The sequence below is a fragment of the Pantoea sp. X-Soil-TKNS-1211 genome, from assembly GCF_059730495.1.
Window position 1 is genome coordinate 1,483,451 of record NZ_AP035953.1, and the last position, 57,671, is coordinate 1,541,121.

Consider the following 57,671-nt stretch of genomic DNA (forward strand, 5'->3'; position numbering starts at 1 on the left):
TGTGTGCCTGTAAATAAACAGAAAACGCAACGTCCGGATCGCGTGTATGCAGCGTTGTGATGACCCGCTCAGGAGGAAGGAAAACATGTTCAACCAACGTAAAAAATGGTTGTCAGGTGTGGTTGCTGGTGTGCTGATGACAGCGTCTGCTGGCACGCTGGCCGCAGATAAAACGCTGCACGTTTATAACTGGTCTGATTATATTTCGGCGGACACGGTTCCGAATTTCGAGAAAGAGACCGGCATTAAAGTGGTCTACGACGTGTTTGACTCCAACGAAGTGCTGGAAGGCAAACTGATGGCCGGTAGCACCGGTTATGACGTGGTGGTGCCGTCATCGAGCTTCCTCGCACGCCAGCTGCAATCCGGCGTGTTCCAGGAGCTGGATAAGAGCAAACTGCCGAACTACAAAAACCTCGACCCGGATCTGATGGCGAAAGTGGCTCAGCATGATCCAGGCAACAAGTACGCGATTCCTTACCTGTGGGGCACCACCGGTATCGGCTACAACGTGGATAAAGTGAAAGCCATTCTGGGTAAAGATGCGCCGGTTGACAGCTGGGATCTGGTGCTGAAGCCAGAAAACCTGGAAAAACTGAAAAGCTGTGGTGTTTCCTTCCTCGATGCACCGGAAGAGATCTTCGCCACCGTGCTGAACTACCTCGGCAAAGATCCGAACAGCTCCGACCCCAAAGATTACTCCGGGGCGGCGACCGATCTGCTGCTGAAACTGCGTCCGAGCATCCGTTATTTCCACTCTTCGCAGTACATCAACGACCTGGCGAACGGCAACATTTGTGTGGCGATCGGTTGGTCGGGTGACATCCTGCAAGCGAAAGATCGTGCCGCTCAGGCGAAAAATGGCGTGAACCTGGCCTATAGCGTACCGAAGCAGGGCGCTCTGGCGTTCTTCGACATGATGGCAATTCCGAAGGATGCGAAAAATCTCGACGAAGCCTATCAGTGGCTGAACTACATCATGGATCCGAAAGTGATCGCCGACATCTCTAACAAGATGAACTATGCCAACGGTAACAAAGCATCACTGCCGCTGATTAATGCGGATGTGCGTAACAATCCGGGCATCTTCCCGCCAGCGGAGATTATGTCCAAGCTGTTCGTGTTGAAAGTCCAGGATCCGAAACTGGATCGTGTACGTACCCGTGCATGGACTAAAGTTAAAAGTGGTAAGTAATTCGTTCTGAACGGATTCACTTGTATTAGGACGACAACAGAGGCGCGGTGATGGCCTCTGTTGTGCCATTTTTAGCGGCTGATGTTAACAGTCGCTAAGCGTTGGAGATAAGTTAGTGAGCGACGCGATTCCCCGCCCCCATAACAAAACCGCAAAGGCCTTAACGCCGTTGCTGGAAATCCGCAACCTGACCAAATCCTTTGACGGCCAGCACGCCGTGGATGATGTCAGTCTGACCATTTACAAAGGTGAGATTTTTGCTCTGCTCGGTCCTTCGGGCTGCGGCAAATCGACCCTGCTGCGTATGCTGGCGGGGTTCGAAGTGCCGAGTAGCGGTCAGATTGTGTTGGATGGGCAGGATCTCTCCCATGTGCCGCCGTATCAGCGGCCGATCAACATGATGTTCCAGTCCTATGCGTTGTTCCCGCACATGACGGTGGAGCAAAACATTGCGTTTGGCCTCAAGCAGGACAAACTGCCGAAAGGCGAAATCGCCAGCCGCGTTGAAGAGATGCTGGCGTTGGTGCATATGCAGGAGTACGCCAAACGTAAACCGCATCAGCTCTCTGGCGGCCAACGTCAGCGTGTGGCGCTGGCGCGTAGCCTGGCAAAACGTCCGAAGCTGCTGCTGCTGGATGAACCGATGGGTGCGCTGGATAAAAAACTGCGTGACCGTATGCAGCTGGAAGTGGTGGATATTCTGGAGCGCGTCGGTGTGACCTGCGTGATGGTCACCCACGACCAGGAAGAAGCAATGACCATGGCGGGCCGTATCGCCATTATGAACCGCGGTAAATTTGCCCAGATCGGGGAACCGGAAGAGATCTACGAGCACCCGACCAACCGTTTCAGCGCCGAATTTATTGGCTCGGTGAATGTGTTTGAAGGGCTGTTGCGCGAGCGTCGCGAAGAGGGTCTGGTGCTGGAAAGTCCGGGTCTGGTACATCCGCTGAAAGTACAGACCGATGTTTCCATCGTCGATAACGTCCCGGTGCATGTGGCACTGCGCCCGGAAAAAGTGATGCTGTGCGACGAGGTTCCTGCCGATGGTTGTAACTTCGCGGTGGGTGAAGTGGTGCACATCGCCTATCTCGGTGACTTGTCGATCTACCACGTGCGTTTGCAGAGTGGTCAGATGATTAGCGCCCAGTTGCAGAATGCCCATCGTTACCGCAAAGGCGCGCCCACCTGGGGCGATGAAGTGCGCCTGTGCTGGGATGCAGACAGCTGTGTGGTTTTGACGGTTTAAGGAGGCGGAATGAGCCAGATTTCTCAACCCGGAGCCGCGCAGCCGGATCAGCCGGGCACCCCGCTACAGCGCTGGGCCACGCGTATGAAGATGCAGCATGGCCGCAAGCTGGTGATTGCACTGCCGTACCTGTGGCTGGTGCTGTTTTTTCTGCTGCCGTTCCTGATCGTGCTGAAAATCAGTTTTGCCGATATTGCGCGTGCTATCCCGCCTTATACCGATTTAGTCACCTGGGCTGATGATCAGCTCAATCTGGTGCTCAATCTCGGTAATTATCTGCAACTGACGGACGATCCCTTATACGTCGATGCCTATCTGCAATCGCTGAAAGTGGCGGCCATCTCCACCATTATTTGTCTGGCGATTGGTTATCCGCTGGCATGGGCGGTGGCGCACAGTAAACCGTCGATGCGTACTATCCTGCTGCTGCTGGTGATCCTGCCGTCATGGACGTCGTTCCTGGTGCGCGTATACGCCTGGATGGGGTTACTGAACAACAACGGCATTCTCAACCGTTTCCTGATGTGGCTGGGTGTAATCGATCATCCGTTGGTGATCCTCTACACCAACACCGCGGTATATATCGGTATTGTCTACTGCTACCTGCCGTTTATGGTGCTGCCTATCTATAGCGCGCTGACGCGTATTGATTATTCACTGGTGGAAGCGTCACTGGATCTGGGCGCGCGTCCGTTGAAGACTTTCTTTAGCGTGATTGTGCCACTGACCAAAGGCGGGATTATCGCCGGTTCGATGCTGGTGTTTATCCCGGCGGTAGGGGAGTACGTGATCCCGGAATTGTTGGGTGGCCCGGACAGCATCATGATTGGACGTATCCTGTGGCAGGAGTTCTTCAACAACCGTGACTGGCCGGTGGCGTCAGCGCTGGCGGTGATTATCCTGTTGATTCTGATCCTGCCGATTGTCTGGTTCCACAAGCATCAAAACCGTGAAATGGGAGAGAAAGGATGAATCAGTTACCGGCTATCCGCTCTCCGTGGCGTACCGCAATTTTGGTACTCAGTTTTATGTTCCTGTATGCGCCGATGTTGCTGCTGGTGGCCTACTCGTTTAACAGCTCACAGCTGGTAACGGTGTGGGAGAGTTTCTCGTTCCACTGGTATCACGTGCTGTTCCAGGACGATGCGATGATCGATGCGGTGCTGCTCAGCCTGAGCATCGCCGCGATGTCCGCCAGCATGGCGGTGGTGCTGGGCACCATCGCGGCGGTGATGATCGTGCGCTTTGGCCGTTTCAAGGGGCACAATGGCTTTGCATTTATGCTCACGGCACCGCTGGTGATGCCGGACGTGATCACCGGTCTGTCGCTGTTGCTGCTGTTTGTGGCGATGGGTAACACCCTTGGCTGGCCGAGCGATCGTGGCATGCTGACCATCTGGCTGGCACACGTCACCTTCTGTACCGCCTATGTGGCAGTGGTGATCAACTCGCGCCTGCGTGAGTTGGATCGTTCGATTGAAGAAGCAGCGATGGATCTCGGCGCAACGCCCCTGAAGGTGTTTTTCGTGATTACGGTCCCGATGATTGCTCCGGCCATCATTACCGGCTGGCTGCTGGCGTTTACCCTGTCGCTGGACGACCTGGTCATTTCCAGCTTTGTTACCGGTCCTGGCGCGACCACCCTGCCGATGGCGATCTTTGCCACCGTGCGTCGTGGCGTTAACCCGGAGATCAACGCCCTGGCATCGCTGATTCTGTTTGTCGTCGGTCTGGTGGGTTTTATTGCCTGGCGCTTTATGGCACACGAAGAAAAGCAACGTTTGCGCGATATTCAGAAAGCAAGACGTGGCTGAAATCCGTAACATTTGCCACTATTGGAGAGGCTGGCAGCGCCAGCCTCTTTTTTATGGAGTCGGTCGATGTCGGAAACCCTGAAAAAAATCTCTTTTTTAACGCCTGCGCCGGTGTTAGTGGCTGGTATCGCCATCATTGCTACACGCTGTATCAGCGTGGTGATGCTGGCCAATGCGTTAGGTTTTGAAGAGATTGTCAACTTTGTGCACCGCAGCGCGCAGGCCTGGGATTCCACTGTAATATTTATTGCCAGCCAGCTGATCTTTTTGTTTGAGTTGCGCTGTGCCTTCACCCTGATGCGCGGCAGCAACCGTGGGCGTTGGGGCTATGTGGCGACCCAGATTATCGTGCTGGGATACATGTTGATGGCGTCAATGGGCTGGATTTACCCGGAGATCTTCAGTATCGATGGCGAAACTAATGCGCAGATCATCCATCATACGCTGTCGCAGAAACTCCCGGATGTGATGGTTCTGTTGCTGCTGTTTGTTCCGGCCAGTAGCCGCGCTTTTTTCCGGCGTCGGTGATACAATCGCCCCCCATTTTTTCTCCCGATTCAGAATACAGGCCCCGCCATGCATTGCGCGCTTTATGATGCCGACCGCTGTCGTTCCTGCCAGTGGCTGGAAAAACCCTACCCGCAGCAGCTCAGTGAGAAACAGTCGCTGCTGGAGCAACTGCTGGCGCAGCAGGCGGTGGGGGAGTGGCGTACGCCGGTAACGTCTGCTGAACAGGGGTTCCGTAACAAAGCTAAGATGGTGGTGAGCGGCAGCGTCGAGCGTCCGGTGTTCGGCATGATGTCGCGTGATGGCGAGCCGGTTGATCTGTGCGCCTGTCCACTCTATCCCGCCAGTTTCGCCCCGGTGTTTGCCGTCCTCAAACCCTTTATCGCCCGCGCCGGTTTAACGCCGTATAACGTGGCGCGCAAACGCGGTGAGCTGAAGTTTCTGCTGCTGACGGAAAGCACGCAGGGCGGCATGATGCTGCGTTTTGTGTTGCGTTCTGCCAGCAAACTGGAACAGTTACGTGCTGCGCTACCGTGGCTGCAACAGCAGTTGCCGCAGTTAACGGTGATCTCTGCCAATATTCAGCCGGTGCATATGGCGATCCTCGAAGGTGATGAGGAGATTGCACTCACACCCGATCAGGCGCTGGCGGAAAAGTTTAACCACGTGCCGCTGTACATTCGCCCGCAAAGTTTCTTCCAGACCAACCCGCAGGTGGCGGCCAGTTTGTACGCCACGGCACGCGACTGGGTGGCGCAACTGGGGGTGAGCAGCATGTGGGATCTGTTTTGCGGTGTCGGCGGTTTTGGTCTGCATTGTGCCAGCACAGAGATGCAGCTGACCGGGATTGAGATCAACGCGGAAGCTATCGCTTGTGCACGCCAGTCGGCACAGCAACTAGGGCTGGAGAAGGTCAGTTTTGCTGCTCTCGATTCCACCCAGTTCGCCACCGCGCGCGATCAGGTGCCTGAGTTGGTGCTGGTGAATCCACCACGACGCGGAATTGGGGCTGAGTTATGTGCTTATCTCAGCCAGATGGCACCGGAATATATTCTGTATTCCAGCTGCAATCCGCACAGCATGGCGCAGGATATCGCGCGCCTGAGCGCTTATGACGTTAGCCGTGTGCAGCTGTTCGATATGTTCCCGCATACCGCTCATTTTGAAGTGCTGACGTTACTGACCAGGCGCTGAAAGGGTGGGGACGACGCAGCGATCATCCTGAACGGAGGACAGTGCAGAACCTGTCAGGTTGGGCACTGCGTCGACCCCATAGACGTTATTCCGGGAACCACTTCTGATTGAGTTGCTGATACGTACCGTTGGCTTTGATTGCCGCCAGTGCGCCATTCAGCTGATCGCGTAGTTCGGTATTACCTTTTCGCACCGCAATGCCCAGCCCGGTGCCAAAGTAGTTGGCATCAGTCACATGCGCGCCGACCGGAGCCAGAGCAGCATTGGTTTTCAGCCACTGGTTCACCACAGCGGTATCGCCGAATACACCATCCAGACGGCCATTTTTCAGGTCGAGGATCGCGTTCTGGTAGCTGTCATACGCCACGGCCACCACTTCCGGGTGCTGTTCCAGCAAATACTTCTGGTGGGTGGTGCCGTTCTCCATACCGATACGTTTGCCTTTCAGCTGAGAGAAATCGCTGAACTGGCCTTTACGCGCAATCACCACCGCCGAGTTGGCGTAATAGGGTTGGGTGAAATCCACCTGCTTGCTGCGATCCGCGGTGATGTCCATGCCAGAGATCACGGCGTCATAGCGGCGGAATTTCAGCGACGGGATCAGGCTGTCAAAGGCGTTATTGGTGAAGGTACATTCGGCCTTCATTTGCTGGCATAACGCTTTTGCCAGATCGATATCAAAGCCGACGATTTGATTTTCACGGTCCAGAGATTCAAACGGAGGATAAGTCGCGGAAGAGGCGAAGCGGATTTTTTCCGCCGCAAAGGCATTCATTGCCAGAGTTGCCAGTGCAGCAGCAACGATCCATTTTTTCATTTTGAGACTCCTGTAGATCATTCACGCGCCTTAAGCGCACGCGTTACAAGATGCCATCGAATGAATCATTATGCAAGAATGTTGTATAAATAATGAAAAAAGGCGGGAAAACCCGCCTGGATATTAATTTCTACGCTCGAATGCCAACGCGCGCCGTTCAATCAGACGCATCATCAGCGTCAGCAAACCATTGACGCACAGATACACCAAACCGGCGGCGGCGAACACCGTGACATCATAGGTGCGGCCATACAACAATTGACCGTGGCCCATCACCTCCATCAGCGTGATGGTATAGGCCAGAGAAGTACTTTTGAACACCAGTACCACTTCGTTGGAATAGGACGATAGCGCGCGTTTAAAGGCGTACGGCAGCAGAATGCGCAGCGTATCTTTGCGGTTCATGCCCAACGCGGCACAGGATTGCCACTGACCGGAAGGAATGGCACGTACCGCACCGTAGAACAACTGGGTGGTGTAGGCCGCGCTATTCAGCGACAGCGCCAGCAGCGCGCACAACCACGGCTGTGACAGCAGATGCCACAGCCAGGGAAGGTTCTGGATGCTGGGAAACTGGCCGGGACCGTAGTAAATCAGGAAGATCTGCACCAGCAGCGGTGTACCGGTGAATACCGTGATGTAACCTTTGACGATGGCGTTCACTACCGGCACTTTCAGCGCCAACACCACAGTGAACAGCAACGACAACACCAGCGCGGCGATCAGCGAGGCGATGGTCAGCGTCAGGCTGGTATGCAGTCCTTTCAGCAGCTCGGGTAAATATTGCAGCATCTCAGGCTCCCCGCTCAAAACGCGTGGTGCGCGATTCAATACGGCGCAGCACCGCCTGACTGAACAGCGTGATAATCAGATAGATAGCCGCGGCGACCAGATACCAGGTAAACGGCTCCTGAGTACGGGTAGCGATACTTTTGGTTTGCAGCATCAGATCGTTAACGCTAATCAGCGACACCAGCGCGGTATCCTTCAGCAGCACCAGCCATTGGTTGCCGAGGCCGGGTAACGCATGACGCCACATCTGCGGCATGATCAGGCGGAAGAAAATTGCCGACTTCTTCATCCCCAGCGCCTGGCCTGATTCCCACTGACCCACCGGCACCGCTTTCAGGGCACCGCGCAGGGTTTGTGATGCGTAGGCCGAGTAAAGCATCGCCAGTGCAATCACGCCGCACAGGAACGGGCTGACATCGAAGTTCTCAATTTGTACCTGCACGGGAATGCTGAACAGGCCGAGATTGATGTGGAAGCCATCCGACAACGTCAACAGCAGCTGCGAAGCACCGAAGTAGATAAACAGCACCACGAGGATTTCCGGCAGACCGCGAATCAGCGTCACCAGCCCAGTGCCGACCCAGGCCAGTGGCTGCCAGCGCACCGATTCCCAGCCAGCAAAAATCATCGCCAGCGCAAGGCCGGCGATCAGTGCACAAACGGCAAGGCCGACGGTCATACCGGCGGCGCTTGCGAGTGGAATCATTTCATTCATCAGGAATTACTGTTGAAACCATTTGTTGTAGATGGCTTTGTAGGTGCCGTCGGCTTTGACTTTATCCAGCGCGGCGTTGAATTTTTCCTGCAACTCGGTGTTGCCCATGCGTACCGCGATGCCGAGACCGGTGCCGAAGTAGGCTTTGTCGGTCACTTTGTCACCCAGCGCAGCCAGGTTCGGGTTCTGTTTCAGCCACTCGTTGACCACGGCGGTGTCGCCGAATACCGCATCGATGCGGCCATTTTTCAGGTCGAGGATAGCGTTCTGATAGCTGTCATACGGCACCACGGTGATGTCGCTGTGCTTATCAGACAGATATTTCTGGTGGGTGGTGCCGTTCTGTACGCCGACACGCTTGCCTTTCAGCGCAGCCACATCTGCCAGCTTGCCCTTCTGCGCAATAAAAATCGCCGAGTTGTCGTAGTACGGTTTGGTGAACAGTACCTGCTTTTCACGCTCTGGCGTGATGTCCATACCGGCCATCACCGCGTCGAAACGACGGAATTTCAGGCTCGGGATCAGGCTGTCGAAGGCCTGGTTGGTGAAGGTACAGGTGGCATCAATCTCTTTACACAAGGCATTCGCCAGATCGACATCAAAGCCCTGAATTTTGTTGTCGGAATCGACAAATTCAAACGGAGGATAAGAAGCCTCGGTCGCGAAACGCAGGGTCTGCGCAGCAGAAGCGCTCAGACTCAGACCAGCAAGCAGTGCAGCAAGTACGACTTTTTTCATTAGAGACATCCTGACTTAGTGCGAAAGATAGTGAGCAAACGCCTCGGTTTGCGGCTGTGTAAAGTGGCTGGCGTCGCCCTGTTCCACAATGTGGCCGTTTTCCATATACACCACACGGCTGGCGGTCTTACGTGCGACTTCCACTTCATGGGTCACAATCACCTGGGTAATCTGCGTTTGCGCCAGCTCATTGATAATGCTGACGATCTGTGCGGTGATTTCCGGGTCGAGTGCGGCGGTCGGTTCGTCGAATAATAACACCTGTGGTTCCATCATCAGCGCGCGCGCAATCGCCACGCGTTGTTGCTGACCACCGGAGAGATGCAACGGAAAACGCTCGGCATAAGGGGTCAGACGCAGGCGATCCAGCAATTTTTCGGCACGGGCGCGGGCTTGATCTTTGCTTAAACCCAGCACGCGGCAGGGCGCTTCGATCAAGTTTTGCAGCACCGTCAGATGCGGCCATAAGTTGTATTGCTGGAACACCATACCCACGTTCTGGCGCAATTCGCGGATCGCATTGTCAGACGGGGTTTTACTGAAGTCGAAATGGTTGCCGGCGATCTGCAAGCTACCGGAGCGCGGTTGCTCCAACAGGTTGAGCACGCGCAGGAGCGAACTTTTACCCGCGCCGCTTGGACCGAGCAACACCAGCGTCTCGCCCTGTGGGCAGGCCAGGTTGATATCGAACAGCGCCTGGTGGGCACCGTAAAAACAGTTAATGCCGGTTAGTTGAATACTCATGCGCAATAAATGAATAGCAATTGATGCCGCGAATCTTAACGTCACCAGAATAGTTATGCAATTGAGGTGGGTTAAAATTTATTAAACAGCAGTTAAAGGTTAAAAGCGTAGCACAATATCTCGGCATTCGTTGCCGTGGCTAAAATGCGCGATAAATCGCGCCGCTACAGTCAAGGCGTGATTTATCACCCACGTGTTATGGACGCTCCTCCAGCAATTGGCTAAGGGAAGCCCCGCCCGGATGCGGCCAGTCACCGACGTAGCGCACATCATCCACCGCCCAACAGCTGCCTTCGTGGATCATCAGCACTTCGTCCTGCCACTTTTTATCACCGCGCGTCAGATCCACACGTAGCGGAATATTGCGGGCATCGCGGTTGGGAATGGTGGAGGCGCTGGCAACCTCGGCGGAGGCGGGGCCTTGCGCCAGGCTGGAGAACAGATCGCCACTGCGCCAGTCGGCTGGTTTATTACTCAACCCATTGGCCTGTAACAGCTTCTGATATAGCCGGTCGCTGAGATAAGGACGGTATTTCGCCAGCGTTGCATTGTCCGGCAAACCCTGGGTCGGTTGACTGACGCGTAAATCGTAGAATTGCTGCGCCACGCTATCCGGGCCACCGTCGACACAGGCCGCCATGCGTGGGCCATTATCCTTAATCACCGGCTCAACGGTAGTACAGGCGCTGAGCAGCAAAACAGCGGGAACCACTAGCGCAAAAGCATTGTTTCTCATCTCGATTTCCTTATTGTTCACTGGCAAAGCGGCATAATTAGCATAGAGTATAGCGTTGGTTTAGGGCGTGAAGCGCGATAACGGACGAGGAGAAAGGGATGTTGATGAGTCTGGTACGCGGCGGGATGCTGCTGGCGATGTTAATCCTGAGCGGTTGTCAGTCTGCGATTGAGGCTCGCCCCGGCTATTGGGTCGATACCTCACACCCGGCGCAGGGCGCGCGACCCCGCATAAAAGTGGTGGTGATCCACTACACCGCCGAGGATTTCTCGTCGTCGCTGGCGACGCTCACCGACCGTGAAGTTAGTGCACACTACCTGATTCCGGCGCAACCCGCACAACGCAACGGGCAGGGGGTGATCTGGCAATTGGTGCCAGAAAGTGAGCTGGCCTGGCACGCCGGGCCGAGTTTCTGGCGCGGTGCGACGCGTATCAACGATACCTCGATAGGCATTGAACTGGTGAATAGCGGCTATCAACGCACCCTGGTCGGTTTACGCTGGCAGCCGTATAGTCCGGCACAAATTGCAGCGCTGGAGGCGTTAGTGAAAGACATCACCCGGCGCTACGGCATCTCCGCGGAAAATGTGGTAGGGCACAGCGATATCGCGCCGCAGCGGAAACAGGATCCAGGACCGTTGTTTCCGTGGCAGCAGCTGGCGCAACAGGGACTTGGAGCCTGGCCAGAGACAATCACGGTGCAGCGTTATCTTGGCGATCAGGCCGCTGATGCACCTGTTGATCAGCAGCAACTGCTGGATGCATTACAACGCTATGGTTATGACGTGACGGCCGCCACCACGCCTGCGATGCAGCGTAAGGTGATTGCGGCGTTTCAGATGCATTTCAGGCCACGGAATTACCGTGGCCTGGCCGATGCCGAGACGCTGGCGATTGCCCGCGCGCTGTTGGCGAAATACGGTGCGGCGCAGTAATTCCCGCGCGTTACGCCTGTTGCAGGAATGCCTGCCAGTGTGCAACCAGTTGGGCGAGGTCGTCGCGGCTGACATCCAGATGGGTGACGATGCGCGTCACCGGCCCAACGCTAATCAACACGTCACGCGCCTTCAGCCATGCTTTTAATCCCTCAACCTGCGGCAGTGGAACCTGCACAAACAACATATTGGTCTGCTGGCTGACCACCGTTACACCCAACGCTTGCAACTGCTCACCAAGCCAGGCGGCGTTGTCGTGATCGTCCTGCAAACGTGCCACATTATGTTGCAGCGCATACAAACCTGCTGCCGCCAGAATCCCGGCCTGACGCATACCGCCGCCGGTCATTTTGCGCCAGCGGCGCGCGCGTTCGATATACGCGGCATCGCCACACAGCAGCGATCCCACCGGCGTGCCCAACCCTTTGGAGAGGCAGATGGTTAGGGTGTCGCAGTAACGGGCAATGCCTTCCAGCGAGGTCTTTTGCGCCACCACCGCATTGAAGATACGTGCGCCATCAATATGCAATGCCAACTGATGTTCACGGGTGAATTGCCACGCTTGCTCAAGATAAGCGAGTGGCAGCACTTTACCGTGATGGGTGTTTTCCAGGCTAAGCAGACGGGTACGGGCAAAGTGGATATCGTCCGGCTTAATGGCGGCGGCGACATCGGCCAGCGGCAGCGTACCGTCTTCGGCCGCCAGAATCGGCTGCGGCTGAATGCTGCCCAGTACTGCGGCCCCACCGGCTTCATATTTGTAGTTATGTGCCTGCTGTCCGACGATGTACTCTTCGCCGCGCTGGCAGTGGCTCAGCAGTGCCACCAGGTTCGCTTGTGTACCGGTGGGGAAAAATAACGCTGCTTCTTTACCGCTCAGACGTGCGGCTTCGGCTTCCAGCGCATTGACGGTGGGATCGTCACGGTAAACATCATCGCCGGTTTCGGCAGCCATCATGGCATCGAGCATGGCGGAACTCGGGCGGGTTACGGTATCACTGCGTAAATCGATCACGTCGCTCTCCTGAAAGAAAAAGCGGGCTAAGCGCCCGCATACAATTTTTGATTGGTCTGCTGGAACCGTTTTACCTTAGCCAGTTGGTTTTCGCCAGTTCCACGACCTCATCACCGCGACCATTCAGAATCGCCCGCAGCATATACAGACTGAAGCCCTTCGCCTGCTCCAGTTTAATTTGTGGCGGGATGGCCAGTTCCTCTTTGGCGGTGATGACATCCAACAGTACCGGGCCATCATGCGCAAAGGCCTGTTCCAGCGCGCTATCCAGCGCCGAGGCTTTCTCTACCCGAATCCCTTTGATGCCGCAGGCGGTGGCGATGGCGGCGAAATCCGGGTTTTCCAGTTCGGTGCCATCGGTGAGGTAACCTCCGGCTTTCATCTCCATCGCCACAAATCCCAGCACGCTGTTATTGAAGATCACCAGCTTCACCGGCAGCTTAAGTTGTGCCACGGAAATAAAATCCCCCATCAGCATGCTAAAGCCGCCATCACCACACAGCGCCACCACCTGGCGGTCACGGTTGATCGCCTGTGCACCTAATGCCTGCGGCATGGCGTTAGCCATCGAACCGTGATTAAACGAACCGAGCAGACGCCGCTTGCCGTTCATTTTCAGGTAACGCGCGGCCCACACCGTCGGGGTGCCGACATCGCAGGTGAAGATGGCATCTTCAGCCGCGAAGTGGCTGATTTGCTGCGCCAGATACTGTGGATGAATAGCCTGTTTATCATTGGCGGTTGCCAACTCGTCCAGTCCTTTGCGCGCCTCGGCATAGTGTTCCAGTGCGTGATCGAGGTGCTGACGATCGCTTTTGCTGGTGAGCTGCGGCTGCAACGCCAGCAGAGTAGCTTTGATATCACCCACCAACGCCATATCCACGTGGCTATGCGCGCCCAGGCTGGTGGGATTGATATCGATCTGAATGATGTTGGCTTCTGCCGGGTAGAAGGGACGGTAGGGGAATTGCGTGCCGAGCAGCACCAGGGTGTCGGCATTCATCATGGACTGAAAACCTGACGAGAAGCCAATCAAGCCGGTCATCCCCACGTCATAAGGGTTGTCGTACTCAATATGTTCTTTGCCGCGCATGGCGTGCACCACCGGGGCTTTGAGCGTTTCCGCCAGCCTGACGACTTCCGCATGTGCTCCGGCGCAGCCGCTACCGCACATCAGGGTGATATTTTTCGCGCCATTCAGCGTTAAGGCCAGCCGGGCGATTTCACTGGCTGACGGCACCACCTGCGGCAATTGCGGCGGATACCAGTCCGCGCGTGCGCCTTCCGGTGCCGCTTTCAGCGCCACATCACCGGGTAACACCACCACCGAAACGCCACGGTTGAGGATAGCTTTGCGCATTGCAATCCCCAGTACCTGCGGCAACTGCTCCGGGTTGGACACCAGTTCGCAATAGTGGCTGCATTCGCGGAACAACTCCTGGGGATGAGTTTCCTGGAAATAGCCGCTGCCGATTTCACTGGAGGGGATATGCGCGGCGATCGCCAGCACCGGTACATGATTGCGGTGGCAGTCAAACAGGCCGTTAATCAGGTGAAGGTTGCCCGGCCCGCAGGAACCGGCGCATACCGCCAGTTGCCCGGTGATCTGTGCTTCGGCACCGGCGGCAAAGGCAGCGACTTCCTCGTGTCGGGTCGGCATCCACTGGATGGTGCCCATGCGGTTAAGGCTGTCGTTTAGCCCATTCAGGGAATCGCCGGTCACGCCCCAGATGCGTTTCACACCGGCGTTTTCCAGCGTTTTTGCCAGCAGCGCTGCAACAGTTTGCTTCATCAAACACTCCTTTCCGGGAAAATGAGGTCAGTCAGAAGCGTAGACGATGTGCAGGGTGCGCAGCCGTGAAAAAATGCGCTGCGCACGATTCCGTCAGGCGGAGAACAGGGCGATCAGAATCGGGGCCAGCAGGCTCATGATAAATCCATGCACAATCGCGGCCGGGACAATCTCCATCCCGCCTGCGCGCTGCAAAATGGGTAAGGTGAAATCCATTGAGGTGGCACCGCTCAGCCCCAACGCGGTGCAACGATGACGCGTGACCAGCAGCGGGATGAGCATGATGGCGAATAATTCGCGCAGCAGATCATTGAAAAATGCCGCGCTGCCCATCACCGGGCCGAATGCTTCGGTCATCAGAATGCCAGAGAGCGAATACCAGCCGAAACCGCTCGCCAGCGCCAGCCCGGTTTTCACCGGCAGACCGAGCAATGTGGCGGCCAGTGCGCCGCCACACAACGCGCTGACCAACGACACTGCGGCCACCAGCAAGCCACGGCGATTAAGGATGATTTGCCGCAGCGTCATGCCGCTGCCGCGCAGTTGAATACCCACCAGGAACAGCATCAGAATCAATGCGTACTCGCTGGCGGTACTGGCATGACGCAACGGTGTGGCATGGGTTAACCCCAGCAGAAATCCTGCGGCGACGGTGGCACACAATTTCACTGAATCCAGCGCCATATGCCAACGTGAGGGCAGAGTCTGTGGGCGATGGTTATGCTGCCACGGATAACGTTTTTCCAGCAACCACAGCGCACCCAGCGAGCAGGTGAGGATACACAACATGCTGATCAATGCGGTATGGAAGATAGTCAGCAGATTGCTGCCAAGATTGTCGAGAAATGCCAGGCTGATACCCATAAAAAACAGGATCAGGTAAACAATGTAGCCGAGCGAACGATTGGCGAACTTGAGCAGGCGTGGGTTTTGTCGTGGTAGCAGCCAGCCAAGCATCAGCGGCAGCAGAATAATGATCAATCCGGTATACATCATGTGATTCGTCCCTGAAAAAAGAGGCGTCACGCTAACCAAAAACATCTGAAGTGTAAACCTTTTCCCGGCAGCATAGCTTGACCAACGCCACAAGGGGGACCATGCTCAGGCAAAGAACAGGATGGACGCTGCGATGATTCTGGAACATATCGATATTCATGGTTTTCGCGGGATCAACCGACTCGCCTTGTCGTTGACCGCCACCAATTTGTTGATTGGCGAAAATGCCTGGGGGAAGTCGAGTCTGCTGGATGCATTGACGCTGTTGCTGGCTCCAGCCACGGAATCCTATCTCTTCACCGAACATGACTTCCACTTCCCCCCTGGCGATGTTGAGGCCCGTACGCACCAGTTGCAACTGGTGTTTCGCTTTCGGGCTGAGAGCCACGATGATGAACCGGTGCTGGCGCCGTTCTGGCAGCGAGACGGCGGCGGTCGTTACCTCAGCTTCAGTGCACGCGGTAAGCGCCAGGAGCATCAGGTAAAAACCACGCATCGCTTTATTGATATGCGTGGTGATGTGTTACCGCTGGAGGGTACGGCGCAAGCGCTGGCCCATCTCCGTACCTTCTACCCGGTGTTGCGTGTGCGCGATGCCCGCTTTAGCCGTCGATCGCGTCAGGGTGAGAACGATCCCGCGCAGCGTGCCAGTACCCTGACTGAGCTGGCGCTGGAAGTCGATAAACTCACGCGTGATCTGGTGTCGCGACCACAGATGCTTAGTGATGAACTGTTGCGCCAGGGTTTGCATACCATGCAGCAACTGCTGGAGCATTATTTTCTGGTCCAGCAGCCGGGGGGCAGTGTGGCGCGGGTGGCACCGGAAGTGCGTGACGGCGGCGAAGGGTGGCGTTCACTCGATAAGCTCAATCATCTGATCGCCGGGACCGAATCGCGCAGCCGCCAGGTGATTCTGCTGCGGATGTTCTCCTTGCTGATTCAGGCGCACGGTAACGCCGCGTTGCCGGTGGGCGCGCGTCCGATGTTGTTGGTTGAGGATCCGGAAACACGGCTGCATCCGATTATGCTGGCGGTGGCGTGGAACCTGCTGGAACTGATGCCGGTGCAAAAAATCGCCACCACCAACTCGGGGGAATTGTTGTCGCAAGTGCCGCTGGAGAGTGTTTGTCGTCTGGTGCGCGAACCGACACGCGTCGCGGCCTGGCGCATCGGTCCGGAGGGGCTGAGCGCCGAGGAGAGTCGTCGGATTGGTTTCCACATTCGCGTCAATCGTCCGTCGGCCCTGTTTGCGCGTTGCTGGTTGCTGGTGGAGGGGGAGACGGAGGTGTGGATCATCAATGAACTGGCCCGCCAGCGTGGCTACCACTTTGCGGCGGAAGGGGTGAAGGTAATTGAATTTGCCCAGTCCGGCCTGAAACCGTTGTTGAAATTTGCCCGCCGTATGGGGATCGCCTGGCATGTGCTGACCGATGGCGACGATGCCGGGAAAAAATATGCGGCGACCACCCGCAGTCAGCTGGAGGCTCATGAACATGACGCCGATCACCTGACGATGCTACCGGCGCTGGATATCGAGAACTTCTTTTATAAGCAGGGATTTAGTGACGTTTATCACCAGACAGCGCACCTGCCGTTAAACGTGCCCATGAACGCCCGGCGTATTATTACCAAAGCGGTACATCACAGCTCAAAACCGGAGCTGGCGATTGCGGTAGCCCTGGCGGCTGCCGAGCGTGGACCGGAGTCAATCCCACCATTGCTTGATACGTTGTTTTCGCGGGTAATGTGGTTGGCGCGGGGTAAGGCTGATTGATTTCACTGTAAAATCTCGTCGCAGTAGGACGTAAAATTCTCAAAAGAAAAATGCCAGCGTCACTGGCTGGCATTTTTTTTCGGGAGTGGTCAGAATGGAGGAAGTGGCGCAGTTTTATACCGGCACCGCTGTCTCCACTGGCACAATCAGGCTGGCATGATTGCCTTTTGGCCCTTCATGGACATCAAACTGAACCTGCTGGCCGGCTTTCAGCGTTCTGTATCCCTCCATCTGGATCGTGGAGTAGTGTGCGAAGATATCGTCGCCGCCGCCAATCGGACAGATAAAGCCGAAGCCTTTGGCGTTGTTGAACCATTTAACAGTACCCGTCTCCATGCTTTTACTTCCCTCGCAAGACATTTTGATAAGTAGGTGAGGTCATTGAAGCTGTGAGTCGAGCTTGTTCAAAACTCACTCAGCTTGTGTAAGTAGAATGTAGAGAAACGGTCCTTATCGTCAAGCAAACGACCCGAGCGCGCAGGGGGAAATTCATCAAAATTTGAGGCAGTTAACGCTATTGCAAATTTTGTGATACAGGTCGCGCATGTGCTTTCAGGACCATTTTTTACTGAGGGGAAAGTGGCTTGACAGGCATGTTAAACTTTAGGTGTGAGCGCAGAAATGCGCACAACCGTAACGCAGAATTTCAACGGAACATTATGGCAAACACAAACGACTGGCTTAACTTTGAACATCTGGCCGAAGACAAAGTACGCGAAGGGTTAAAGCCGCCTTCAATGTATAAAGTCATTCTGAATAATGACGATTATACACCTATGGAATTTGTTATTGACGTTCTGCAAAAGTTCTTTTCTTATGATGTTGAACGTGCAACGCAGCTGATGTTGAAAGTTCACTACCAGGGAAAGGCAATCTGTGGTGTATTTACTGCAGAAGTGGCGGAAACCAAAGTTGCCCAAGTGAACATTTACGCACGAGAAAATGAACATCCGTTGCTGTGTACGCTGGAAAAAGCCTGAAACCGTCTCCATATAGGGGAAAGGTCGTCAGAGCGATAATTGGGGGAGGTGCCTAATGCTCAATCAAGAACTGGAACTCAGTTTAAACATGGCTTTCGCCAGAGCGCGTGAGCACCGTCATGAGTTTATGACCGTCGAGCATCTGTTGCTGGCTCTGCTCAGCAACCCGTCGGCCAGAGAGGCACTGGAAGCCTGTACGGTGGATATCGTGGCTCTGCGACAGGAACTCGAAGCCTTCATCGAACAAACCACACCGGTGTTGCCCGCCAGTGAAGAGGAGCGCGATACCCAACCGACGCTCAGCTTCCAGCGTGTGCTGCAACGTGCGGTTTTCCATGTCCAGTCATCCGGGCGCAGTGAAGTATCTGGCGCCAATGTGCTGGTCGCCATTTTCAGTGAGCAGGAGTCGCAAGCGGCTTATCTGCTACGTAAACACGAAGTGAGCCGCCTCGATGTGGTGAACTTTATCTCCCACGGTACGCGTAAAGACGAGCCTGGCCAGGCGCAGAATGCGGAAAATCCGGTAAACGAAGAGCAAGCAGGCGGGGAGGAACGTATGGAAAACTTCACCACCAATCTTAATCAGCTTGCTCGAGTCGGTGGGATAGATCCGCTGATCGGCCGCGAGAAAGAGCTGGAACGTGCTGTTCAGGTATTGTGCCGTCGCCGTAAAAACAATCCACTGTTGGTGGGTGAGTCCGGTGTTGGTAAAACCGCGATTGCGGAAGGCCTTGCCTGGCGAATTGTGCAGGGTGACGTGCCGGAAGTGATGAAAGATTGCACCATCTACTCGCTGGACATTGGTTCGTTGCTGGCGGGCACCAAGTATCGTGGTGACTTTGAAAAACGTTTCAAAGCGCTGCTGAAGCAGCTGGAGCAGGACAACAGCAGCATTCTGTTCATCGATGAAATCCACACCATCATTGGTGCGGGTGCCGCATCGGGTGGGCAGGTGGATGCAGCAAACCTGATCAAGCCGTTGCTTTCCAGCGGTAAAATTCGTGTGATGGGTTCAACCACCTATCAGGAATTCAGTAACATTTTTGAGAAAGATCGAGCGTTGGCGCGTCGTTTCCAGAAAATCGACATCACTGAACCGTCGGTTGAAGAAACGGTGCAGATCCTCAATGGCCTGAAACCGAAATACGAAGCGCACCACGATGTTCGCTACACCGCCAAAGCGGTACGTGCGGCGGTGGAGCTGGCGGTGAAATACATCAACGATCGTCATCTGCCGGACAAGGCGATCGACGTGATTGATGAAGCGGGTGCGCGTGCGCGCCTGGTGCCAGCCAGCAAGCGTAAAAAAACGGTCAATGTCTCCGATATTGAGACGGTGGTTGCGCGTATAGCGCGTATCCCGGAACAAAGTGTCTCGGCGACCGATCGTGATACGCTGAAAAACCTCGGCGACCGTCTGAAAATGCTGGTATTTGGTCAGGATAATGCCATCGAGGCACTGACTGAAGCTATCAAGATGAGCCGTGCCGGTCTCGGTCAGGATCGTAAACCTGTCGGTTCCTTCCTGTTTGCCGGTCCGACCGGGGTAGGTAAAACCGAGGTGACGGTTCAGCTGGCGAAAGCGCTGGGTATCGAGTTGCTGCGTTTCGATATGTCGGAATATATGGAGCGTCATACGGTTAGCCGCCTGATTGGTGCGCCTCCGGGCTATGTCGGCTTTGACCAGGGTGGCTTGCTCACCGATGCGGTGATCAAACATCCGCACGCCGTGGTGCTGCTGGATGAAATTGAGAAAGCGCATCCGGATGTGTTCAACCTGTTGTTGCAGGTGATGGACAACGGCATGTTGACGGATAACAACGGTCGTAAAGCTGATTTCCGTAACGTGGTGCTGGTGATGACCACCAACGCTGGAGTACGTGAGACCGAGCGTAAATCGATCGGCCTGATCCAGCAGGACAACAGTACTGACGCGATGGAAGAGATCAAAAAGATCTTTACGCCGGAGTTCCGTAACCGTCTCGACAACATTATCTGGTTCCGTCACCTGTCAACTGAGGTGATTCATCAGGTAGTGGATAAATTTATTGTTGAGCTTCAGGCACAACTGGATGCGAAAGGCGTGTCGCTGGAAGTCAGCGATGATGCGCGCGACTGGCTGGCTGACAAAGGTTATGACAAAGCGATGGGCGCGCGTCCAATGGCGCGAGCCGTGCAGGAAAACCTGAAAAAACCGCTCGCCAACGAATTGCTGTTTGGTTCACTGGTGGATGGTGGATCAGTGTCCGTTGCGCTGGATAAAGAGAAAAACCAGCTGACGTACCACTTCCTGAGCGCGGAAAAACGCAAAACTGAAGGTACGGTACATTAATTAAGCGACTGTGCCTGGTCCTGATACAGGTGTGATACTTTTTCAGGTCTTAAAACCTCTGAGGCATGCTTCAGAGGTTTTTTATTTTCGGGATAAGTAGTGAGGGCGTAATCTACCCTAAGCATTAATAGCAGTTAAATGCCTGAACCAGGCGGGAATTTTGCGAGGGAACCACATGAGGGGTAGTTGACACTGAACCCACATTTCTCTGTGCAGGTTCAGTGGTTATAGGCTAGGCAGTCTTCTTTTCCTGATGTTTAGCTTTGCGCTCACCGGAGATTTCAACCGCTGATGTTCTGAACTTATCAGACATCAGAACCTTAGCGTTCGTAAGCAGTAGCGCCCTAACCTCATCACGAGACATACGTTTTTGGTTACGATTATCCATAGAGCCTCCTGTAAACAGACGTTATTATAACTCAAGTGTAAAGAGGAAGTCACCCTCTACCCGTCAACCCTGAGATTTGAGCGCAACATAATTGTTCTTTGAACATTGGTTAATGTTTCGAAGTCAGCATGCATGACATTGTCATCCGGGAGGTGGGTAAAACTAAATTTATTATAGTGTTCGATCAAATCTGGGGCCGGTTGGATAATATAAGCGCCTCTACTGTCATCGATACCGGCAAGAAGATCGGTGATAGCAATTACGGTCAGAGAGATAAGTCTGCCTTTTAGAGGATGCCCAGCCACATCTTTCACTAACGACTCAATCAGAAAGATATGCAGGTGCTTATCTTCCTGTGAATAAATTGCCAGGAAGGCACCATCAATATCGTTACTGTCCCTAAGCTTAAACGCGACAGGGAAACTTTCCTCATGCAAATAGTGCTGGAAATAGTTAATCCAATTCAGAACAGATGTGTGATTTTTAGTCAGTGATTCAAAATCATCCTCAGTGAGCCATTCAATAGATAAGTTTAATTGTGCATTATCAATGACTTTCTGAACGAAAGCGATGGTTTCACTGCATGAATGTTTAAACTCAACGGGTGTCATCATTAGTTAATAAACCCAATCATTCCCTTGAAGATATTAGCCATATGATTCTTATTAAAACAATCGTTGTCAATCGCTGCCAAGGAAAGGATGAATGGCGGGCAATAGGGCGGTTTTTGCAGAGTGAATCATGGCTAAGCGGCAGAGATGCCTTCAGGATGGGTCACAGAAATGAAAAAGGCCGGAGATGAATCCGGCCTTTTTTTCGCGTTCAGAAAACGCGTGACGTGAACAACAAATCAGCGACTACGGAAGACAATGCGGCCTTTGCTCAGGTCGTACGGGGTCAACTCGACAGTCACTTTGTCGCCCGTCAGGATGCGGATGTAGTTTTTGCGCATTTTACCGGAGATATGAGCGGTAACCACGTGCCCGTTTTCAAGCTCTACGCGGAACATGGTGTTAGGTAACGTATCCAGTACGGTACCTTGCATTTCAATATTGTCTTCTTTGGCCATCGAATCCTCTGGGTGAACTACCAAACTGTTGAACCGGCAAGATAATGCCGAATTCCATGATTTATGTAAAGAAACGTTGGTGATTTTGCCAACACTTCGCCGTGCGTCGCGCTAATGCGCGTGCATTACGGATAAATTCGGGTGTTTTTGACGTCTGCGGGGGATTAGCGGGCTAAGAATCTGTAGCAATTGGCTTCTGATGCGCAACTGAAACAGCTTCGGGAAAACAGTCACTTTCCCAGCCTGGCAATTCCGGCTCGCCACAGCGAAGCGCGGACGACATACCAAACTCGACTATTATATCACTTTCACTGTGTATTGTGTGCAAAACATCTGCGCCAGTGCTCAAAAAAGGGTTTGTGTTTGCCAGCAACCCGCTAAAACAGGCTGCCATGCCAGGGTTTGTACATACTGCAAATAATCTACGCGCGGAATTTCCACGGCACCTAATGAGGCGGTATGGGGGTTCAGGACCTGGCAGTCAATCAGTCGGCCATGATGTTGCAGAAAGTGCTGACTGAAAACCCACAACGCGGTTTTGGAGGCATTTTCCTGACGACTGAACATCGACTCGCCGCAGAAAATCTGTCCCAACGCCAGCCCATACAACCCACCGACCAGCCGCTGTTCATGCCACACCTCAACGGAATGCGCATGGCCCAGCTCATATAACCGTAGCCAGGCACGCTTTACCTCGAAGGTGATCCAGGTGCCTTCCTGACGATTGCTGGCGCAGCCTTCCAGTACCTGCGCAAAAGCCTGGTTCATGGTGACACGATACGGAGAATGACGGTGAAAACGCGCCATGCTGCGGCTGAGATGGAACGATTCCGGCAACATCACGGCACGCGGATCAGGCGACCACCAGAGAATCGGGTCGCCGGGTGAAAACCACGGAAAAATACCGCGCTGGTACGCATTCATCAGGCGGGCAGGGGAGAGATCACCCCCCATCGCCAGCAAGCCATTTGGCTCGCGTAGCGCCATTTCCGGAGGCGGGAAATGCAGCGAATCGCGTGACAGTTGAACCAATCTCATTGCGTTAATCACCCTTACGGCAGTTCGCTAAGACTATAGCGCAAACCGTTGATGGAAACGCCAGTAGCGTCCTGCTTTTGAGATTAATTCGTCATGCGAACCGGATTCAATAATTTGTCCCTGATCCATCACGCAAATACGATCCATATGCGCCAGACCGCTAAGACGATGCGTAACCATAATCAGGGTTTTTCCCTGACTTACGTGCTGTAACAGCGCCAGAATTTGCTGCTCGGTGGTGGCATCTAATCCCTCTGTCGGTTCATCCAGCAACCACAGGTCGCCGTCATGCAGCAACGCGCGTGCAATCGCCAGACGACGCAGTTCGCCGCCGGAAAGAGGGCGACCGCCTTCACCCATCCAGGCATTCAGCCCTTCGCTGTGATCTGCCAAATGACCGAGGCCCACCTGATGCAAGGCATCGGTTAGCTGTACATCGCTCGCCGTCGGGGCCGCCAGCAACAGATTGTCACGCAGGGTTTGACTGAACAGATGCACCCGTTGCGTTACCACGCTAATACGCTGACGCAGCGAGGCTTCATCCCAGCTGGCGAGCGCCAGACCGTTCAGGGTAATGCTGCCCTGTTGCGCTTCCCAGCCACGGGTAATCAGTGCCAGCAGGCTGGATTTGCCACAGCCGGTTGGCCCGAGCAACGCCAGATGTTCGCCCGGCTGCAAATGCAGGGAAAAATGATTTAACACCGCTTCCGGTCGCTGTGGATAGCTGAAGTGAATATTTTCCAGCGCCAGGCTGATGCCGGGTGAGGTGTTGACCTTATTGGTCGGGAAGCGGATTGCCGGAGGCTGATCGATAATCTCCTGCACGCGCTGAGCGGCGCTGGTGACCTGTGCCAGCGGTAGAAATGCACCGGCGACCGGGGCCAATGCCTCAAATGCCGCCAGCCCGCAGAACACGAACAACGCAATCAGCGCACCAGGTGCGCTATCGCCACCGACCCCTGCCGCTGCAACCCACAACAGCAGCGTGACCGTCACACCGGTGATCAGCAGCAACAGACTTTGCGCCAGTGCCTGTAAACGGTGTTGTTTACGTTGTGCCCGCTGCCAGTCTGCTTCTTCGCGATCCAACTGCGTGCGCCAGCGTGTTGCCGCGCCATAGATTTGCAGCTCGGCCAGTCCAGTCAGCCACAACGTCAGTTGTAAACGCCAGTTGGCCTGATGGTGTGCAATCCGCCGACCCGCTGCTGCACCAGCGCGCCAAAACAGCGGTGGCATCAGCAACAGCGTCGCCAGCATGATACCGCCCAGCAGCAGCGCCAGCGGCACATCCAACCAGGATAATCCCAGCGTCACGGCGAGGATCACCATCGCCGCACCGATCAGCGGTGAAATTACGCGCAAATAGAGATGATCAAGCGTATCGACATCACTGACAAAGCGGTTTAGCAGATCGCCCTGGCGGAACTGCGCCAGTTGCTGCGGTGCCAGCGCAATTAATTTACTGAAGGTGAAGACACGTAAATGCTGTAACACGCGGAAGGTCGCATCGTGGCTGACCAGACGTTCAAAATAGCGCGCGGCAGTTCGAATAATGGCGGCACCGCGCACCCCGGCGGCCGGCAGCATATAGTTAAAACTGTATAAACCCGCCACACCTGCGACTGACGATGCGGCAAGGAACCAGCCGGAGAGAGTCAGCAGGCCGATGCTGGCCAGCAGGGTGGCGATAGCCAGTACAATCCCCAAGCCGAGACGCCACGGATGGCGTCGCCACAGACGTAAAAAAGGTATCAGGCTGTGCATCAGGCAATCTCCCTCTGACGGTGTTGCACCATCTCACGCAACGGACCTTCTTGCTGGTGCAGTTGCTGCCAGTCACCCTGTTGTACCAGTTGGCCGTTTTGCATCACCCAGATTTCATCCCAACTGGCGAGGTCGCTAAGTTGGTGCGTAATCATCAGGGTGGTCTGCTGCGTGGCGGCCTGCTTTAGCGTGCTCATCACACGTTGCTCGCTCTGGCTATCCAACCCGGAACCCGGTTCATCCAGCAGCAGCAGTTGCGCCGGTTTCAGCAACGCACGGGCAACAGCAATGCGTTGCGCCTGGCCGACGGATAAGCCGGTCGCGCCGTCGCCGAGCGGCGTATCCAGGCCCTGAGGTAAGCGCGGCAGGAATTCAGTGACGCCTGCCAGATTGAGGGCATTTTCCAGTTCAGTCTCGCTCACGATGCGCCCCATCAGCACATTCTCGCGCAGGGTGGTGGCCGGTAAGTGTGGGTTTTGACCGACCCAGGCGAGGTGCTGTTGCCAGCCTGAGCGCGTAATATCACGCAACTCGATACCGTTAATTTTCAGCGACCCCTGATAAGGCAAAAAACCGAGCAGCACATTCATCAGCGCGGTTTTACCCGCGCCGCTTTGTCCTACCAGTGCGACCCGTTTGCCGGCGGTGAGACTAAACGTCAGCGGCTGGGATAATGACTCCCCTTTGGCCGTCATCACCACCAGGTCCAGGGCTTGCAGGTGCAGTGGCGCGGAGAACGTAAAAGGTTCGCCTGACTCGCCAGTTTGCCCCTCCGGGCTTTCCTGCAGAAAACGGTCCAGGGCATCAGCGCCGCCGACCGCCTGAGCTTTGGCATGGTAAAAAGTGCCTAAATCGCGCAGCGGTTGAAAGAATTCGGGGGCGAGAATTAAGGCAAGGAAACCGGCGAACAGCGTGACGCCGCTGTGATAATGACCAAAATTCAGCTCGCCAAGATAGGAGAAGCCGAAATACACCGCGACCACGGCAATTGCCAGGGAAGCAAAGAATTCAAGCACCGCTGAAGAGAGGAAGGCAAGTCGCAGCACTTCCATGGTGCGTTGACGAAAGTCGGTGGTGCTGCGGGTGATGGCCTGTTGTTCCGCATTAGCGCGATCAAACAGGCGCAGCGTTTCGCGGCCACGCAGGCGATCGTAGAAATCCCCGCTCAGACGTGCCAGTGCGAGGAAATTGCGACGATTGGCATCGGCCGCGCCCATTCCGACCATCGCCATAAACACCGGAATCAACGGCGCAGTGACTAACAAAATCAGGCCTGCTGCCCAGTTTATCGGGAAGATCGCCACCAAAATGGCGCAGGGAATAAATACCGCCAGCGACATCTGTGGCAGATAGCGCGCGTAATATTCCTGCATCTCCTCAATCTGCTCCAGCAGAAGGGTGGCCCAGCTACCCGCGGGCTTGCCCTGAATCCATGCCGGACCCAACGTATTCAGGCGATCGAGTACCTGCTGGCGTAATGCGCGACGGATCGCCATCCCGGCACGCTGTCCCGCCATCTCGCGGCCATAATTCAGCGCAGCACGCAGCACAAAGCACAGCAGCAGCAGGGCAAACTGGCTCCACAGTTCGGTGCGAGGTTGGTGAGTGATGATCAGAGCCTGGAGTAGTGTGGCAATCAGCCAGGCTTGGGCAATAATCACCAGCGCGCTGGCAAAACCCAATAGAGAAACCAGGCGCAAACTGCGTGCGCCGTGATGACGTTGCTGGCGGAGCCAGCGGATAAGTTCCTGTTGCCGCGATTTGTTCATACGAAGCCGTTCAATGACTCAGAAGAGAAGCCGTTGCGGGGTAAAAACCCCAGCAACGTCAGGCGCATGAACTGTAGCACGCAGGTAATAAAAAAGGCGACCAAAACAGGTCGCCTTCAGCAAATATGATCAGGTTATTAACAAGTTACTTATCGTTCTTAACCAAACCATCCAGGTAACGTTCGGCATCCAGCGCCGCCATACAACCGGTGCCTGCCGAAGTGATTGCCTGACGATAGATATGGTCCATCACATCACCCGCCGCAAACACGCCCGGGATGCTGGTCTGCGTCGCGTTGCCGTGCAGACCGGACTGAACTTTGATGTAACCATTTTCCAGTGCCAGCTGACCGTCAAAGATGGCGGTGTTGGGGCTGTGGCCGATAGCCACGAACAGACCGGCAACGTCCAGCGATTTGGCAGCCTCACCTTTAGTCGAGAGCAGCTTCAGGCCAGTGACGCCCATCTGGTCACCCACCACCTCGTCCAGCGTACGGTCGGTATGCAACACGATATTGCCGTTGCGTACCTTTTCCATCAGGCGGTCGATAAGGATTTTCTCTGCGCGGAAGCTGTCGCGACGGTGAATCAGGTGTACCTCAGCGGCGATATTCGCCAGATACAGCGCTTCTTCCACAGCAGTGTTGCCACCACCGATGACCGCGACCTTCTGATTACGATAGAAAAAGCCATCACAGGTGGCGCAGGCAGACACACCTTTGCCTTTGAACGCTTCTTCTGACGGCAGGCCGAGATAGCGAGCAGACGCTCCGGTCGCGATGATCAGCGCATCTGCGGTGTATTCGCCGCTGTCACCCGTCAGGCGGAACGGACGGTTCTGCAAATCGACGGTGTGAATATGGTCGAAAATGATTTCGGTATTAAATTTTTCGGCATGCTCGTGCATGCGCTCCATCAGCGATGGACCTGTCAGATCGTGTGGGTCGCCTGGCCAGTTCTCCACTTCGGTGGTGGTAGTGAGCTGACCGCCTTTTTCCAGGCCAGTAATCAATACCGGATTCAGGTTAGCGCGTGCGGCATAGACTGCTGCGGTGTAACCGGCAGGGCCGGAGCCCAGAATGAGCAGCTTGCTGTGTTTGGCCGTACTCATGTGTACCTCAGTTTTTTGTCTGACAACATAGCCAGCGATTGTAGGGAAAATAGCGCCGCAAAAAAAGTCTTCAGCAATTTTGTTAACAATCGCTGCAAGCGGCGTAGACGATGAGAACACTTTCTGCACGCGGATTGCGCCAAAAGGGGGCAATGCTCGGTAATTAGTGGTGCAGTTGTATAAAAAATCTCATTAGAAAACAGGAACCCAGCACTCTATCTGGCATCTTGTACTGAATTTGGATGTTTTACTTTGACAATCGCCTGCGCATTTGCGAAAACATTGTGAGAAGCAAAGAAGATTTAGCGATACAAAACAGAATTTCATACCTGTTTTGGTTTGTTTCGCCAGATTTAAACAGTCTGACATTGGTAGTGACGCATGATGTGGACAGACAACATGCGTCATACGGATGGTCGCATTACTGCACAGGCTTATCGTCTTCACTTCGAGTTAAGGCCCTGAACAATGAATGTTTTCAGGGTGAGGCAGGTTAAGGGAAGGAATTAAGAGAGACAATAATAATGGTAGACAATAAGAAGCGCCCCGGAAAAGATCTGGACCGTATCGACAGAAACATTCTGAATGAATTGCAGAAAGACGGTCGTATTTCCAATGTCGAGCTTTCGAAACGTGTTGGACTATCGCCAACGCCGTGTCTTGAGCGTGTTCGTCGGCTGGAACGTCAGGGTTTCATTCTTGGCTATACCGCACAGCTCAACCCGCACTATCTCGACGCCTCGTTGCTGGTATTTGTTGAGATTACTCTGAATCGTGGTGCGCCAGATGTGTTTGAGCAATTTAACGCCGCCGTGCAAAAACTTGAGGAAACTCAAGAGTGTCACCTCGTTTCCGGTGACTTTGACTATCTGCTGAAAACCCGTGTGCCGGATATGTCAGCCTATCGCAAACTGCTGGGTGAAACCTTGCTGCGCCTGCCGGGCGTAAACGACACCCGCACCTATGTGGTAATGGAAGAGGTCAAACAGAGCAATCGGCTGGTGATCAAAACTCGTTAATGCAGGGCAGGTGCAAAACTTGCAGGATTTCGGTACACTCCTGTGAATTCATACAGGACCAGCGTCGGGCTAGCCCGGCGCTGTTGCCTTCTTAATTTACAGGCACCTGGAGAGTTCTCTTGAGCCAGGAATATACAGAAGACAAAGACGTTTCATTACAACCGCTGAGCAGCGGACGTCGGCTGCTTGAAGCGTTGCTTATCCTTGTGGCCTTGTTTGCCATCTATCTGATGGTTTCGTTGGTCAGTTTTAACCCTTCCGATCCCAGTTGGTCGCAAACGGCGTGGCACGAGCCTATCCATAATTTGGGTGGCAGCGTGGGCGCATGGCTGGCCGACACCTTGCTGTTTATCTTCGGCGTGATGGCCTACGCCATTCCTCCGGTCATTCTTGGTTTGTGTTGGATCACCTTCCGCCAGCGCGATCGCCACGACTACATCGATTACTTTGCCGTGGGGCTACGCCTGATTGGCGTGTTGGCACTGGTGGTAACCACCTGTGGTCTGGCAGCGCTTAACGCAGACGACATCTGGTATTTCGCCTCCGGCGGCGTGATCGGTAGCCTGATCAGCAACGCAATGTCACCCTGGTTCAGCTCCGCAGGTGGCACTTTAACACTGCTGTGTGTCTGGGCGGCAGGGATCACCCTCTACACTGGCTGGTCATGGTTGACGATTGCCGAAAGAATCGGTGGTGTGGTGATGGGGGTGCTGACCTTTGCCAGCAATCGCTCGCGTCAGGATGAACCCTGGCAGGAAGAGGATGAATATGAGGACGAGCACCAGCAGGCAGATGAGGCCGTGCCTCCGCTGCGTGCTGCAACGTCTGATGACGATGATGTGCTGCTGACCAAACCGCGCAGAGTCGATGATGACGCGGACGACCTCTTGCTGGCGCAAGCCAGTGCTGCGACGGCTGCTGCCATTACGATGAGCAGCGAAGCGGCCCGTCAGGAACCGGTAGCCGTACAACCGACAGTGGCCGCCCCCGTTGTCCCTGCTGCTGCGCAGCCGGTAGTGCAGCCGGTCCAGCCTACGGCGGTTGTCCCGCCAGCACCTGCAACGCCAGTGGTTACCGAAACACCGCCATCACCGCCGTTATACCGTTTTGAAGTCCCCGCTGAGACGTCATCGTTTGCCCCGGTTGACGAAGATGATGGTCCGAGAATGGGCAACTGGCAGGATGCGGCCCAGGCTCCGTCTGCGCTGAATACCACCGCCAGTGTGGCGCTGGCCACCGGAGCGGTAAAAGCAGCGGCATCCAGCGCGCCTTATACACCGGCATTCGATGTGGTGCCGGAGCGTGATTACAACCCTCAGGTTAAACAAGGTATTGGCCCGGAACTGCCGCGTCCGAATCCGGTGAAACTGCCTACGCGTCGTGAGCTGGCCTCTTATGGCATCAAACTACCGTCACAGCGGATGGCAGAAGAGAAAGCGAAAGAGTCAGAGCAGCATGACGCACCGGCGTTGGATCCCCTCGCGACCGAGGATGCTGCCACGTTGCAGGAAGCGCAATTGCGTGACGCCTTCCAGTCGCAACAACAACAGCGTTATGGCGATAGCTGGCATACCGAAGCAGAAGACGAAGACGCGTTGCAGCAGGCGCAGCTGGCTCGCCAGTTTGCGGATCAGCAGCAACAACGTTACCAGGCAGGAAGAGAAGCTGAACCTGATGAGGGTCCGGTATTTAATCTCGACACGTCATCAGCCTTTGATTTCTCCCCAATGAAAGATTTGGTGGATGACAGTCCGAGCGAGCCGTTGTTTACCATTGCGGCAACGCCGGAACCTGAAGTCTCTGCGCCTGCGCAATGGCAACAGCCAGTTACGCCGCAGCCAGAACCAGAGACGGTGCCGTCCTTTGATGAGCAGAGCAGCCCGTGGTCGGCCGCTGAAGAGGAGCCGGTTGAGGAAGCGAAACCAGAAAAATCGGTGCACGATAGCTTGTTCCATCCATTCCTGGTGCGCCATGAACAGCCACTGGAGCGGCCCTCTACGCCGCTGCCAACGCTGGACCTGCTGACGCCGCCACCGGCGGAAGAGGAGCCGGTGGATATGTTTGCGCTGGAGCAAACGGCGCGTCTGGTGGAAGCACGCCTTGCTGATTACCGTGTGAAGGCCGAAGTGGTGGGAATTTCACCCGGGCCGGTGATCACCCGCTTTGAACTGGATCTTGCACCTGGCGTCAAAGCCGCGCGTATCTCCAACCTGTCTCGTGACCTGGCCCGTTCACTTTCGGCGGTTGCAGTGCGCGTGGTGGAGGTGATTCCGGGCAAACCTTATGTTGGTCTGGAGTTGCCGAACAAACATCGACAGACGGTTTATCTGCGTGAAGTGCTGGATTGCGCTAAATTCCGCGACAATCCTTCTCCGTTGGCAGTGGTGCTGGGTAAAGATATTGCCGGTCAGCCGGTGGTGGCAGACCTGGCAAAAATGCCGCATTTACTGGTGGCGGGTACCACCGGCTCGGGGAAATCGGTTGGCGTGAACGCCATGATCATCAGCATGTTGTATAAAGCTACCCCGGAAGAAGTGCGCTTTATCATGATCGACCCGAAAATGCTGGAGCTTTCGGTCTATGAAGGTATTCCGCATCTGCTGACGGAAGTGGTAACTGACATGAAAGATGCGGCCAATGCGTTGCGCTGGAGTGTGGGCGAGATGGAACGTCGCTATAAGCTGATGTCAGCGCTTGGCGTGCGTAACCTCGCGGGTTACAACGAAAAAGTGCAACAGGCTGAGGCGATGGGGCGTCCGATCCCCGATCCGTTCTGGAAACCGGGTGACAGCATGGATACCACGCCGCCGGTGCTGGAAAAACTGCCTTATATCGTGGTGATGGTCGATGAATTTGCTGACCTGATGATGGCGGTGGGCAAGAAAGTGGAAGAGTTGATTGCCCGCCTGGCGCAGAAAGCGCGTGCGGCAGGTATCCACCTGGTGCTGGCGACTCAGCGTCCTTCAGTGGATGTCATTACCGGTTTAATCAAAGCTAACATCCCGACACGTATCGCCTTTACCGTATCGAGTAAAATCGACTCGCGTACCATTCTCGATCAGGGCGGCGCGGAATCGCTGCTCGGTATGGGTGACATGTTGTATATGCCACCAAACTCATCGATGCCGGTGCGTGTACACGGCGCATTTGTCCTTGATCAGGAAGTCCATGCCGTGGTGCAGGACTGGAAAGCGCGTGGTCGTCCGCAATATATTGATAGCATCACTGCGGGTGAAGAGAGTGAAAGTGGCGCTGGCGGTATGGACGGTGATGAAGAGCTGGATCCGCTGTTCGATCAGGCGGTGGCCTTTGTGGTGGATAAGCGTCGTGCATCGATTTCCGGTGTACAACGTCAGTTCCGTATCGGTTATAACCGCGCTGCACGCATCATTGAACAGATGGAAGCGCAGGGCATTGTGTCCGAACCCGGACATAACGGTAACCGTGAAGTGCTGTCGCCGCCGCCGCATGAGATGTAACTGATTATCCTCAAACAGTTAATTTGGGCCAGTATTTACTGGCCCATTGTTTATCTGGCAGTCGATCCCCATATCAACGGGAGCTTTCGGCTTTTTCTCCTGTCGAAGAGACAGTGCGGCAACTACGTTTAATGCAGTAAGTGTCGGGAAACAATGAATAAGGAATCGAATCAGATGAAATTACGCGTTATTGCCTGCGGTCTGCTGGCCTCTTTTCTTTCTGCTTCCGTGCTGGCTGATGCGTCCAGCGATTTGCAGCAGCGTCTGAACAAAGTGAACAGCTTCCATGCCAGTTTCAGCCAGAAAGTGACCGATGGCAGCGGAGCCAACGTGCAGGATGGCGAAGGTGAGCTATGGGTGAAACGTCCCAGCCTGTTTAACTGGCACATGACTGCACCGGACGAAAGCATAATCATTTCCGATGGTAAAACGCTGTGGTTCTACAATCCGTTTGTCGAGCAGGTCAGCGCCAGTTGGGTGAAAAACGCCACCAGCAATACCCCGTTCATGCTGATTGCGCGGAACCAGCCAGGTGACTGGAAGCAATACAACATCAAACAGCAGGGCGATAATTTTGAGCTGACGCCGAAAAGTAGCGACGGTAATCTCAAGCAATTCACCATCACCGTCACGCCGTCTGGCACTATCAACCAATTCAGTGCGATTGAGCAGGATGGGCAGCGCAGCAGCTATCAACTGAAAAGCCAGACCAATGGTGCCATTAGCCCGGATAAATTCACCTTTACGCCGCCGAAAGGGGTAACGGTAGACGATCAACGTCAGTGAGGTCACGGTGAGTAACCTTTCCCTGGATTTTTCCTCCAGCAATGAGTTTCAGCCACTGGCCGCGCGTATGCGGCCAGTGACGCTGGCGCAATACATCGGCCAGCAACATCTGCTGGCAGCCGGTAAACCTTTGCCACGCGCGATCGAGGCAGGGCATCTGCATTCGATGATTCTGTGGGGGCCGCCAGGGACAGGGAAAACCACCCTGGCCGAGATTATCGCGCATTACGGCAAAGCTGATGTTGAGCGCATCTCAGCTGTGACGTCCGGCGTGAAAGAGATTCGGGAAGCGATTGAACGCGCCAGGCAAAATCGTCAGGTTGGCCGTCGCACCATCTTGTTTGTTGATGAGGTGCATCGCTTCAATAAAAGCCAGCAGGATGCGTTTTTACCGCATATCGAAGATGGCACCATCACCTTTATTGGTGCCACCACGGAAAATCCTTCGTTCGAATTGAATTCTGCGCTGTTGTCGCGTGCGCGCGTCTACCTGTTGAAATCATTAACCACAGCCGATATTGAGCAGGTTTTACAGCAGGCGATGCAGGACAACGCGCGGGGTTATGGTAACAGTGACATTCTGTTGCCTGACAACACCCGCCGCATGATTGCCGAGCTGGTGAACGGCGACGCGCGTCGCGCGCTGAATACGCTGGAAATGATGGCGGATATGGCGGAAACCAATGCCACCGGCCAGCGTGAGTTGACGCCGCAGTTACTGAATGAGGTTTCCGGCGAACGGGCAGCGCGCTTTGATAACAAGGGCGATCGCTTCTACGATCTGATTTCAGCCTTGCATAAATCGGTCAGGGGGTCCGCGCCGGATGCTGCGCTTTACTGGTATGCACGTATTATCACCGCAGGTGGCGATCCGCTGTATGTGGCGCGTCGCTTACTGGCGATTGCCTCCGAAGACGTTGGCAATGCCGATCCGCGTGGTATGCAGGTGGCGATTGCCGCCTGGGACTGCTTTACCCGCGTAGGACCAGCCGAAGGTGAACGCGCCATCGCGCAGGCAATTGTCTATCTCGCCAGTGCGCCGAAAAGTAATGCGGTTTATACCGCCTTCAAGGCAGCAATGCGTGATGCACGCGAGTTCCCGGATTATGACGTCCCTGAGCATCTGCGTAACGCGCCGACCAAACTGATGAAAGAGATGGGGTTGGGCAAGGAGTATCGCTACGCCCATGACGAGCCGAATGCGTTTGCCGCAGGCGAGGTCTACTTCCCACCGGAAATGGCACAAACACGCTACTATCACCCTACCAACCGTGGTCTTGAAGGGAAAATTGGCGAAAAACTCGCCTGGCTGGCTGAACAGGATCAAAATAGCCCGATAAAACGCTACCGCTCCTAAAGGCGTTACGGTAAGGTTAACCAGGAATTCAATGCATTCCAGAGGGATGCATCACTTCATTCGTTCAATCAACCTTAATTACACAGGATAAGCATGCTCGATCCCAATCTGCTGCGTAACGAGCCAGACGCAGTCGCAGAAAAACTGGCACGCCGGGGATTTAAACTGGATGTGGAAACGCTGCGCTCCCATGAAGAGCGTCGTAAAGTATTGCAGGTAGAAACGGAAAATCTGCAGGCTGAGCGTAACTCCCGATCCAAATCCATCGGTCAGGCCAAAGCACGTGGGGAAGATATCGAGCCGCTGCGTCTGGAAGTGAACGCGCTGGGCGAACGCCTGGATGCCGCGAAAGCAGAACTGGATGCCCTGCAAAACGAAATCCGTGATTTTGCCCTGGCCCTGCCTAACTTGCCGGCAGACGAAGTGCCGCTGGGTAAAGATGATACGGAAAACCTCGAAGTTGCTCGCTGGGGTGAACCACGTCAGTTCGATTTTGAGGTGAAAGATCACGTCTCATTGGGTGAGCAGGCGAAAGGTTTAGATTTCGCGTCGGCGGTTAAACTGACCGGCTCACGCTTTGTAGTGATGCAGGGGCAAATTGCCCGCCTGCATCGCGCCCTGAGCCAGTTCATGATCGATCTGCATACAGAGCAACACGGTTATCTTGAGACCTATGTGCCTTATCTGGTCAACCATGAGACGCTGTATGGTACTGGTCAGCTGCCGAAGTTTGGTGAAGACCTGTTCCACACCAAACCGCTGGATGAAGAAGCGGGCAGCAGCAACTATGCGCTGATCCCAACCGCCGAAGTGCCGCTGACTAACCTGGTGCGTGATGAGATCGTTGAAGAAGAGAACCTGCCGCTCAAATTGACCGCACACACGCCGTGCTTCCGTTCGGAAGCAGGTTCCTACGGTCGTGATACGCGTGGTTTGATCCGCATGCATCAGTTCGACAAAGTTGAGATGGTGCAGATTGTCGCGCCAGAAACCTCCATGCAGGCGCTGGAAGAGCTGGTTGGTCATGCCGAGAAGGTGCTGCAACTGCTCAACCTGCCGTACCGTAAAGTGTTGCTGTGCACCGGTGATATGGGCTTTGGTTCCACCAAAACCTATGATCTTGAAGTCTGGTTACCGGCGCAAAACACCTACCGTGAAATCTCCTCATGTTCCAACATGTGGGATTTCCAGGCTCGTCGTATGCAGGCGCGTTGCCGCAGCAAGACGGAGAAAAAGCCTCGCCTGGTACACACATTAAATGGTTCTGGTTTGGCGGTGGGCCGCACGTTGGTTGCCGTGCTGGAAAACTACCAGCAGGCCGATGGTCGTATTGAAGTGCCTGAAGTTCTGCGTCCGTATATGGGCGGTATTGAATTTATTGGTTAATCTTCAGCTGCTTTTAAAAAACCCGGCAACGCCGGGTTTTTTATTTCCCAAATAAAAACTGATTTAATCTCTAGCCGGAATTAATCAGAAATAAACGTTATCGATGCCAGACGGCCCCGATCGCCTAAAAATCCGCAAATTCATAGAGATAGCGAGGCGGTTAAGAAAGTTCTTTCGTACTCTAACTAACTGAAGATAAAAAAATTAAATTGGTTAGCAGCAAAAAATGCGGCGCTGTTTTTTTGCACATTGACTTTAAAATAGCAACTGGCAAACTGCGCGCAATTCTCTCTATTCCTTTGGTTTTTTCCCTATGTCAACCTGGTCGCGTCCCGTCCTGCTGCTGCTTTGCGGTTTGCTGCTCCTGACGGTGTCTATCGCTGTGCTTAATACGCTGGTGCCGTTATGGCTGACGCATGATCAACTGCCGACCTGGCAGGTGGGGATGGTCAGTTCATCCTATTATACCGGTAACCTGGCGGGCACGTTGTTGGCTGGCTGGCTCATCACGCATTACGGTTTTAACCGTTGCTATTATCTGGCAACGGTCCTGTTTGCCGTGGCGACAGTGGGGATGGCGCTGTTGGGAGGGTTTTACAGCTGGACACTGCTGCGTTTTATCGCCGGTGTAGGCTGCGCACTGATGTGGGTGGTCGTGGAAAGTGCCTTGCTCTGTAGCGGCACGGTACGCAATCGCGGTCGGTTACTTGCCGCTTACATGATTATTTATTATCTCGGCACCGTCGCCGGGCAACTGCTGGTCAGCCGTGTCTCCACCGAGCTGCTGCATGTTATTCCATGGGTGACGGCGTTGGTACTCTGCGCTGTGTTGCCGGTGGTGTTTGTCCGTGTTAATGCAGGCAGCGCCAGCGAAGAGGCTTCAGCAGGTCGTATCTGGCCGATGCTGCGCCGTCGCAGCTCCCGTTTGGGTATCAATGGCTGCATTATCTCCGGCATTCTGTTGGGTTCACTGTATGGACTGATGCCGCTTTATCTGGCGCATCAGGGGATGAGCGATGCCACGGTAGGTTACTGGATGGCGCTATTGGTGAGTTCAGGAATCGTTGGGCAGTGGCCGGTAGGTCGTCTGGCCGATCGCTTCGGCCGCCTGCTGGTGCTGCGTGTGCAGGTGTTTGTCATTATTCTTGGTGCGATTGCCATGTTGAGTGATGCGGCAATGGCACCCGCCTTATTTGTCCTGGGGCTGGCTGGATTTACGCTCTATCCGGTGGCAATGTCCTGGGCCTGTGAAACGGTTGCGCATCACGAACTGGTGGCGATGAACCAGGCATTGCTGTTCAGCTACACCATTGGCAGCCTGGTGGGGCCAGGCACCACGGCGATGCTGATGCAAAGCTACTCAGATCGTCTGTTGTTTGTGATGATTGCGGTGGTGGCGCTAATTTATCTGGTGATGCTGCTGCGGAAAGCCGACCATCAGGCCACACCTGTGGCGCATGCCTGAAAAAGGGGAGCTTAGACTCCCCTTAGTTTTAATACATAACCTGATGACCATAGCCGGACAGAATGTTTTTCACCCGCTCCATGGTCTCTTTAGTCGGTGGTTTCACACCTTCCAGTTTGTACTCTTCACCCATCGCAATCCATTTATGCTTACCTAATTCGTGGTAAGGCAACAATTCAATCTTCTCGATGTTATCCATATCCTGGGTGAATTCACCAAGCCGATGTACCGAATCATCATCATCGGAATAGCCAGGCACGACGACATAGCGAATCCAGGTGCGGACGCCTTTCTTCTGCAAATAGCGGGCAAAATCCATGGTGCGGTGGTTCGAGACACCCACCAGAATCTGGTGGATATCATCATTGATCTGTTTGAGATCGAGCATCACCAGATCAGTGACTTCCAGTAATTCATCAATAACCGGATCGTAACGGCGCACAAAACCATTGGTGTCGAGGCAGGTATGGATACCTTCAGCACGGCAGGCACGGAACCAGTCGCGCACAAATTCTGCCTGGAGAATAGCCTCACCACCGGACGCGGTCACGCCACCACCCGACGCATTCATAAAGTGACGGTACGACAACACATCTTTCATTAAATCTTCTACCGTGACCTCTTTGCCGCCGTGGGTGTCCCAGGTATCACGGTTGTGGCAGTAAAGGCAGCGCATCAGGCAGCCCTGGAAGAAGGTGATAAAGCGGATTCCCGGGCCGTCAACGGTGCCGCAGGATTCGAAGGAGTGAATACGACCGATGGCTGACATTGCGATGAGTTCTCCAATTTGGCCTGAAATCAGGCGGCACAATCTGTGTCGTGCTCTAAGGTTTAAGTCGGTTTTGCCAGAGAGCCTCGGTTAGCCTTCTGGCAAAACGACCTGGAGAAAAGGCTCCCGCAGGAGCCTTTTTTTAGCGGGACGAATTACAGGGACTTGGTGAAAGTACGGGTAATCACGTCCTGTTGCTGCTCTTTAGTCAGCGAGTTGAAACGCACGGCATAACCTGAAACACGGATGGTCAACTGCGGATATTTTTCCGGGTGATCCATCGCATCCAGCAACATTTCACGGTTCATCACGTTAACGTTCAGATGCTGACCGCCCTCGATATTGTTGGCTTCGTGGTGGAAGTAGCCATCCATCAGACCCGCGAGGTTGGTTTTACGTACGTTGTCATCTTTGCCCAGTGCGTTCGGCACGATGGAGAAGGTATAGGAGATACCATCTTTGGCGTAGGCGAACGGCAGTTTCGCAACTGATGTCAGCGAGGCAACCGCACCTTTCTGGTCACGTCCGTGCATCGGGTTAGCACCCGGACCGAACGGTGCACCAGCGCGACGTCCATCAGGGGTGTTACCGGTTTTCTTACCATAAACCACGTTAGAGGTAATGGTCAGCACTGACTGAGTCGGTACAGCATTGCGATAAGTGGCCAGTTTCTGAATTTTTTTCATGAAACGTTCAACCAGGTCACAAGCCATATCATCGACGCGGGCATCATTGTTACCAAACTGCGGGTACTCGCCTTCGATTTCGAAATCAACCGCCAGACCATCCGCATCACGTACCGGTTTCACTTTGGCATACTTGATCGCTGAGAGTGAGTCAGCGGCCACAGACAGTCCCGCGATACCACAGGCCATAGTACGGTAAACATCACGGTCATGCAGTGCCATCAGCGATGCTTCGTAGCTGTATTTGTCATGCATGTAGTGGATGACATTCAGGGCGGTGACATACTGTTTTGCCAGCCAGTCCATGAAGTGGTCCATACGCGCCATAACGGTATTGAATTCCAGTACGTCATCAGTGATTGGTGCTTCTTTCGGACCAACCTGCATTTTCAGTTTTTCATCAACGCCGCCGTTGATTGCGTACAGCAGGGTTTTCGCCAGGTTGGCACGCGCACCGAAGAACTGCATTTGTTTGCCGATCACCATCGGGCTAACGCAACAGGCGATGGCATAGTCATCGTTGTTGAAGTCAGGACGCATCAGGTCATCGTTTTCATACTGCAGTGATGAGGTATCGATAGAGACTTTTGCCGCATACTTTTTAAAGTTAATCGGCAGTTGTTCTGACCACAGGATGGTCATGTTAGGCTCCGGTGACGGGCCCATGGTGTACAGCGTGTTCAGGAAACGGAAGGTGCTTTTGGTCACCAGGGTACGGCCATCGACACCCATACCCGCCAGAGACTCAGTTGCCCAGATCGGGTCGCCAGAGAACAGCTCATCATATTCCGGGGTACGCAGGAAGCGCACCATGCGCAGTTTCATGACCAGATGGTCAATCAGTTCCTGTGCAGCATCTTCAGTCAGTTTGCCTGCTTTGATGTCACGTTCGATGTAAACGTCAAGGAAGGTAGACACGCGACCAAAGGACATCGCAGCACCGTTCTGTGATTTAACCGCGGCCAGATAGCCGTAGTAGGTCCACTGAACGGCTTCCTGAGCTGTGGTGGCAGGCAGAGAGATATCGTGGCCATATTTTGCCGCCATCTCTTTGATCTGACCCAGCGCACGATGCTGTTCTGAAATCTCTTCACGCAGACGGATAGTGGCTTCCAGATTGACGCCATTTTCCATATCACTTTGCAGTGAGTTGAACTGTGCAACTTTGTCTTTCATCAGGTAGTCGATGCCATACAGCGCGACACGACGATAGTCACCAATGATACGACCACGACCATAGGCATCTGGCAGACCGGTCAACACACCCGATTTACGGCAGCGCAGGATGTCTGGGGTATAGACATCGAACACGCCCTGGTTGTGGGTTTTACGGTAGTCAGTGAAGACTTTTTTCAGAGAGGCATCCAGCTCACGGCCATAAACTTTACAGGAACCTTCCACCATTTTGATGCCGCCAAACGGGATGATGGCACGTTTCAACGGGGCTTCAGTTTGCAGACCGACGATTTTTTCCAGTGACTTGTTGATGTAACCGGCATCGTGTGAAGTGATGGTTGAAGCAAGGTCGGTATCGAAGTCAACCGGGGCGTGAGTACGGTTTTCGATCTTAATGCCTTCCAGCACGTCATCCCACAGTTTAGTGGTTGCCGGGGTAGCACCAGCGAGGAATGACTCGTCGCCTTCATAAGGGGTGTAATTTTTCTGGATGAAATCGCGTACGTTGACATTGTTCTGCCATTCGCCCGCGCTAAATCCTTCCCAGGCTGCCGCCAATTTTTCATTCAGTTCGGTCATGATATACCTGCCTTTATTTAGGGAAACTTTCACGTTTGGCACGCGTTCAGGCGTGCCCGTACTCAATATTTAATTAATGTACCGGGTCATCACCGCGCAGATAGATAACCCAATAGGTCAATCCGACTAACAAGCCACCACCAATAATGTTGCCGATGGTGACGGGAATAAGGTTGTCGACGATAAAGTTACCGACACTGAGCGCCTGGAATTGTGAGGCGCTGGCACCTGCCATTTGCCAGAATTCAGGGCTGGCGAAGTCACGAATGACAATCGCCATCGGAATCAGAAACATGTTGGCGATGCTGTGCTCAAAGCCGCTGGCAACGAACATCGCGACGGGCAGAATCATCGCCACCATTTTGTCGAGCAGGCTGCGGCCGGAGTAGCTCATCCATACCGCCAGACAGACCATCAGGTTGGCGAGGGTGCCGAGGCTCACAGCTTCAATAAAGCTATGGTGCATTTTGTGATCGGCAGTTTGCAGGACGTTTAAACCCCAGGCACCGTTCGCCACCATATGTTCACCAGAGAGCCAAATCAGCACAACAAAAAACAATGCGCCAAGCAGGTTGCCGACATAAACATTCAACCAGTTACGACCCAGTTGCGCCCAGGTGATGCGACCGCTGGCTTTTGCCACCACAATCAGCACGGTGGAGGTAAAAAGGTCGGCACCGCAGACCACGACCAACATTAATCCCAGAGAGAAACAGATGCCGCCAATCAGTTTTGCCATACCGTAGGGCATTGTGCCGCTACCGGTGGTGGCGGTGATATAGAACACAAAAGCGATAGAAATGAATACGCCAGCGGTTATGGCAAGGAAGAAGGTGGTTAAGGGGTGTTTAGTGGCTTTATAAACCCCGGCATCTTCAGCAACCTTTGCCATTGCCGCAGGTAATAATGAATTAAAAGGGTTGTCAGTTTTCACACAACGCTCTCCAGGAATTATCTGGGATTAATACTAACAAAGGAGTATAGGACAGGATTTGATATGGATCATATTTGGCCGGTGGGGTGGGGGTGTCCGGCGCGATTTATAGAGCGAAGTCGAAGTAACTAATTGAATATAATGAATTAAATATTTTTTAATATTTGCAAATATTGTTTAGTCTGCCATCAGGGAAAAGGCAGAAATGTTAACGAATATTGTTAGTTGAACCTGGAATGTTATCTGATATTTATCTGAGAAAGGCAAAACCTCTGACAATAAAAAAAAGCGCTGCGGTTATTCAGCGCTTTTTTGAGCGTTATCCAGCCTTTTACAGCGAAATAAGGGTATTTATTTCGCTAACCAGTAACGGCGCTTGGCAGCCTGTAACTTTTCATAAGCTGCCAGCAGCGACTGATGGGCCGGGAAGGCTTTCAAATCCAGATCCACAGCTTGCAGACCATAGAACGGTGCTTCGCCACTGATGGCAGCAGAGGCAGCTTCAACGGCGGCTTCGCCATACATGCGAACAAACGCACGGTGGTACTGGACCGGATCGCGTTCCTCTTCCATGGCCAGCAACAGCAGGGTTTGCAGGCAACGGTAGTAGTTAGCACGCTCAGCGCTAAAGATGGATTGGTTAAACTCCATCGTCCATTCGGTCCAGATAAGCGCCTGATCGAGGTCACCACCGGCCAGTGCCAGCATGGCTTTCAGCTCGCCAATACGCAGCGTAAACCAGCCGTTGTCTTTGCCCGATGCCAGACCCAACAGTTCGCGAACACGGGTAAAGTCATCGTGCCCTTCTTCATCCAGTTGAGTGATCAGATCCAGATAGGCTTCCGGTTCCCATTGGCTCTCCGGCAGTGCCAGCAGGGTTTCACGCAGCGGCGCGCCCATGTTGTTATTCGCCAGCAGCAAGTCTTCAGCCGGGTAGATATCAGACATGCCAGGCACAATGATACGACAGGCATAGACGCTTAAATGCTCGTAATCGGCGATATACACTTCTTTATCTTCTGCCCGGAAGATGGCCATCAGGGTATCGAACTCGTCGTGGGTGCTGCCAGCAAAGCTCCAGTCAACAAACGGATAGTCGGCATCGTCTTTGAACATATCCCAGGAAATCAGACCGCTTGAATCGATAAAATGGGTTTCCAGGTTGGCATGTTCCGCAACTTCTTCATCATCAAAAGTCGGAGGAGTGAACACGTCGAGATCTTTCAGGCCGCGCCCCTGCAGCAGTTCGGTAACGGTACGCTCCAGCGCCACACCAAAATCAGGATGTGCGCCAAATGAAGCGAAACAGGTGCCGTTCGCCGGGTTGAACAACACCACGCAGATCACCGGATACTTACCACCGAGAGAGGCATCGTAAGCAAAAATCGGGAAACCTTCCGCTTCAAGACGTGCGATGGCTTCAACCACGCCTGGGTAACGTTGCATCACTGCTTCCGGAATTTCCGGTAAGCTGATGGATTCAGCAATGATGCGGTTCTTAATATGGCGTTCGAAAACCTCGGACAGCCCCTGCACACGGGCTTCGTTGGCCGTATTACCCGCTGACATACCATTGGACACATACAGGTTGCCGATAATATTCATTGGGATATAGACCGTCTGCTGGTCAGACTGACGGGTAAAAGGCAGGCCACAGATGCCACGTTCGGCATTGCCGGATTGCAGATCGACCAGGTCAGCTGCACTCAGGCTATCGTCCGGATCATAGAATTTACGCAGACGGGCATCCAGGATCCCTGCTGGCAGGCTGTCATCTTCCGGTATGGCGAACCACTTCTCGTTGGGATAGTGCACAAACTCGCCGTTGGCGATGGACTCACCCAGCCAGAAGTCAGCAAAGAAGTAGTTGGTCGAGAGACGCTCAAAATATTCGCCCAGTGCAGACGCCAGCGCGGCCTTTTTACTGGCACCTTTACCGTTAGTAAAGCACAGCGGGCAGTCACGATCGCGAATATGCACTGACCACACGTGAGGGACCGGGTTCAGCCAGGAGGCTTCTTCGATGTTGAAACCCAAATCCTGCAATTTTTGCTGGAAGCGTGAAATGGAGTCTTCCAGTGCGGCGTCTTTACCGGGAATAAAAGTTTGCGTCATGATGGCGCTCTCTGAGTCAATGGGGTGGGCGTAAAGCGCGCAATAATACGGGTTTTACGCGAAATTCGCCATGAAGATGATGAAGTTTCTCTCTCTTATGTTACGGGGGTTTATCCGTCTGGCGGCAATCTGATTTTACTTCGCAGATAAACCTCACAAAATTCCATTGCCGATTACATTTATGACATAAGCTGCGGTGGTGCTGGCTCTGGAAATGTGATCACGGCTGGATAAATGATTGCAGCCATCCAGAGGCAATGATAAAACCGGTAGGGTATTCATAACCGTTCGATATGACAGTGGTGAGGGGAAATGACGCAGGTTTATAATTTTAGCTCCGGTCCAGCGATGCTACCGGTTGAAGTGCTCCGTCGTGCAGAACAAGAACTGACAAACTGGCACGGGTTAGGCACCTCGGTGATGGAAATCAGTCACCGTAGTAAAGAATTTATTCAGGTAGCGGAAGAGGCTGAGAAAGACTTTCGCGATCTGCTGAAAATCCCCGCCAATTACAAAGTTTTATTCTGTCATGGTGGCGCGCGTGCACAGTTTGCCGCTATCCCTGGTAACTTGCTGGGTGCGGCCAAAAGCGCCGATTACATTGATGGCGGCTACTGGGCGCACAGTGCGATCAAAGAAGCGGAAAAATACTGCTCGCCAAATACCATCGACGTAAAAACCACCCGTGATGGCAAGCGCGCGATTCTGCCGATGCGTGAATGGCAACTGAGTAATGATGCGGCCTACGTACATTTTTGCCCGAACGAAACCATTGATGGCATCGCGATTGATGAGCAACCTGACTTTGGCGACAAAGTAGTGGTGGCTGACTATTCGTCAACCATTCTGTCGCGTCCAATTGATGTCAGCCGTTATGGTGTGATCTATGCGGGTGCACAGAAAAATATCGGCCCGGCTGGCCTGACGCTGGTTATCGTGCGTGAAGATCTGCTGGGCAAAGCGCACAGCTATGTGCCGTCTATCCTCGATTACAAGGTACTGGCAGAGAACGATTCCATGTTCAATACCCCGCCAACTTTCGCCTGGTATCTCTCTGGTCTGGTCTTTAAATGGCTGAAAGAGAAAGGGGGCGTAGCTGAAATGGACAAGCAGAATCAGGCTAAGGCTGATCTGCTTTATGGTGTAATTGATCACAGCGACTTCTATCGTAACGACGTTGCGGCGGAAAACCGTTCACGCATGAACATCCCTTTCCAGTTGGCAGATGCGGCGCTGGACAAAGTGTTCCTCGACGAATCGCTGAAAGCTGGCCTGCATGCGCTGAAAGGGCATCGCGTGGTTGGCGGTATGCGCGCCTCGATTTACAATGCGATGCCGCTGGAAGGTGTTAAGACCCTGACCGATTTCATGGTCGATTTTGAGCGTCGCCACGGTTAATTATTCATAAATGCCAGTCTGACTGAGGCTGGTGCCAGACCCCGTTGTTTTCAAGCGGGGTCTCTTCTTTTCTGGAGATTGAGTTTCACATGCAGGACTCCCTGACTCTACAACCGATTGCGCGTGTTGATGGCACGGTAAACTTACCGGGTTCCAAGAGCGTATCTAACCGTGCACTGCTGCTGGCTGCATTAGCAAAAGGCACCACACGTCTGACCAACTTGCTGGATAGCGATGATGTTAAGCATATGCTCAACGCGCTGAAAGCGCTGGGCGTGAGCTACACGCTTTCTGCTGATCGTACGGTCTGTGAGGTGATCGGTAATGCTGGCCCGCTGCATTCAGAGCAACCTCTGGAGCTGTTTTTGGGGAATGCCGGTACGGCCATGCGCCCGCTGGCTGCCGCACTGTGCCTTGGGCAGCAATCTATCGTGCTGACCGGTGAGCCGCGTATGAAAGAACGTCCAATTGGACATCTGGTTGATGCACTGCGTCAGGGCGGAGCAAAAATCGATTATCTGGAACAGACGGACTACCCGCCCTTACTGCTCAAAGGGGGCTTTACTGGCGGTGATGTAAGCGTTGACGGCAGCGTTTCCAGCCAGTTTCTGACTGCGTTATTAATGACGGCGCCTTTAGCTCAACAGGACACCACCATCACTATCAAAGGTGATCTGGTATCAAAGCCTTACATTGATATCACCTTGCACCTGATGCGTTGTTTCGGGGTTGAAGTTGATAATCAGAATTACCAACGTTTTGTCGTCAAAGGGCAGCAGCAGTATCAGTCGCCGGGTGATTACCTGGTGGAAGGTGATGCTTCTTCCGCATCCTATTTCCTGGCGGCAGCGGCGATTAAAGGCGGCACTGTGCGTGTTACGGGTATTGGTCGTAACAGTGTGCAAGGCGATATTCGTTTTGCGGACGTGCTGGAAAAAATGGGGGCTATTGTTGAATGGGGTGTTGATTACATTGCCTGTACTCGCGGTTCTCTGAATGCTATCGATATGGATATGAACCATATCCCTGATGCCGCAATGACGATTGCGACCACGGCATTGTTTGCCAACGGCACCACCCTGATGCGCAACATCTATAACTGGCGAGTAAAAGAGACTGACCGTCTGGCCGCCATGGCGACTGAACTGCGCAAAGTCGGTGCAGAGGTCGAAGAAGGGCACGATTTCATTCGTATCACACCGCCTGCACAGCTACAGCATGCGGATATCGGCACCTACAACGACCACCGTATGGCGATGTGTTTCTCGCTGGTGGCACTGTCAGACACGGCAGTGACGATCCTTGATCCAGGCTGTACCGCGAAAACCTTCCCTGACTATTTTCAGCAACTGGCAAAAATCAGCCACGCTTCCTGATACTTACACCCGGCGGCCTGCTGCGCCGGGTGTCTTTACTTTCCACTGGCCTTAAGTTTCCGGAAATTCCTCCGATTCTGTCCAAATTTATAACGCTGTCTGCGCTAAGGGGTAACGAACCCGGCGCGGTCAGCGTATAATGCTGCGCAATCTACACAGCCATGCCGGCTGAAAATACGCATTCAGCAACAGGAGAAAACAATGACGGCAATCGCCTCGGTTATTACCATCGATGGGCCAAGTGGTGCAGGGAAGGGAACCTTGTGTAAAGCGATGGCTGAGTCGTTGCAGTGGCACTTGCTGGATTCTGGCGCGATTTACCGTGTCCTTGCCTTGGCTGCGATCCATCATCAGGTGGATATCGAGTCGGAAGAGGCTTTAGTTCCGATGGCTGCCCACCTCGACGTGCGTTTTCTTTCCGTCGAAGGTGAGATGCAGGTCATTCTGGAAGGTGAAGACGTTACCGGCGAAATCCGTACTCAGGATGTGAGCAACACGGCATCACGTGTGGCGGCATTCCCTCGGGTTCGTGAAGCGTTGTTGCGTCGTCAACGAGCTTTTCGCGAGGAGCCGGGTTTAATTGCCGATGGCCGCGATATGGGGACGGTGGTTTTCCCCGATGCACCAGTAAAAATCTTCCTGGATGCCAGTTCCGAAGAGCGTGCTCATCGCCGTATGCTACAGTTGCAGGAGAAGGGCTTTAGTGTTAACTTTGATCGCCTTTTAGCCGAGATACAGGAACGCGATGACCGCGATCGTAACCGCGCTATCGCCCCTTTAGTGCCTGCTTCTGATGCTCTGGTGCTGGATTCAACCAGTATGTCCATTGAGCAAGTCATTGAAATAGCACTTGATTATGCCCGCCAAAAGCTGGGCATTTAATATTTTCGGCAACCGTATTGCTGTAACCCTGTACCATGGATCCGGTGCCGGGCATGTGAAACAACCCCATCCGACAATGACGTCAGGTGGACGTTAAATTGAAGAATCCTGAAGATTATCAATATGACTGAATCTTTTGCTCAACTCTTTGAAGAGTCCCTGAAAGAAATCGAAACCCGTCCGGGTTCCATCGTTCGTGGCGTCGTTGTTGCTATCGACAAAGACGTAGTTCTGGTTGATGCGGGTCTGAAATCTGAATCTGCAATTCCTGCAGAGCAGTTCAAGAACGCAGCTGGCGAACTGGAAATCCAGGTGGGCGACGAAGTTGACGTTGCTCTGGACGCAGTAGAAGACGGCTTCGGTGAAACCCTGCTGTCCCGTGAGAAAGCTAAACGTCACGAAGCTTGGATCACGCTGGAAAAAGCTTACGAAGATGCTGAAACTGTTACCGGTGTTATCAACGGCAAAGTTAAAGGTGGCTTCACAGTTGAGCTGAATGGTATTCGTGCGTTCCTGCCAGGTTCACTGGTAGACGTGCGTCCGGTTCGCGACACTCTGCACCTGGAAGGCAAAGAGCTTGAATTCAAAGTAATCAAGCTTGATCAGAAGCGTAACAACGTAGTGGTTTCTCGCCGCGCAGTTATCGAATCTGAAAACAGCGCTGAGCGTGATCAGCTGCTGGAAAACCTGCAGGAAGGCATGGAAGTCAAAGGTATCGTTAAGAACCTCACTGACTACGGCGCATTCGTGGACCTGGGCGGCGTTGACGGCCTGCTGCACATCACTGACATGGCCTGGAAGCGCGTTAAGCATCCGAGCGAAATCGTCAATGTGGGCGACGAAATCACTGTTAAAGTGCTGAAGTTCGACCGCGAGCGTACCCGTGTGTCTCTGGGCCTGAAACAGCTGGGCGAAGATCCGTGGGTAGCTATCGCTAAACGCTATCCGGAAGGCACCAAGCTGACCGGTCGTGTAACCAACCTGACTGATTACGGCTGCTTCGTAGAAATCGAAGAAGGCGTTGAAGGTCTGGTACACGTTTCTGAAATGGACTGGACCAACAAAAACATCCACCCGTCTAAAGTTGTTAACGTGGGCGACGTGGTTGAAGTTATGGTTCTGGACATCGACGAAGAGCGTCGTCGTATCTCCCTGGGTCTGAAGCAGTGCAAATCTAACCCGTGGCAGCAGTTCGCAGAGACCCACAACAAAGGCGATCGCGTTGAAGGTAAAATCAAGTCAATCACTGACTTTGGTATCTTCATCGGCCTGGACGGTGGCATCGATGGTCTGGTTCACCTGTCTGACATCTCCTGGAACGCGACTGGCGAAGAAGCCGTTCGTGAGTACAAAAAAGGCGACGAAATCGCTGCCGTTGTACTGCAGGTTGATGCAGAGCGTGAGCGCATCTCTCTGGGTGTGAAACAGTTGGCTGAAGATCCGTTCAACAACTACATCACCGTGAACAAGAAAGGCGCTATCGTGACTGGTAAAGTCACTGCAGTTGACGCGAAAGGTGCTACAGTAGAATTAGCTGATGGCGTAGAAGGTTACCTGCGCGCTTCTGAAGCTTCACTGGACCGTATCGAAGACGCAACTCTGGTTCTGAGTGTTGGTGACGACGTTGAAGCTAAATTCACCGGCGTTGACCGTAAGAACCGCGTTGTAAGTCTGTCTGTCCGTGCGAAAGACCAGGCTGATGAGAAAGAAGCTATCAACACTGTTAACACCAAACAGGAAGAAGGCAACTTCTCTAACGCTATGGCTGAAGCGTTCAAAGCGGCTAAAGGCGAGTAATCGACCCGAAGCACCGGGCGGCGTAAGCTGCCCGGTTTCGGTAAAAGCTGTCATACCTTTCCAAACAGGGATTAACCGGAGGTTACATGACCAAGTCAGAACTGATTGAAAGACTTGCTGGCCAGCAGACTCATATTCCGGCGAAAGTCGTTGAGGATGCGGTTAAAGAGATGCTCGAGCATATGGCCACAACGTTGGCACAAGGCGAGCGCATTGAAATCCGGGGATTCGGCAGCTTTTCTTTGCACTACCGCGCACCGCGCACCGGACGTAACCCGAAAACGGGTGACAAAGTGGATCTGGAAGGTAAATACGTTCCCCACTTTAAGCCGGGCAAAGAATTGCGTGACCGTGCGAATATTTACGGCTAAGCCGTTACCGAACATCGAAAACGACACCTCAGGGTGTCGTTTTTTTTTGCCTGATGTGACGGCAGTGAGCGCGTTCCAGAATAACTGTAATCATGATGCAACAGCCTGATTATCTCTGGAGCTGCCTCCGGAATCATTAATTATGCGCACAAGGATCCTTATCGCCTCTGGCACACTCTTCTTTCCTTGCCCGGAGAAGAAAGATGCAGATGACATGGATAGTTGTGGCGCGATTAATGATCCTGGCGGCGCTGCCCTTAGGCGTGATGCCGGAGTTGCCAGGCAATGGTACCCTGATGGCGATGGGTGCCGCCGCGCTATTGCTACGTCTGCAATCCCTCTCTTCGTTTCGTCTCACCGGACTTACTCTGTTGCTGATGTTATGGGCGTTGGCCGAGGCCCGGCAAATGATCAGCAGCATTGACCAACTCACTCAGGCACCGATCAACGCCAGCGTGCGGATAACCGATGTCCGTCAGGATAATAAACAGCTGACGGTTCAGCTGATGCAAATTAATGGGCGATATCAGTTTCCACCTCTGTTTGCCACGTTGAACCACAACGGAGAAGGGGAGCCATTCTGTAGCGGGCAACGCTGGCAGATGCAACTGCGCGTACGCGCCGTGCATGCACGACTCAACGAAGGGGAGTTTGATGCACAACGCTTTGCCCTGGCACAACACAAGCCTTTACAAGGTGTGATTGCAGCACGTCAGGTGGTGAATCCTGCCTGTAGTTGGCGCTCGCGCCTGATCCATCATCACCTGCCTGCATTCGCTGAGATGCAAGCACCGGCGATTGTCCAGGCGCTGGCTTTTGGTATGCGAGAATCAATGACGGAAGATCAGCGGCGTATCTTACGCGAGACGGGCACAGCGCATCTGATGGCGATTTCTGGGATGCATATCGCGCTGGCAGCCAGTGTCGGCTGGTTATTTACCCGAATGCTGCAAAGATTCTTCCCCGCGAGGAGGATTAATTACCTGCTTCCGCTGATGGCCAGTTGGTGCACTGCCGCGATTTATTGCTGGATTTCCGGCAGCCATCCCCCTGCACAGCGTGCCATGCTGGCTCTGACGTTGTGGGTAATATTACGCATTGCGGGCTGGCAGTTGAGTGGCTGGCAGGTCTGGACGTTATGCGTTGGCTTGTTGCTGGCGCTGGACCCGCTCACGGTTTTATCCGAGAGTTTTTGGTTATCCGCCTTAGCGGTGGCGGTGCTGCTTATCTGGTATCAATGGTTTGCTCTACCGGCAAGATTTCGCAACAGACGTCGCTGGTTGGTGTTGCAACTGCTGCACTTACAGTTGGGGATGATGTTGCTGATGGCTCCACTACAAATTTTTCTGTTTCAGGGTATTAGCCTCAGTGCATTAGCGGCCAATCTACTGGCCGTTCCGGTGGTTTCATTTATTACGGTGCCGCTGATATTGCTGGCGATGATGATGCCAGTGGCGTCGCTTGCTAGCGGATTATGGTGGCTGGCGGATCAGTCAGTCCACCGAGTGATGCAACTGCTGGCATCATTTCCCGCAGGCTGGTTGCCGTGGAGTGACGCACTACCCGCGATGCTGTTGCTGTGGGGCGGGGTGTTTGCCTGGCGTAGTGGTGTCGTCTATCGTGCACCGCTGCAATGTTGCAGCATCGCCATCGCCCTGTTGCTATGGCGCGTCAGTGAACCGCCGGATGACTGGCAAATAGATATGATCGATATCGGGCATGGGCTGGCGATCGTTATCACGCAGGGTGATGAAGCGGTGTTATATGACACCGGTCCGCGCTGGACACATGGCGATGCAGGCAGTCGTGTCATCCTGCCCTGGTTACAGCGCAAAAACAGAAGATTGAACACGATAATTTTAAGTCACAAGCATCTGGATCATCGCGGTGGGTTGGCGTCGATTATTGTGGCTCATCCCGCCACGCCAATACGAAGTGCACTAGCTGAGGCCAATCATCTGCCTTGTTATCAGGGAGAGGTATGGTACTGGGGGAAACTGCGCTTTCGCGCATTATGGCCACCACGCGCTGCCAACAGCGGAGAAAATAATGATTCCTGCGTGGTACGCGTCGATGATGGCAAAGTGAGTTTGTTATTGACGGGTGATATTGAACTGGACGCTGAAAGGAAGCTGGTCGCCCAACAGAAGCAGGCTCTGAACTCAACTATTTTACAGGTGCCCCATCATGGCAGCCGAACCTCATCCAGCGCGTTGCTGCTGCGTAATGTCTCCGGCGAGGTCGCGATAGCCTCAGTGGCGCGCTATAACGCCTGGCGGATGCCAGCGAAGGCAGTGCTTAGCGGCTATCATCAGTATGGCTATCACTGGCATGATACCGCCCAATCAGGGCAGATCCATATCGGGATTCGTGCAGGTCATTGGCAGATAAAGGGGTTAAGAGAACAAATAATGCCCCGCTGGTATCATCAGTGGTTTGGCGTCAAACGTGAATCCAGGTAGAATGAGCGGCTATTTCAAACAGCGTGACTAAATAATGCAACAAGACAAAGATCTCTCAACGTGGCAGACATTTCGCCGACTCTGGCCGATGATTGCGCCTCACAAAGCTGGCTTATTTGTGTCTGCTGTGGCGCTGATACTCAATGCGGCAGGCGACACCTTAATGCTCTCCCTGTTGAAACCTTTACTGGATGACGGCTTCGGTAAGGCTGACAAATCCGTACTGTTGTGGATGCCGCTGGCGGTGATTGGTTTGATGCTAATGCGCGGGATAACCAGTTATATTTCAAGCTATTGCATATCCTGGGTTTCCGGCAACGTGGTGATGAACATGCGTCGGCGTCTGTTCAGTCACATGATGGGCATGCCAGTGGCCTTCTTTGATCAACAGTCGACAGGCACGCTGCTGTCCCGTATCACGTATGACTCAGAGCAGGTCGCTTCATCGTCCTCAAGCGCGCTGGTCACGGTGGTGCGTGAAGGTGCATCCATCATTGGCCTGTTTATCATGATGTTCTACTACAGCTGGCAGCTGTCGTTGATTCTGATTGTCCTGGCCCCGATTGTTTCATTTGCGATTCGTAACGTCTCCAAACGCTTCCGTAATATCAGCAAAACCATGCAGAACACCATGGGGCAAGTGACCACCAGCGCCGAACAGATGCTGAAAGGTCACAAAGAAGTGCTGATTTTCGGCGGCCAGGAAGTGGAATCCGAGCGTTTCGCGCGCGTCAGCAACCGGATGCGTCAGCAGGGTATGAAGCTGGTCTCGGCTTCGTCTATTTCTGATCCGGTGATTCAGCTGATCGCTTCTCTGGCACTGGCTTTTGTGTTGTATGCCGCCAGCTTCCCGAGCGTGATGGATACGCTGACTGCTGGCACCATCACGGTGGTGTTCTCCTCGATGATCGCCCTGATGCGTCCCCTGAAGTCACTGACCAACGTCAACGCGCAGTTCCAGCGTGGTATGGCGGCGTGTCAGACCCTGTTCAGCATTCTGGATAGTGAGCAGGAGAATGACAACGGTACGCGTCAGATGGAGCGTGCGAAAGGTGATGTTGAGTTCCGTAACGTGACCTTTACCTACCCTGGCCGTGATATCCCAGCGTTACGCGATATTAATCTGACCCTGCCGGCAGGCAAAACCGTGGCGCTGGTTGGCCGCTCGGGTTCGGGTAAATCAACGATGGCGAGTCTTCTGACCCGTTTTTACGATATCCAACAGGGCGAGATCCTGCTGGACGGACACGATTTACGTGAATACACCCTGAGTTCGTTACGTAATCAGGTGGCACTGGTGTCGCAGAATGTGCACCTGTTCAACGACACCATCGCCAACAACATCGCTTATGCACGCAAAGAGCAGTACAGCCGTGAAGAGATTGAGCGGGCGGCGACCATGGCACACGCGATGGACTTCATCAAAAAAATGGATAACGGTCTCGATACCGTGATTGGCGAAAATGGTGTATTGCTCTCCGGCGGTCAGCGTCAGCGTATTGCCATTGCCCGTGCTTTGCTGCGTGATTGCCCGATCCTGATCCTCGATGAAGCAACCTCCGCGCTGGATACCGAATCGGAGCGTGCGATTCAGTCTGCACTGGATGAGTTGCAGAAAAACCGCACCTCGCTGGTGATCGCGCACCGCCTCTCGACCATCGAGAAAGCCGATGAGATCGTGGTAGTTGAGGATGGTCGTATCATTGAACGTGGTACACATGACGTCCTGCTGGCGGAGAGAGGTGCCTACGCACAGCTTCACAAATTGCAGTTTGGCCAATGATTGAGCGCATCTGGAGTGGACGTTCGCCGCTATGGCTGCTGTTATGGCCGCTCAGTCTGCTCTATGGGGCGGTCAGCTGGCTGATTCGCCTCAGTTTCCAGCGTGGCTGGCGTAAAAGCTGGCGCGCGCCCTGTCCGGTGATTGTGGTGGGTAACCTCACCGCTGGTGGTAACGGCAAAACGCCGGTGGTCATCTGGTTGGTACAGGCGTTGCAACAACGCGGCCTACGTGCGGGGGTGGTGTCGCGTGGCTATGGTGGTAAGGCAGAACGCTATCCACTGTTGGTCGACGCTGAAACTTCTACGGAACTGGCGGGTGATGAGCCGGTTTTGATTGCACAGCGGACTGGCGCGCCGGTCGCGGTTGCTCCTCAACGCCGCATTGCTGTCGAGGCGTTATTGTCCCGACAGCCACTGGATGTGATCATCACCGACGATGGGTTACAACACTACGCCCTGCAACGTGACCGAGAAGTGGTGGTGGTGGATGGTGTGCGTCGCTTTGGCAATGGCTGGTGGTTACCTGCCGGACCGATGCGGGAACGCGCCTCACGCCTCGAACAGGTCGATGCCGTCATTGTTAACGGTGGTGAGGCCAAAGGCCGGGAAATCGCCATGACGTTACAACCCGGCATGGCGATCAATCTGGTTACCGGGCAACGTGCCACTCTGGCGCAGTTACCGTCAGTGATCGCGATGGCCGGCATCGGGCATCCACCTCGTTTCTTCACTACCCTGAAACAGCAAGGGCTACAGCCCGTCGCTGAAATCGCTTTTGCTGACCATCACGCTTATAGCGCAACCGAATTAAGTAGCCTGACACAGCCGGGCCAGTGCTTGCTGATGACGGAAAAAGACGCGGTCAAATGCCGCGCTTTCGCACGTGAAAACTGGTGGTATTTGCCTGTTGATGCGCATCTGGCAGGCGCATCCTTACCTGCGTTGTTGGAAGACATCACGCAACTTTGCCTCAGCGCCCGCGACACACACTTGCGCTAACCTTAGAGGGAAACTGAGTAATGAGCCACGCTGATTCCCTCTCTTTACAGACTGCCCGCAATCTCCATCTCGCCGCTCAGGGGCTGCTACGGCCAACCGGGCGGCGGGCGCGTTTCGCTGATATTCACGCCACTATCCGTCAGATGTCGCTACTGCAAATTGACACCATCAATGTGGTGGCGCGTAGCCCTTATCTGGTGCTGTTCAGTCGCCTGGGCGACTACCCGACAAACTGGCTGGAAGAGGCACTGGCATCGGGTGAGTTATTTGAATATTGGGCGCATGAAGCCTGCTTTATCCCGCGTGAAGACTATCCGCTGCTGCGTCATCGTATGCTTGATCCATCGCGTCTCGGTTGGAAATACAATGCGCAGTGGGTTGAGGAGCATCAGCGGGAGATTGCCGACTTGCTGGAACATATCAACGCTAACGGCCCGGTACGTGCTGCCGACTTTGCCACGGAAAAGCACAGCAAACCGGGCTGGTGGGCGTGGAAGCCACATAAACGCCATCTGGAAAACCTGTTCAGCGCAGGGGAGTTGATGGTGGTCGAGCGGCGTAATTTCCATCGGGTATATGACCTACAGCAACGCGTGATGCCGGACTGGGATGATGCACAACACGCGCTCAGTGAAGAAGATGCGGTGGTCAGGATGCTCAGCCATAGCGCGCGCAGTCTGGGGATATTTCGCTCCGCCTGGCTGGCTGATTACTATCGGTTGAAGCGGGTGGCACTGCAACCCTGGCTTGAGACAGCGCAAGAGCGGGGCGAGATTATTGCGGTGCAGGTAGAGCAACTGGGTGAGATGTGGCTACATCGCGAGTTGCTGCCGCTACTGGAAAAATCGCCGTCAGCCACCCATACCGCGCTGCTTTCACCCTTCGATCCGGTGGTATGGGATCGACGTCGGGCGCTGGAGCTGTTCAATTTTGACTACCGTATTGAATGTTATACGCCCGCAGAGAAGCGTAAGTTCGGCTACTTTGTGCTGCCGGTTTTACACCGTGGCGTGTTGAAAGGTCGGCTCGATGCGAAGATGGATCGCCAGGCGCAAAAATTGGTGATCCGCGCTTTTTGGCTGGAAGAGGGGACGCGTGTGACGGTCAGTTTTATCAATGACGTCCAGCGCGCTATTACGCGCTTTGCCCAATGGCAGGGGGCCAATGAAGTGGTGATTGAGCAGGTTCCGCCCGCGTTACGTGCCGCCTGGTCGGATGGCTGGAGAATAACTGAGTAGTGGATTACGGCACGCTGCCATGCGCTGCGCTATGGTATGCTAACTGTCTGACGAATCGATCCGGTATGGAGGAGATTATGGATCACCGTTTACTTGAGATTGTGGCCTGCCCGGTTTGCAATGGAAAACTGTACTACAACAAAGAACAGCAGGAATTGATCTGCAAACCCGATGGGCTGGCATTCCCGGTGCGCGATGGTATTCCGGTGTTACTGGAAAACGAAGCGCGAACCTTGTCTGTTGAAGAGATCCATCCATGAGTTTTGTCGCCATTATTCCGGCGCGCTACGCTTCGACGCGTCTGCCGGGCAAGCCATTGGTGGATATTCTTGGTAAACCGATGGTGGTGCATGTGATGGAACGTGCGCGTGAATCCGGTGCCGATCGGGTAATTGTTGCCACGGATCATCCTGATGTTGCGGCGGCGGTAGAAGCGGCAGGTGGTGAAGTCTGCATGACGCGTGCTGACCATCATTCCGGCACCGAACGCCTGGCGGAAGTGATTGAAAAATATCAGTTCCCCGATGACACTATCATCGTCAATGTACAGGGCGATGAGCCGATGATCCCACCGGCGATTGTGCGCCAGGTGGCGGCCAATCTGGCTCAGGCTGACGCAGGTATGGCCACACTCGCCGTGCCGATTCGTGATGCGGAAGAAGCGTTCAACCCCAATGCGGTGAAAGTGGTGACCGATGCGCAGGGTTATGCACTTTACTTCTCACGCGCCACCATTCCGTGGGATCGCGAGCGTTACGCGAAATCGCGCGAGCAGGCGGGTGATACGCTGCTGCGTCATATTGGTATCTATGCTTACCGCGCTGGCTTTGTCCGCCGTTATATCTCATGGGAACCCTGCCCGCTGGAGCAGATTGAGTTGCTCGAGCAGTTGCGTGTCTTGTGGTACGGCGAGAAGATCCATGTCGCCGTAGCAGAAACGGTGCCGAGCGTCGGTGTTGACACCCCGGAAGACCTGTTGCGCGTGCGCGCTGCCATGCAGGCTTAATCCGCAGCGGCCAGCTTATGTGGCTGGCCCTGCTGTTCTTTGATCTGGCGCATCACTCTGCGCTGCCGTGACCTCCAGGATATTTAAGTCACTTTCTCGGGAGGATGACGCATGGAACAGCTCCGTTCAGAACTTACGCTGGTGCTTGGTGAAAGCGTCGGCCGTCTTGAAACCATTAGTGAACAGTCTCAGTCGCGCTTGTACGCGTTGTATGATGACGCCGATAAACCGATGCCGTTGGTAGCGAAATATTTCCGTCATCAGGGGCGCGCGGCGTTGGAAGCGAAAAAACTGGCGATGTTGGGCCGCGATGGATTAATTGCCGTGCCGGCAGTGTTTGGCCTGGTACTCAGCCAGCAGAAACCCGTACATGAAATGTTGCTGATGGCGCGCCTCAATGGCGTCTCTGCCGAAGCCCCGGCGCGCACCGCTGCACGTTGGGAGCAGCTTTGTGAGCAGGTAGTTGAAGGCTTGCTGGCCTGGCATCGCATTGACAGTCATGGGCTGGTGGGCAGCATCGACAGTATTCAGGAGAACAACTGGCCTGCCTGGTATCAGCAACGGGTCGAAGTGCTGTGGTCAACACTGGGTTACCTGTCGCCTCCGGCTTTCACCCTCGACGACCGGCAAATCCTGTTTCGTAGCCGCCAGCAGCTGGCCCGTTTATTTCATGGGTTTGACGATCCCTGTGTGCTGATCCACGGCAACCTGCGGCTGGGGAGCATCATGAAAGACGTGCGCAGTGACCAACTGGTCGCAATGACGCAACCGGGCAATGTGCTATGGGCACCGCGCGAATTTGAGCTGATGCGGCTGGGCGACAACGGGGCAGAAGCCTCGTTGTTGCAACACTATTTGCAGCGTGCACCGGTCGCGGAAGGGTTTCTCTGGCGGCGCTGGCTGTATCAACTCTGGGATTGCATTGATACCCTGGTCAGCACAGGTCAGTTTGACCGGGCACGCTTTGATAACGCGCGCGAGCAGCTACTCCCCTGGCTGGGATGAGGCCAGGTCATCGCCACGCAGCGCCTGCCACGCCCGGCCGAGGGTTTCATAAATCGCCCGCTCGCTGTGACTCAGCCACAACGGCGAGGGTAGCGCGCGCTCCCAGCCATTTAACGGCGAGGTGATAGCCATTTGATTAG

The 57,671-nt window shown here is 54.2% G+C and carries 50 protein-coding genes (1 of these 50 cut by a window edge); 28 read left to right on the forward strand and 22 right to left on the reverse strand.

From position 1 onward, the window contains the following. The first annotated feature begins 85 nt into the window (after positions 1-85). The 6 genes from potF to rlmC all read left to right on the forward strand — a co-directional run bounded on the left by potF (position 86) and on the right by rlmC (position 5,959). Positions 86-1,195 (forward strand): spermidine/putrescine ABC transporter substrate-binding protein PotF, encoded by a 1,110-nt coding sequence (gene potF / locus AC6I8W_RS07075; RefSeq protein ID WP_480369903.1) that lies wholly within the window; start codon positions 86-88, stop codon positions 1,193-1,195. Positions 1,196-1,310: 115 nt separating this feature from the next. Then, a complete protein-coding gene (potG, locus tag AC6I8W_RS07080) occupies positions 1,311-2,444 on the forward strand; it encodes a putrescine ABC transporter ATP-binding subunit PotG (protein ID WP_497837537.1) in 1,134 nt (377 codons plus the stop codon). Positions 2,445-2,453: 9 nt separating this feature from the next. Beyond that, a complete protein-coding gene (potH, locus tag AC6I8W_RS07085; RefSeq protein WP_497837538.1) occupies positions 2,454-3,416 on the forward strand; it encodes a putrescine ABC transporter permease PotH in 963 nt (320 codons plus the stop codon). Then, entirely contained in the window at positions 3,413-4,258 is an 846-nt protein-coding gene (gene potI, locus AC6I8W_RS07090) for a putrescine ABC transporter permease PotI (protein WP_497837539.1), read from the forward strand. The genes potH and potI overlap by 4 nt, the downstream gene beginning before the upstream one ends. Before the next feature lie 66 nt (positions 4,259-4,324). After that, the gene (locus AC6I8W_RS07095) at positions 4,325-4,786 is read left to right on the forward strand and encodes a YbjO family protein (protein WP_497837540.1); all 462 of its coding nucleotides are present in this window, start codon (positions 4,325-4,327) and stop codon (positions 4,784-4,786) included. 48 nt (positions 4,787-4,834) lie between these two features. Further along, on the forward strand, positions 4,835-5,959 hold the full coding sequence (gene rlmC, locus AC6I8W_RS07100) for a 23S rRNA (uracil(747)-C(5))-methyltransferase RlmC (RefSeq protein WP_497837541.1): 1,125 nt from the start codon (positions 4,835-4,837) through the stop codon (positions 5,957-5,959). Positions 5,960-6,044: 85 nt separating this feature from the next. Here rlmC and artJ (AC6I8W_RS07105) read toward each other — a convergent pair whose 3' ends face one another. From artJ (AC6I8W_RS07105) to AC6I8W_RS07130, 6 genes are all read right to left on the reverse strand, one after another. After that, a complete protein-coding gene (gene artJ, locus AC6I8W_RS07105; RefSeq protein WP_497837542.1) occupies positions 6,045-6,776 on the reverse strand; it encodes an arginine ABC transporter substrate-binding protein in 732 nt (243 codons plus the stop codon). A 123-nt stretch (positions 6,777-6,899) separates the two neighbouring features. After that, on the reverse strand, positions 6,900-7,568 hold the full coding sequence (gene artM / locus AC6I8W_RS07110; protein WP_497837543.1) for an arginine ABC transporter permease ArtM: 669 nt from the start codon (positions 7,566-7,568) through the stop codon (positions 6,900-6,902). A 1-nt stretch (position 7,569) separates the two neighbouring features. Further along, positions 7,570-8,283 carry an arginine ABC transporter permease ArtQ gene (gene artQ, locus AC6I8W_RS07115; RefSeq protein WP_013508483.1) on the reverse strand — a complete coding sequence of 238 codons (714 nt, stop codon included), beginning with the start codon at positions 8,281-8,283 and terminating at the stop codon, positions 7,570-7,572. Positions 8,284-8,289: 6 nt separating this feature from the next. Beyond that, entirely contained in the window at positions 8,290-9,021 is a 732-nt protein-coding gene (gene artJ / locus AC6I8W_RS07120; protein WP_497837544.1) for an arginine ABC transporter substrate-binding protein, read from the reverse strand. 15 nt (positions 9,022-9,036) lie between these two features. Next, the gene (gene artP, locus AC6I8W_RS07125) at positions 9,037-9,765 is read right to left on the reverse strand and encodes an arginine ABC transporter ATP-binding protein ArtP (RefSeq protein WP_497837545.1); all 729 of its coding nucleotides are present in this window, start codon (positions 9,763-9,765) and stop codon (positions 9,037-9,039) included. 196 nt (positions 9,766-9,961) lie between these two features. Continuing rightward, positions 9,962-10,501: a lipoprotein gene (locus AC6I8W_RS07130; RefSeq protein ID WP_497837546.1), complete on the reverse strand. Its 540-nt coding sequence runs from the start codon at positions 10,499-10,501 to the stop codon at positions 9,962-9,964. Between the two features lie 98 nt (positions 10,502-10,599). On the opposite strand from AC6I8W_RS07130, the gene AC6I8W_RS07135 reads away from it, so the two are divergent. Then, positions 10,600-11,436: an N-acetylmuramoyl-L-alanine amidase gene (locus AC6I8W_RS07135; protein ID WP_497837547.1), complete on the forward strand. Its 837-nt coding sequence runs from the start codon at positions 10,600-10,602 to the stop codon at positions 11,434-11,436. Between the two features lie 10 nt (positions 11,437-11,446). Here the strand turns inward: AC6I8W_RS07135 and ltaE are convergent, their stop codons facing one another. The 3 genes from ltaE to AC6I8W_RS07150 all read right to left on the reverse strand — a co-directional run bounded on the left by ltaE (position 11,447) and on the right by AC6I8W_RS07150 (position 15,236). Beyond that, the gene (gene ltaE, locus AC6I8W_RS07140; protein ID WP_497837548.1) at positions 11,447-12,451 is read right to left on the reverse strand and encodes a low-specificity L-threonine aldolase; all 1,005 of its coding nucleotides are present in this window, start codon (positions 12,449-12,451) and stop codon (positions 11,447-11,449) included. Positions 12,452-12,521: 70 nt separating this feature from the next. Then, a complete protein-coding gene (gene poxB / locus AC6I8W_RS07145; protein WP_497837549.1) occupies positions 12,522-14,243 on the reverse strand; it encodes a ubiquinone-dependent pyruvate dehydrogenase in 1,722 nt (573 codons plus the stop codon). A gap of 93 nt (positions 14,244-14,336) precedes the next feature. Then, a complete protein-coding gene (locus AC6I8W_RS07150; protein WP_497838127.1) occupies positions 14,337-15,236 on the reverse strand; it encodes a LysO family transporter in 900 nt (299 codons plus the stop codon). Between the two features lie 136 nt (positions 15,237-15,372). On the opposite strand from AC6I8W_RS07150, the gene AC6I8W_RS07155 reads away from it, so the two are divergent. After that, complete coding sequence (locus tag AC6I8W_RS07155) at positions 15,373-17,013, forward strand: DUF2813 domain-containing protein (protein ID WP_497837550.1); 1,641 nt, start codon at positions 15,373-15,375, stop codon at positions 17,011-17,013. Between the two features lie 114 nt (positions 17,014-17,127). Here AC6I8W_RS07155 and cspD read toward each other — a convergent pair whose 3' ends face one another. Then, a complete protein-coding gene (gene cspD, locus AC6I8W_RS07160) occupies positions 17,128-17,349 on the reverse strand; it encodes a cold shock-like protein CspD (protein ID WP_497837551.1) in 222 nt (73 codons plus the stop codon). Between the two features lie 323 nt (positions 17,350-17,672). Between cspD and clpS the strand changes: the two genes are divergently transcribed. Next, the gene (gene clpS, locus AC6I8W_RS07165; RefSeq protein WP_041525752.1) at positions 17,673-17,993 is read left to right on the forward strand and encodes an ATP-dependent Clp protease adapter ClpS; all 321 of its coding nucleotides are present in this window, start codon (positions 17,673-17,675) and stop codon (positions 17,991-17,993) included. A gap of 55 nt (positions 17,994-18,048) precedes the next feature. Then, entirely contained in the window at positions 18,049-20,325 is a 2,277-nt protein-coding gene (clpA, locus tag AC6I8W_RS07170) for an ATP-dependent Clp protease ATP-binding subunit ClpA (RefSeq protein WP_497837552.1), read from the forward strand. A 232-nt stretch (positions 20,326-20,557) separates the two neighbouring features. Here clpA and AC6I8W_RS07175 read toward each other — a convergent pair whose 3' ends face one another. The 7 genes from AC6I8W_RS07175 to trxB form a co-directional block, all read right to left on the reverse strand. Beyond that, positions 20,558-20,713 carry a hypothetical protein gene (locus AC6I8W_RS07175; RefSeq protein ID WP_497837553.1) on the reverse strand — a complete coding sequence of 52 codons (156 nt, stop codon included), beginning with the start codon at positions 20,711-20,713 and terminating at the stop codon, positions 20,558-20,560. 56 nt (positions 20,714-20,769) lie between these two features. Beyond that, complete coding sequence (locus tag AC6I8W_RS07180) at positions 20,770-21,327, reverse strand: hypothetical protein (RefSeq protein ID WP_497837554.1); 558 nt, start codon at positions 21,325-21,327, stop codon at positions 20,770-20,772. Between the two features lie 236 nt (positions 21,328-21,563). Further along, on the reverse strand, positions 21,564-21,782 hold the full coding sequence (gene infA / locus AC6I8W_RS07185; protein WP_002211347.1) for a translation initiation factor IF-1: 219 nt from the start codon (positions 21,780-21,782) through the stop codon (positions 21,564-21,566). A gap of 345 nt (positions 21,783-22,127) precedes the next feature. Then, on the reverse strand, positions 22,128-22,820 hold the full coding sequence (aat, locus tag AC6I8W_RS07190; RefSeq protein ID WP_480369941.1) for a leucyl/phenylalanyl-tRNA--protein transferase: 693 nt from the start codon (positions 22,818-22,820) through the stop codon (positions 22,128-22,130). Between the two features lie 33 nt (positions 22,821-22,853). Continuing rightward, positions 22,854-24,584, reverse strand: a complete 1,731-nt coding sequence (cydC, locus tag AC6I8W_RS07195) for a heme ABC transporter ATP-binding protein/permease CydC (protein ID WP_497837555.1) — start codon at positions 24,582-24,584, stop codon at positions 22,854-22,856. Next, the gene (gene cydD, locus AC6I8W_RS07200) at positions 24,584-26,353 is read right to left on the reverse strand and encodes a heme ABC transporter permease/ATP-binding protein CydD (RefSeq protein ID WP_497837556.1); all 1,770 of its coding nucleotides are present in this window, start codon (positions 26,351-26,353) and stop codon (positions 24,584-24,586) included. Before cydD ends, cydC begins: the two co-directional genes overlap by 1 nt. A 145-nt stretch (positions 26,354-26,498) precedes the next feature. After that, positions 26,499-27,464: a thioredoxin-disulfide reductase gene (gene trxB / locus AC6I8W_RS07205; protein WP_497837557.1), complete on the reverse strand. Its 966-nt coding sequence runs from the start codon at positions 27,462-27,464 to the stop codon at positions 26,499-26,501. 524 nt (positions 27,465-27,988) lie between these two features. Here trxB and lrp point away from each other — a divergent pair. From lrp to AC6I8W_RS07235, 6 genes are all read left to right on the forward strand, one after another. Then, on the forward strand, positions 27,989-28,483 hold the full coding sequence (gene lrp / locus AC6I8W_RS07210; protein WP_006118610.1) for a leucine-responsive transcriptional regulator Lrp: 495 nt from the start codon (positions 27,989-27,991) through the stop codon (positions 28,481-28,483). A gap of 119 nt (positions 28,484-28,602) precedes the next feature. Continuing rightward, positions 28,603-31,962 carry a DNA translocase FtsK 4TM domain-containing protein gene (locus AC6I8W_RS07215; protein ID WP_497837558.1) on the forward strand — a complete coding sequence of 1,120 codons (3,360 nt, stop codon included), beginning with the start codon at positions 28,603-28,605 and terminating at the stop codon, positions 31,960-31,962. 174 nt (positions 31,963-32,136) lie between these two features. Beyond that, positions 32,137-32,748: an outer membrane lipoprotein periplasmic chaperone LolA gene (gene lolA, locus AC6I8W_RS07220; protein ID WP_497837559.1), complete on the forward strand. Its 612-nt coding sequence runs from the start codon at positions 32,137-32,139 to the stop codon at positions 32,746-32,748. Between the two features lie 7 nt (positions 32,749-32,755). Further along, the gene (locus tag AC6I8W_RS07225; protein ID WP_497837560.1) at positions 32,756-34,105 is read left to right on the forward strand and encodes a replication-associated recombination protein A; all 1,350 of its coding nucleotides are present in this window, start codon (positions 32,756-32,758) and stop codon (positions 34,103-34,105) included. A 93-nt stretch (positions 34,106-34,198) separates the two neighbouring features. Next, on the forward strand, positions 34,199-35,491 hold the full coding sequence (serS, locus tag AC6I8W_RS07230) for a serine--tRNA ligase (RefSeq protein WP_497837561.1): 1,293 nt from the start codon (positions 34,199-34,201) through the stop codon (positions 35,489-35,491). A gap of 313 nt (positions 35,492-35,804) precedes the next feature. Continuing rightward, complete coding sequence (locus tag AC6I8W_RS07235) at positions 35,805-36,956, forward strand: MFS transporter (RefSeq protein ID WP_497837562.1); 1,152 nt, start codon at positions 35,805-35,807, stop codon at positions 36,954-36,956. Positions 36,957-36,984: 28 nt separating this feature from the next. Here AC6I8W_RS07235 and pflA read toward each other — a convergent pair whose 3' ends face one another. The 4 genes from pflA to ycaO all read right to left on the reverse strand — a co-directional run bounded on the left by pflA (position 36,985) and on the right by ycaO (position 43,215). Beyond that, entirely contained in the window at positions 36,985-37,725 is a 741-nt protein-coding gene (gene pflA, locus AC6I8W_RS07240; protein ID WP_497837563.1) for a pyruvate formate lyase 1-activating protein, read from the reverse strand. A 155-nt stretch (positions 37,726-37,880) separates the two neighbouring features. Next, positions 37,881-40,166 (reverse strand): formate C-acetyltransferase, encoded by a 2,286-nt coding sequence (gene pflB, locus AC6I8W_RS07245; protein WP_497837564.1) that lies wholly within the window; start codon positions 40,164-40,166, stop codon positions 37,881-37,883. A gap of 73 nt (positions 40,167-40,239) precedes the next feature. Continuing rightward, positions 40,240-41,100, reverse strand: coding sequence for a formate transporter FocA (focA, locus tag AC6I8W_RS07250; protein ID WP_497837565.1), 861 nt, complete (start codon positions 41,098-41,100; stop codon positions 40,240-40,242). A gap of 351 nt (positions 41,101-41,451) precedes the next feature. Continuing rightward, positions 41,452-43,215, reverse strand: coding sequence for a 30S ribosomal protein S12 methylthiotransferase accessory factor YcaO (gene ycaO, locus AC6I8W_RS07255; RefSeq protein WP_497837566.1), 1,764 nt, complete (start codon positions 43,213-43,215; stop codon positions 41,452-41,454). A 312-nt stretch (positions 43,216-43,527) separates the two neighbouring features. Here ycaO and serC point away from each other — a divergent pair, with 312 nt between their 5' ends. The 12 genes from serC (at position 43,528) to AC6I8W_RS07315 (ending at position 57,531) form a co-directional block, all read left to right on the forward strand. Continuing rightward, on the forward strand, positions 43,528-44,613 hold the full coding sequence (gene serC, locus AC6I8W_RS07260) for a 3-phosphoserine/phosphohydroxythreonine transaminase (protein WP_497837567.1): 1,086 nt from the start codon (positions 43,528-43,530) through the stop codon (positions 44,611-44,613). 89 nt (positions 44,614-44,702) lie between these two features. Further along, a complete protein-coding gene (gene aroA, locus AC6I8W_RS07265; RefSeq protein ID WP_497837568.1) occupies positions 44,703-45,989 on the forward strand; it encodes a 3-phosphoshikimate 1-carboxyvinyltransferase in 1,287 nt (428 codons plus the stop codon). A gap of 201 nt (positions 45,990-46,190) precedes the next feature. Next, a complete protein-coding gene (gene cmk, locus AC6I8W_RS07270; RefSeq protein WP_497837569.1) occupies positions 46,191-46,871 on the forward strand; it encodes a (d)CMP kinase in 681 nt (226 codons plus the stop codon). Between the two features lie 123 nt (positions 46,872-46,994). Further along, a complete protein-coding gene (gene rpsA, locus AC6I8W_RS07275) occupies positions 46,995-48,668 on the forward strand; it encodes a 30S ribosomal protein S1 (RefSeq protein WP_013508511.1) in 1,674 nt (557 codons plus the stop codon). A gap of 86 nt (positions 48,669-48,754) precedes the next feature. Further along, positions 48,755-49,039, forward strand: a complete 285-nt coding sequence (gene ihfB / locus AC6I8W_RS07280; protein WP_013508512.1) for an integration host factor subunit beta — start codon at positions 48,755-48,757, stop codon at positions 49,037-49,039. A 203-nt stretch (positions 49,040-49,242) separates the two neighbouring features. After that, positions 49,243-51,501 carry a DNA internalization-related competence protein ComEC/Rec2 gene (locus AC6I8W_RS07285; RefSeq protein ID WP_497837570.1) on the forward strand — a complete coding sequence of 753 codons (2,259 nt, stop codon included), beginning with the start codon at positions 49,243-49,245 and terminating at the stop codon, positions 51,499-51,501. Between the two features lie 34 nt (positions 51,502-51,535). Then, positions 51,536-53,284: a lipid A ABC transporter ATP-binding protein/permease MsbA gene (gene msbA, locus AC6I8W_RS07290; RefSeq protein WP_497837571.1), complete on the forward strand. Its 1,749-nt coding sequence runs from the start codon at positions 51,536-51,538 to the stop codon at positions 53,282-53,284. Then, positions 53,281-54,282, forward strand: a complete 1,002-nt coding sequence (gene lpxK, locus AC6I8W_RS07295) for a tetraacyldisaccharide 4'-kinase (RefSeq protein WP_497837572.1) — start codon at positions 53,281-53,283, stop codon at positions 54,280-54,282. The genes msbA and lpxK overlap by 4 nt, the downstream gene beginning before the upstream one ends. A 20-nt stretch (positions 54,283-54,302) precedes the next feature. Beyond that, positions 54,303-55,520 (forward strand): winged helix-turn-helix domain-containing protein, encoded by a 1,218-nt coding sequence (locus AC6I8W_RS07300; RefSeq protein WP_497837573.1) that lies wholly within the window; start codon positions 54,303-54,305, stop codon positions 55,518-55,520. A 77-nt stretch (positions 55,521-55,597) separates the two neighbouring features. Further along, positions 55,598-55,780, forward strand: coding sequence for a Trm112 family protein (locus tag AC6I8W_RS07305; RefSeq protein WP_013508517.1), 183 nt, complete (start codon positions 55,598-55,600; stop codon positions 55,778-55,780). Next, on the forward strand, positions 55,777-56,526 hold the full coding sequence (gene kdsB / locus AC6I8W_RS07310; protein ID WP_480369994.1) for a 3-deoxy-manno-octulosonate cytidylyltransferase: 750 nt from the start codon (positions 55,777-55,779) through the stop codon (positions 56,524-56,526). Before AC6I8W_RS07305 ends, kdsB begins: the two co-directional genes overlap by 4 nt. A 111-nt stretch (positions 56,527-56,637) precedes the next feature. Continuing rightward, positions 56,638-57,531 (forward strand): YcbJ family phosphotransferase, encoded by an 894-nt coding sequence (locus AC6I8W_RS07315; protein WP_497837574.1) that lies wholly within the window; start codon positions 56,638-56,640, stop codon positions 57,529-57,531. Here AC6I8W_RS07315 and elyC read toward each other — a convergent pair. Then, a protein-coding gene (gene elyC / locus AC6I8W_RS07320; RefSeq protein WP_497837575.1) for an envelope biogenesis factor ElyC crosses the window boundary here: on the reverse strand, positions 57,511-57,671 show its 3' end. Its footprint extends 625 nt past the window's final position; the window shows 161 of its 786 coding nt (coding positions 626-786); its start codon lies off the right edge, out of view — the gene reads right to left on this strand; its stop codon occupies positions 57,511-57,513. The genes AC6I8W_RS07315 and elyC overlap by 21 nt on opposite strands.

Bases quoted from the DNA above. Each gene is read 5' to 3' on its own strand.
- potF (WP_480369903.1), top strand. From the start codon at position 86: ATGTTCAACCAACGTAAAAAATGGTTGTCAGGTGTGGTTGCTGGTGTG.
- potH (WP_497837538.1), top strand. From the start codon at position 2,454: ATGAGCCAGATTTCTCAACCCGGAGCCGCGCAGCCGGATCAGCCGGGC.
- potI (WP_497837539.1), top strand. From the start codon at position 3,413: ATGAATCAGTTACCGGCTATCCGCTCTCCGTGGCGTACCGCAATTTTG.
- AC6I8W_RS07095 (WP_497837540.1), top strand. From the start codon at position 4,325: ATGTCGGAAACCCTGAAAAAAATCTCTTTTTTAACGCCTGCGCCGGTG.
- rlmC (WP_497837541.1), top strand. From the start codon at position 4,835: ATGCATTGCGCGCTTTATGATGCCGACCGCTGTCGTTCCTGCCAGTGG.
- artJ (WP_497837542.1), bottom strand. From the start codon at position 6,776: ATGAAAAAATGGATCGTTGCTGCTGCACTGGCAACTCTGGCAATGAAT.
- artM (WP_497837543.1), bottom strand. From the start codon at position 7,568: ATGCTGCAATATTTACCCGAGCTGCTGAAAGGACTGCATACCAGCCTG.
- artQ (WP_013508483.1), bottom strand. From the start codon at position 8,283: ATGAATGAAATGATTCCACTCGCAAGCGCCGCCGGTATGACCGTCGGC.
- artJ (WP_497837544.1), bottom strand. From the start codon at position 9,021: ATGAAAAAAGTCGTACTTGCTGCACTGCTTGCTGGTCTGAGTCTGAGC.
- artP (WP_497837545.1), bottom strand. From the start codon at position 9,765: ATGAGTATTCAACTAACCGGCATTAACTGTTTTTACGGTGCCCACCAG.
- AC6I8W_RS07130 (WP_497837546.1), bottom strand. From the start codon at position 10,501: ATGAGAAACAATGCTTTTGCGCTAGTGGTTCCCGCTGTTTTGCTGCTC.
- AC6I8W_RS07135 (WP_497837547.1), top strand. From the start codon at position 10,600: ATGTTGATGAGTCTGGTACGCGGCGGGATGCTGCTGGCGATGTTAATC.
- poxB (WP_497837549.1), bottom strand. From the start codon at position 14,243: ATGAAGCAAACTGTTGCAGCGCTGCTGGCAAAAACGCTGGAAAACGCC.
- AC6I8W_RS07150 (WP_497838127.1), bottom strand. From the start codon at position 15,236: ATGTATACCGGATTGATCATTATTCTGCTGCCGCTGATGCTTGGCTGG.
- AC6I8W_RS07155 (WP_497837550.1), top strand. From the start codon at position 15,373: ATGATTCTGGAACATATCGATATTCATGGTTTTCGCGGGATCAACCGA.
- cspD (WP_497837551.1), bottom strand. From the start codon at position 17,349: ATGGAGACGGGTACTGTTAAATGGTTCAACAACGCCAAAGGCTTCGGC.
- clpS (WP_041525752.1), top strand. From the start codon at position 17,673: ATGGCAAACACAAACGACTGGCTTAACTTTGAACATCTGGCCGAAGAC.
- clpA (WP_497837552.1), top strand. From the start codon at position 18,049: ATGCTCAATCAAGAACTGGAACTCAGTTTAAACATGGCTTTCGCCAGA.
- AC6I8W_RS07175 (WP_497837553.1), bottom strand. From the start codon at position 20,713: ATGGATAATCGTAACCAAAAACGTATGTCTCGTGATGAGGTTAGGGCG.
- AC6I8W_RS07180 (WP_497837554.1), bottom strand. From the start codon at position 21,327: ATGATGACACCCGTTGAGTTTAAACATTCATGCAGTGAAACCATCGCT.
- infA (WP_002211347.1), bottom strand. From the start codon at position 21,782: ATGGCCAAAGAAGACAATATTGAAATGCAAGGTACCGTACTGGATACG.
- aat (WP_480369941.1), bottom strand. From the start codon at position 22,820: ATGAGATTGGTTCAACTGTCACGCGATTCGCTGCATTTCCCGCCTCCG.
- cydC (WP_497837555.1), bottom strand. From the start codon at position 24,584: ATGCACAGCCTGATACCTTTTTTACGTCTGTGGCGACGCCATCCGTGG.
- cydD (WP_497837556.1), bottom strand. From the start codon at position 26,353: ATGAACAAATCGCGGCAACAGGAACTTATCCGCTGGCTCCGCCAGCAA.
- trxB (WP_497837557.1), bottom strand. From the start codon at position 27,464: ATGAGTACGGCCAAACACAGCAAGCTGCTCATTCTGGGCTCCGGCCCT.
- lrp (WP_006118610.1), top strand. From the start codon at position 27,989: ATGGTAGACAATAAGAAGCGCCCCGGAAAAGATCTGGACCGTATCGAC.
- lolA (WP_497837559.1), top strand. From the start codon at position 32,137: ATGAAATTACGCGTTATTGCCTGCGGTCTGCTGGCCTCTTTTCTTTCT.
- serS (WP_497837561.1), top strand. From the start codon at position 34,199: ATGCTCGATCCCAATCTGCTGCGTAACGAGCCAGACGCAGTCGCAGAA.
- AC6I8W_RS07235 (WP_497837562.1), top strand. From the start codon at position 35,805: ATGTCAACCTGGTCGCGTCCCGTCCTGCTGCTGCTTTGCGGTTTGCTG.
- pflA (WP_497837563.1), bottom strand. From the start codon at position 37,725: ATGTCAGCCATCGGTCGTATTCACTCCTTCGAATCCTGCGGCACCGTT.
- pflB (WP_497837564.1), bottom strand. From the start codon at position 40,166: ATGACCGAACTGAATGAAAAATTGGCGGCAGCCTGGGAAGGATTTAGC.
- ycaO (WP_497837566.1), bottom strand. From the start codon at position 43,215: ATGACGCAAACTTTTATTCCCGGTAAAGACGCCGCACTGGAAGACTCC.
- serC (WP_497837567.1), top strand. From the start codon at position 43,528: ATGACGCAGGTTTATAATTTTAGCTCCGGTCCAGCGATGCTACCGGTT.
- aroA (WP_497837568.1), top strand. From the start codon at position 44,703: ATGCAGGACTCCCTGACTCTACAACCGATTGCGCGTGTTGATGGCACG.
- cmk (WP_497837569.1), top strand. From the start codon at position 46,191: ATGACGGCAATCGCCTCGGTTATTACCATCGATGGGCCAAGTGGTGCA.
- rpsA (WP_013508511.1), top strand. From the start codon at position 46,995: ATGACTGAATCTTTTGCTCAACTCTTTGAAGAGTCCCTGAAAGAAATC.
- ihfB (WP_013508512.1), top strand. From the start codon at position 48,755: ATGACCAAGTCAGAACTGATTGAAAGACTTGCTGGCCAGCAGACTCAT.
- AC6I8W_RS07285 (WP_497837570.1), top strand. From the start codon at position 49,243: ATGCAGATGACATGGATAGTTGTGGCGCGATTAATGATCCTGGCGGCG.
- msbA (WP_497837571.1), top strand. From the start codon at position 51,536: ATGCAACAAGACAAAGATCTCTCAACGTGGCAGACATTTCGCCGACTC.
- lpxK (WP_497837572.1), top strand. From the start codon at position 53,281: ATGATTGAGCGCATCTGGAGTGGACGTTCGCCGCTATGGCTGCTGTTA.
- AC6I8W_RS07300 (WP_497837573.1), top strand. From the start codon at position 54,303: ATGAGCCACGCTGATTCCCTCTCTTTACAGACTGCCCGCAATCTCCAT.
- AC6I8W_RS07305 (WP_013508517.1), top strand. From the start codon at position 55,598: ATGGATCACCGTTTACTTGAGATTGTGGCCTGCCCGGTTTGCAATGGA.
- kdsB (WP_480369994.1), top strand. From the start codon at position 55,777: ATGAGTTTTGTCGCCATTATTCCGGCGCGCTACGCTTCGACGCGTCTG.
- AC6I8W_RS07315 (WP_497837574.1), top strand. From the start codon at position 56,638: ATGGAACAGCTCCGTTCAGAACTTACGCTGGTGCTTGGTGAAAGCGTC.